This window comes from Paenibacillus sp. FSL W7-1088 (genome assembly GCF_037969855.1).
In the GTDB taxonomy this organism is placed as follows: domain Bacteria; phylum Bacillota; class Bacilli; order Paenibacillales; family Paenibacillaceae; genus Paenibacillus.
Map to the genome: position 1 here is coordinate 173015 of NZ_CP150216.1, position 57671 is coordinate 230685.

Genomic DNA, 57671 nt, shown 5'->3' on the forward strand with positions numbered 1-57671 from the left:
ATCTGTCGGGTCTTGAGGCTGTGAGACAGGGAGAGAAAGATCCGGAGAAACTAAGCTATCACTATCATCTGCCATTTGACGAGCAATTCAGACAATGGGAGAACTATGGCAACGGCATACCTGAGGAGATGAAAAATGATCCCTTGATCCGTTCCTCTTTCTTCTGGGCGTTGCGACATGGGGATCGGGCAACCAAGCTCCAGGTCATTCATGCTCTTGGTATGATCGGTGATTATGAGGTGCAGCAGGCACTGCAATCCTTCATCCAGGAACCTGGTGAAGATCAGGATCTGGTGGAAGCCGCTCGTTCCGTATTAAACGGTCTGGATGCAGAAGGAGCTGAGCAGGATGAATCTTCTGTTCTGCGGCCGCTAACTGCATTGAGCAATCGCACCATTCCGAAGATGGAGTCGATGACGGAACAAGCGGAGACGAAGCCTTCATCGCATTGGCAGGCGGTCGTGGACCGGGCGTTACAGATGTCTGAAGCCAAAGCCGAATTGCAGCAAGAAATGGAGCGGCTGTGGACCGACTATGTATCTCGCGTACACCCGGAGGTGCCTGGCGCGAAACAAATTGAAGGCTTGGCTGCAGGATTGGAATATCTGGCTGCCAAAATTCACAGTCGTCCAGTGACCTACCAAAGCATAGCCGAACGGTATGGCATATCAGCTGCCACAGTCAGCAAATATGCACGGCAAATTAATAAAGTGTGCAATTCCAACCCACCGATCCAGTAAATGTTCCTTGAAATTTCTCGCTTGGGGATAGACTTCATTGCGTGAAGGATACATAGGCCTGGAAAACGGGTAAACTTAACGATAGGTCTCGACATGCCTGTAGGATATCATCATAGCAAGTTAATCGCCACTCAACACACTCTCAACCTTATTAAGGAGGCTGTATCTATATGTCTAAATACAGAACGATTGTGATCGGTACCGGACCTGCGGGTCTGACAGCAGCGATATATCTGGCTCGTGCTAATCTAAACCCACTGGTAATCGAAGGTCTTCAGCCGGGTGGTCAATTGACGACAACAACGGAAGTTGAGAATTTCCCTGGTTTTCCGCAAGGTATTATGGGTCCGGAACTGATGGACAATATGCGCAAGCAAGCGGAGCGTTTTGGAGCTGAGTTCAAAAATGGCTGGGTGGAAGAAGTGGATTTCAGCAAACCGCCCTTCAAGGTTAAAGTTGGAGGCATCGGTGAACTGGAAGCCGAATCGATCATTATTTCTACCGGTGCTTCGGCCCGTTATCTCGGCATTCCGGGAGAGCAGGAAAATGTGGGACGTGGAGTAAGTACATGTGCCACCTGTGACGGATTCTTTTTCCGTGGTAAAAAGATCGTCGTTGTTGGCGGTGGAGACTCCGCGATGGAGGAAGCCAGCTTCCTGACCCGTTTTGCAACAGACGTTACCTTGGTTCACCGCCGGGACGAATTACGTGCATCGAAAATTATGCAGGATCGGGCTCGCAGCAACGAGAAGGTGAAATGGGCCTTGAACCGTACACCGCTCGAAGTTGTGCCTGAGGCTCTTGGCGTCAAAGGACTTAAGGTCCGCAATAACGAGACCGGACAGGAAGAGTTGCTTCAGGCGGATGGGGTATTCATTGCCATTGGACACACACCGAATACGGGGTTCCTGGGCAACCAGATTACTTTGGATGAGCACGGTTATGTTGTCGTTAAACCGGGTACAACCGAGACCAACATTCCAGGTGTATTCGCCTGTGGTGACGTTCAGGATACGAAGTATCGTCAAGCCATTACAGCAGCAGGTTCAGGATGTATGGCCGCAATGGACTGCGAGAAATTCCTTGAAGGCAGTATTGTGCATGACTGGAGCGAAACACTGGATAAGTAAGCATGAAAAGGGTATGTTTTGGCATAAATTAAGTATAAGAGACAACGGGAAGTCTCATGATGTGAGAAGCCGGAAGGCTTCTCTTTTTTTGAAACCAAAGTGGGCATGAGATCGTATACATAATGGGCATATTAGCTGTGAGGTGAAGACTTTGGGGGAAATGATAAAAGATTGGTTACAGAATGCAACAGTGCGGCGATTTTTGATCCTGCTGTTGTTTTGTTTGGTGCTTTTCAGCATGGGGAGTATGCTGCACATGATTTTGCTGTTATTCCTGGTGACGTATGTCATGAACAGGCTGCAGCATTTTATCACAGAGAAGTTGAATCGTTTATTTCCGATTAACTATAAAGTTGTAGTCATTCTGCTCTACCTTATCGTTATTGCAGCCATAGTACTGGGCATCTCCAGGTATTCACCACGAATTGTGGATCAGGTTGTTCAGTTAACGAATGAGATCATGAAATTTCTTGATACTGCTGACGGGGATAATTTTGCTTCCAAAATTGCAGGTTATCTTCAATCGTTCGATATTAAAAACTATACCAACGATGCATTGAAGTATATTTTTGCGTTAAGTAAATGGTTGGAGTTCATTCTACTGGTCATCATCCTGAGCCTGTTCTTCTTGTTGCAGAAGCGGGAGATTTCCAAGTTTACCTCCAAGTTCAAAACAAGCAAGATCGGCTGGTTCTATAATGAAGTGGCGTACCTTGGAGATAAATTTGTATCTTCCTTTGGCAAAGTAATCGAGGCACAGTTGTTGATTGCGGTGTTCAATACAGCTTTGACGATTTTGGGATTGTGGATACTCGGCTTCCCGTACTTGTTCGCCTTGACCATTCTGGTATTCATGCTGAGTCTGGTACCCGTTGCGGGGGTTATCATCTCACTGATTCCGCTGTGTCTAATCGGCTATCAACTGGGTGGGTTGCAGCTCAGCGTGATTGTGGTCATTATGATCATCATTATTCATGCGTTGGAGACGTACTTCCTGAATCCGAAGCTGATGGCGCACAAAACCAAATTGCCGATGTTCTACACGTTTATCGTATTGATTCTGTCTCAACATTTCCTGGGGATCTGGGGGCTTATCATCGGTATTCCGATCTTTGTCTTCCTGCTCGATATTCTGGACGTCAACAAGATGGAAAAAACGGAAGAACCCGTACGTGTAGAAACGAAACTGTGACCAGTAGCTGAATAACTGCTGAAGGCTAGGTTAGGTAATGTTCATAAAATTAGAGAAACGCCTCCTGTTATGGGAAGGCGTTTTTTTGCGTCGTTAGGGCTAAGGGTTGCAACAACTGTACTACGGGTGAGCTCATCTTGAATCACGTCCTTGTTCTGTTCTATAAGATATTTCCATCTTACCGATCTGCCCTAGACGTGATTAGTAAGGATTGTCATGAAAATCAGATGACAATTGTCATCTTTTACGCATGGAACGAGTGGATATGCAATATCATGAGTTGAGGCTTCCTCCTCTATGGAGGAAGGAATGAAGCTTGCGTTTTTGATAGAGACAAATGAGGTTGTATACGTATTCAAAAATAGCCTGTGATGTTGTTCACAATAGCGGGGAAGCTAATACCAGCAAAGGTCTTATCGTCTTGACCCAGGCGTATCCTTCAATTATAGTTGGTACGTAGGATTAAACTATTATAGATAGATAAAGGTGGCTTGTAGCATGTCTGAGAAAATCTACGTTGGGGTCGATCTCGGCGGAACAGCAATCAAGGTCGGTATATGTGATGAACACGGTCAGCTTATGCATACGTATGAAGGACCGACTGAAGTGGATAAGGGCGTTGACACGGTCATTGCCAACATCGAAAAGTATGTCCGTCATATCGTTGCCGAATCGCCTTACAGCTGGGAACAGCTTGAAGGTGTGGGAGCAGGAGTGGCTGGGTTCACCAATGTACGCGAGGGAATTATCGTTCTTGCCCCTAACATTGGATTTCGGAATGTAGCCATTCGTTCGATTTTGGAAGAACGTCTGGGCAAGCCAGTCAAAATAGATAACGATGCAAACGTGGCTGCACTGGGTGAAGCCTGGGCAGGTGCCGGCAAGGGAGTGGACAACTGTGTATGCTATACGCTTGGTACAGGCGTTGGTGGCGGACTGATCTTGAACGGCAAGATCTATCAAGGTTTCTCCGGTATGGCTGGTGAGCTTGGTCATGTCAGTGTTGTTCCTGATCTGGAAGCGATTCAGTGCGGATGTGGCAAAATGGGATGCGTGGAAACTGTATCTTCAGCAACCGGAATTATTCGTATGGCCAAAGACGCTGTAGAGCGTGGAGACCATACATCACTGGCACTCGTGGACAAGATTGCAGCCAAGGAAGTATTTGATGCAGCCAAGGCGGGCGATGAAGTTGCGCTTCGTATCGTCAATCGTGCAGCGTTCTATCTGGGTAAATCGATGGCGGCTGTAGCGGCTGTGATTAACCCTGAGATGTTCATTATCGGTGGCGGTGTATCCAAAGCGGGTAATATTTTGTTTGATGAAGTACGCACTGTATTTGCGAAACTGACACCTGAACCGCTGCAAGAAGGGGTTAAAATCCTTGAAGCAACGCTTGGCAACAATGCAGGTATTGTTGGCGCGGCTGGTCTTCTCCTGCGTTCCTAGTAACCTCGTAACAGTATAATCCGACAGCAATATGATAAGGAGGGGACATTTATGCTTGAAGGTGAAGTTTCACCGGGCACAGGCGCCACGCTCATTATCATTACGGGCATGTCCGGAGCAGGCAAGACGATTGCAGTACAAAGCCTGGAGGATCTTGGTTTCTTCTGTGTGGATAATCTTCCACCGGTATTGATTCCGAAATTCGCGGAGTTGATTGAGCAATCGAACGGCAAAATTGGCAAGGTCGCATTGGTTATCGACCTTCGCGGTCGTGAGTTCTTTACGGCTTTGTCCGAGTCACTGAACTATATTAAAGATCATTTTACCATTCATTGTGAAATATTATTCCTGGACGCGACAGACTCTGTATTAGTCCAGCGCTATAAGGAGAGCAGGCGCAGACATCCGCTGGCTCCTGAGGGTATGCCGCTTGATGGCATCCGGCTGGAACGTAAGATGCTGGAGGAGCTCAAAAACTCCGCCACTCAGGTACTGAATACCAGTACGATGAAGCCTGCTCAATTGAAAGAGCGTATCATATCCCGCTTTTCTCATCTGGAAAGCCATATGCTGTCGGTAAATATTACGTCGTTTGGGTTCAAATACGGTATTCCAATCGATGCGGATCTGGTGTTTGACGTTCGTTTCTTGCCAAATCCGCATTATATTGAGCATTTACGTCCGAATACGGGACAGAATAGTGATGTATACGAATATGTTATGAAATGGCCGGAGACGCAAGCGTTTCTGACCAAGCTGCTGGATATGCTGCATTTTCTGATTCCGCAATACCGGAAGGAAGGCAAAAGCCAGGTTATTATTGGAATCGGCTGTACCGGAGGCAAGCATCGTTCGGTAGCAATATCGGAATATTTGGGCAAAATGTTGGGAAGCAGCGAAACTGAGGCTGTCACCGTGAGCCATCGCGACGCCGACCGGGACCGTCATTGAAGAGGGTGAAGGGATGAAAGAAGCCGGACCACGAAGAGAACGTCCGAGAATTGTAGTCATGGGCGGCGGAACCGGATTATCCGTGATGCTGCGCGGTTTGAAGGAAAAGCCGCTGGACATCACGGCCATCGTGACGGTGGCGGATGACGGAGGAAGTTCGGGCATCCTGCGTAATGAGCTGCAAATGCCGCCTCCGGGCGACATTCGTAACGTACTCACGGCGCTAGCAGATGTAGAACCGTTGTTGTCGGATATGCTGAATTATCGCTTCAATACAGGCGCGGGGCTTGCAGGCCACAGCCTGGGTAACTTAATTTTGGCTGCAATGACGGATATATCGGGCGACTTTGTGACCGCTGTGCGGGAACTTAGCCGCGTGTTTGCCGTTCGGGGTGAGGTATTGCCCGCAGCCGGGCAGGCCGTTATACTGCATGCAGAGATGGAGGATGGCTCGATTGTTACGGGCGAGTCCAAGATCCCTGAAGCTGGCTTACGGATCAAACGTGTTTTCCTTGAACCGGATCACGTGGAGCCGTTGCCAGAGGCTGTTGAGGCTATTCGTCAGGCAGACGCCATCCTGATTGGGCCTGGTAGTCTCTACACGAGTATTTTGCCCAATCTGCTTGTACCTAAGCTGGCTGAAGCAGTCGTTGAGGCGGACGCAGTGAAAATGTTTATTTGTAATGTGATGACACAGCCAGGAGAGACGGATAATTACACGGTGAGTGACCACCTCAAGGCGGTACATGAACATGTAGGACATCAAATTTTCGACTATGTTATTGTAAATAATGGTGATATTCCGCTGCAGGTGCAGAATAAGTATGCGGAAAAAGGAGCTAAACCGGTTGTGCTGGATATGAATGTGCTGAAGAGTGCCGGCTATCAAGTCGTTGCGGATACATTGGTCCTATTCCGGACTTATCTGCGTCATGATGCCGACAAACTGAGCCATCACATCTACCAACTTGTACAAAATTGGATGTTACGGAAGAGGTGAAGTCCCATGTCGTTTGCAGCACAGACCAAAAAAGAACTAACGATGATTGAAAGCGAACCGTGCTGCGAAAAGGCGGAACTTTCAGCCCTCATCCGTATGCTTGGTGCGGTGCAGTTATCGAATAAAAAAGTCATCTTGGATATTTCGACGGAGAATGCCGCCATTGCAAGACGGGCATACTCTCTGCTTAAAAAGCATTTTCAAGTGCATACGGAATTGCTTGTCCGCAAAAAAATGCGGCTGAAAAAGAACAATGTATATATTGTTCGGATTCCAACTATGGTACAAGAGATTTTAAAAGATCTGTACATTGTATCCGAAGGATTTCTGTTTACTCCCGGGATTAGTGGAGAGCTGTTCAATAATAACTGCTGTAAACGTGCTTATCTTCGAGGCGCATTTATGGCAGGTGGCTCAGTCAACAATCCCGAAGGTTCATCCTACCACCTGGAGATTGCGTCCATGTATGAGGAGCACTGTCAGGCCCTGGTGGACCTGGCGAATGAATTTCATCTCAATGCCCGTTGTATAGAACGCAAAAAAGGATTCATCCTATACATTAAGGAAGGCGAGAAAATCATTGAGCTGCTCAGTATCATTGGTGCACATCAGGCCCTTTTCAAGTTCGAGGATGTGCGTATCATGCGAGATATGCGTAATTCCGTCAACCGAATCGTCAATTGTGAGACGGCGAATCTGAACAAAACGATTGGAGCGGCCGTCAGACAGATCGATAACATCAGACTGTTGCAAAAGGAAGTTGGTCTGGAGTCGTTGCCCGAAAAGCTTCGTGAAGTGGCTGAAGTGAGGCTCGCCCATCCGGATATCAACTTGAAGGAAGTAGGCGAACTGCTTAAGGGTACAGTAAGCAAGTCCGGGGTGAATCACCGGCTTCGCAAGATTGATGAGCTGGCAGAGAAGGTTCGTACCGAGCGTTACGGTTAAAATAAGGGTAGGGCAGCCTGGCAAAGCTGATTGCTTTCGTTTTCGCCAGAAGGTCAGCTTGAAGTCAGCCTTAAGGATCTTGGAGAGCTGCTCAGGTGAAATGAAGCGATGTAAAAAGGCTAAAATGGGTCATAATAATGACATCCAATCACCCTGAGTTTTTTCTTCTAGTGTCCTGCTCTGGTTATATGGTATAATGTTATAAATATAATTGTGTATTTAATGTCTAGATTTCATAATAGGGGGTAAGTTTCCATGACAAAGCACCCGGTAGTTGTCCGTTTGAAAACGGGTCTCCATGCCAGACCTGCGGCACTGTTCGTTCAAGAAGCGAATAAGTACTCATCTGAAGTGTTCGTCGAGAAGGACGACAAAAAAGTAAATGCAAAAAGTATCATGGGGATCATGAGCCTTGCAATCAGTACTGGTACGGAAATCCAGATTAGTGCAGAGGGCGCGGACGCCGAACAGGCTGTAAACGCTTTAGTTAGTCTGGTAAGCAAGGAAGAGCTTGAGAACCAATAAGATATGATTTGAACTCAATGAAGAAGTCCCGAAAGGGGCTTTTTTGCGTTTTAGGACTGTCAAGTGCAACATTATGGAATTAAGCCCGTCTGTTAGGTATCAAATCGATTTGAGTATGAGATGTTAAAACTTAAGGAGGCTAACATGATGGGTAAATTATGGATGAAACCGCTGGGCGCGGTGATGGTTGCTGGTACATTGCTTGTTGGAGGTACTGCGTGGGTGGCCCCTAGTAACTATGCCTATGCTGCTGAGGTACAGGGGGTACAGCAAAACGTGATTAATGTTGTGGGTACAGGTGAGATTCAGGTGAAGCCTGACATCGCTTATCTTTCCATCGGAGTGAACAGTACGGCAGACACAGCAGCCTCTGCTCAAAAAGCGAATGCAGCGAAAATTCAAAAAGTTAGCAATCTGCTGAAAAGTACGTGGAAAATCAGTGCGGATGATATTCAAACCAGCCAGTTCTACGTACAGCCTAACTATACGTATAGTGAAAAAGACGGACAGAAGATCAAAGGATACACAGCTCATCACACACTGACTGTAACTTACCGGGAGATGGACAAGATTGGTGAACTTCTGGATGCAGCATCCCAGGCTGGTGCCAACAACATTGAAAACGTTCGATTTACGGTAGAAAAACCGGAGAGCTTTGAAGCTCAAGTGATTGAAAAAGCTGTTGCCAATGCTGATGTAAAAGCTGGAGCTATTGCCAAAGCGGTTAAACGTCAACTGGGTGCTGTTCTGTCCGTGAGCCAAGGTGATGCCAATGTACCTGTGTTCTATGCAAGTGAGGCTCTGATGTCCAAAGCAGCTGATTCTAATGGAGGCACGGCCATTGAAACAGGACAGGTCAAAGTAAGCACAACGCTGAATATTACTTATGAAATGAAATAAGCGAAATAAATAAAGGCTGGAGTCCGTTAAAGATATGCTTGAGCGGGCGAAAGGCAATAATGACAAAGACGTTGTCCGATGGACAGCGTCTTTTCTGTTATAAAGGCGGACTTGATGAAGTTTGAAAAGAAGAGATGAAATATGACGAAATAAATTGCTGGTTATTGGTATCTTTTTTGTCTATTTGTTCGTAACAAAACATTCATTATAGGCATCTGGATCAAACAACATTGTAACTGGAGCTGTAAACCTTTCCGGAATCGGGTTAATTATAATAAAGAGGTGAGCGTATGAGGCATACGATCAAATCAGGATACATACGCAATGACACTCAAAATTTGAATTCGAGAGAGGAGTTTTATATATGACATCATGGAAAAAATGGACAAGTGCACTATTGGCGGCAGGAATTATTGTGGGGAGCGGGGCTGTATGGCAGGATAGTTCTGTACAGGCAGCTTCAGTATCCACGAAAGTGACAACACCTACTGAGGTAACTCTGAAATCGGGAGGCAAAACGCTTACTCAAAAAGGACTCCTTCAAGGCGGCTCCACTTGGGTATCGCTTACGGCTGTCAAAGATGTAGCGGGTGGAAGCTTGAAATATGATGCGAAAACCAAAGAGTATGCCCTGACAGCAGCCAATAACAAAATGACGATCAGTCTGTTGGATGGTGATCCAATGCTGAGAATAAATGGGTATTACCCAGGGGTAGAAGCGAAGCTGATTAATGGCCGATTGTACATTCCGTTCTCTGCAATGAGAGATTATTTGGGTGTACAGGGCAACTGGGATGGTAAAGCCAAGACACTGTCGCTGAGCAAAGTGAAGCAAAATAACGTGGCAGTCAAAGCGGCAACAGTGAAAGTCAGCATCAAGAATGCTGAAGTCGATATTCAATATCCTCAGGTGAGCGGACTGGCGAACGATAAAGCGGAAGCGGCTATCAACAAGGTGTTGAAAGATGAAGTCGATGCTTTTGTAGCAGATTTCAAAAAACAAACCAAGGAATTTGGTGATGCAGCAGCGAACCGTCCATATGCATTTGAGAGTTCTTATGTCGTGACATACAACGAAAATGGTGTACTTGGGCTCATTACGCAAAGTTATCAGGACTATGCAGGCGCACATGGCATGACGTTCCGTACAGGTCACACCTTTGCTCTGGATTCCGGTAAGGAATTGAGTCTGGATGATGTGATCCAAAATAACAAAACCGTACGTGAGACAGTAAGCAAAAAAGTGGGAGATCAGCTTAAAGCCCGTGGTGGTTACCTTGAAGGCTATAAAGGTCTAAATAAAGATCAGGATTTCTATGTAACCCCAACTGGTGTAGTTGTATTCTTCCAGTTGTATGAGTACACAGCTTATGCGGAGGGTTTCCCAGAATTCCCGTTCACATACAAAGAGTTGCTTCCTAAAGGCACAGAGCCGTTCAGTGGCTTAACGGCCAACAAGTAAGAGTATCGGAATTCCATTTCGTTGAAATGATGGTCAATAGCGTGTGCTCAGTTCGTCAGATGATCTTTAGTATTATGCACTCTTAAATTATCTTCAAAAAAAAGGACGCCCTCGTCATATTGACGAGAGCGCCCTTTTTTCATATAGGCAACTCAACTGGGCGTTACCCTTTGAGTTGCCTATATGGTATATCCGTTTAATTGGCGATTCGCCTCGGCTTAGATGCCTTGGGAACCTACGTTTTCGATAACTTTATCGATGATACCGTAATCAGCAGCTTCAGCAGCGCTCATAAAGTAGTCACGATCTGTATCTTTCTCGATACGCTCCAGCGGTTGGCCTGAGCGCTCAGCGATGATGCGGTTCAAGGTATCACGCATTTTCAGGATGCGGCGGGCACGAATTTCGATGTCCGAAGCTTGACCTTGCGCACCACCAAGCGGTTGGTGAATCATGATTTCGCTGTTAGGCAATGCAAAACGTTTACCTTTGGCACCTGCGTTCAACAGGAATGCACCCATCGAAGCCGCCATACCTACACAGATGGTAGATACATCCGGTTTGATGAATTGCATAGTATCGTAAATCGCCATACCGGCTGTAATGGATCCGCCTGGGCTATTGATGTATAAGTGAATGTCTTTCTCCGGATCTTCCGCAGTAAGGAACAACATCTGTGCCATGATGGAATTCGCTACAACGTCATTTACATCACTGCCAAGGAAGATGATACGATCCTTCAGCAATCTGGAATAGATGTCATAGGCGCGCTCACCGCGGTTGCTCTGTTCAACGACCATTGGAATATAACTCACGTGAAAAACCTCCTCGGAAATGTAAATGTTAAATTGGTGTTTATATATAAACTGTTACCGTATTACCCACATCATAAACAATTTCAAACAAAAAGTCAAAGAAAGTCAAACTAAGTTTGAAAAAAAAGAAACCTATTCGGTTTCATTGGTTAAAAGGGTTATGAGCTACTAATTAAGAGTGGCGCGCCCGCCAAGAATCGAACTTGGATCTCAGGCTTCGGAGGCCTACGTCATATCCATTGGACCACGGGCGCACATTGATTATTGCTGCAAGCATAGTTGCATAAAGCTGTTTTGAAATAGAAGTTTCAAAGATGTGACAGCAATAATGATTATAGCTCATGAATAATTGAATTGCAAGCAGATGTTCGCTGTTGTGGTTTGGATAAGCTTGAAAATGATCATGATGAAGATAAGTGGATAAAGAGCGCAAATAGGTAAATGCTAAAAGAGGTTTTGGATATGCCATATGAAAAACAACAGCAAGCAATATGTAGATGAGAAATTTACTTTGCTTCTATATATGGTATCGAACAGGTTGTTCTCGATCAGAGTAGGGTGACATTGTGAAAATAGGCGCGTACAAACGCCTGAAACGTGTCGAAATAAGGCTTTGAAACACTTGCATGTCGCGTCAGTTTTAGGTAGAATAGACGTGGGACTTAAAAAGTTAACCCGGGACGTTTTAGGGCCATGAAAGAAAGCTTGGAACGAGAAGCTTGCGGGAGTGGAAAGCATGCGAACGATTTTAGAAGTACAAAAGCAGCTTCTGCCTGATCTCATGGATGTCTTGAAGAAGAGATACACGATTCTGCGCCAGATCATGTTATCGGATGTGATCGGACGAAGAACGTTAGCTAATTCCATGCAGATGACCGAGCGGGTTCTGAGGGCTGAGACCGATTTGTTAAAGGCTCAGGGACTTATTGAAATTGACAGTGCAGGGATGAAGATCAGTGAGGCAGGGCATGAATTGCTGCAGCAGTTGGAACCCGTCGCCAAAGAACTGTTTGGATTATCCGAACTGGAAGAACGCATCAAGCAAGCCTACGGTCTGCAAAAGGTAGTTGTGGTTCCCGGCGATTCGGACATTTCTCCATTTGCCAAACGGGAGCTGGGCAGAGCCGGAGCGAAGGCTCTGGGTAATATCATGAGTGATAACGATGTTGTCGCCGTAACTGGCGGTTCAACAACGGCTGAAGTCGCAGAGCAACTGACTCCGCCAACATCGCTGAAAGGTGTCTGGTTCGTACCGGCACGCGGTGGGCTGGGAGAAAGCCTCGAAATTCAGGCCAATACGATAGCATCCACGATGGCAAAACGGGTAGGAGCCCAATACAAACTCCTGCATGTACCGGATTTGCTGAGTGATCATGCCTATGAATCACTAATCCAGGACCCGAGTGTTCAGGAGATTCTGCAGCTGATCCGAAAATCGCGGATCGTCATTCATGGAATTGGTGATGCCGTAGAGATGGCACGGCGCCGCAAACTTGCGACAGAGATCATAGATGAACTCCAGGAGCAAGGGGCCGTATCTGAATCATTCGGTTATTACTTTAATGATCAGGGTGAGGTGGTACATACCATGCTTACGCTGGGCATGCGACTCCAGGATATTGAACGAACCGATGTCGTAATTGGGATTGCAGGTGGCAAGAGCAAGGCTGCTGCCATACATTCTGTTCTGAGATTTGGTCAGGAAGATATTCTGATTATCGATGAGGCTGCTGCTGAAGTCATCGTCGCCGAAATGGAATAAGGTTTTATTTTGCACCACAACTATTGTTGTCTTGACGGACTTCACCGTCTGTCTTGAATATATAAGCTTCATAAAAAAATCAATCAAAACTTGGGAGGAACTTACTCATGATTAAAGTAGGTATTAACGGTTTTGGACGTATTGGTCGTTTGGCATTCCGCCGTATTCAAAATGTAGAGGGCATTGAAGTTGTAGCAATCAACGACTTGACTGATGCTAAAATGCTGGCTCATTTGCTTAAATATGATACAACTCAAGGTCGCTTCGATGGCGATGTTGAAGTACACGATGGCTTCTTCAAAGTGAACGGCAAAGAAGTTAAAGTATTGGCTAACCGTAACCCAGAAGAACTGCCATGGGGCGACCTCGGCGTAGATATCGTTCTGGAATGTACTGGTTTCTTCACAACTAAAGAAGCAGCTGAGAAACACTTGAAAGGTGGAGCTAAGAAAGTTGTTATCTCCGCACCAGCTACTGGCGACATGAAAACCATCGTTTACAACGTAAACCATGAAATCCTCGACGGTACTGAAACTGTAATCTCCGGCGCATCTTGCACAACAAACTGCCTGGCACCTATGGCAAAAACGCTGCAAGACAAATTCGGAATCGTTCAAGGTTTGATGACTACAATTCACGCTTACACTGGCGACCAAAACACATTGGATGCTCCACACCCTAAAGGTGACTTCCGTCGTGCTCGCGCAGCAGCTGAAAACATCATCCCTAACACAACTGGTGCTGCTAAAGCAATCGGTTTGGTTATTCCAGAACTGCAAGGCAAACTCGACGGTGCAGCTCAACGTGTACCAGTAGCTACTGGTTCCCTGACTGAGCTCGTAACTGTATTGGGCAAAAAAGTTACTGCTGAAGAAGTTAACGCAGTAATGAAAGAAGCTTCCGATCCACAAACTTTCGGATACACAGAAGATGAAATCGTATCTTCCGATATCCAAGGTATCACTTTCGGTTCCCTGTTTGATGCAACTCAAACTAAAGTTCTGACTGTTGGCGACCAACAATTGGTTAAAACTGTAGCTTGGTATGACAATGAAATGTCCTACACTGCTCAACTGGTTCGCACTTTGGAGCACTTTGCAAAAATGATCAAGTAATATCTGCAATAACATAGAGCGGAAACAGATGCTATTGTTTCCGCTCTTTATATATCAATATTTTGCAAATTTCTCAAAAACACCAGGATTGACAAGGGATTTGGGCCCTTGATTGGTCCACCAAATACATGGGTGCGGAGGAAATACAGATGAACAAAAAAAGTGTACGTGATATCGAATTGACAGGAAAACGGGCTTTTGTCCGTGTAGATTTTAATGTGCCGCTCGAAGATGGTAAAATTACAGATGACAAACGTATTCGTGCCACGCTTCCTACGATCAACTATTTGATCGAAAAAGGCGCTAAAGTTATTTTGGCAAGCCACATGGGTCGTCCAAATGGCGAAGTGGTTGAATCCTTGCGTTTGACTCCAGCGGCTGAGCGTTTGTCCGAGTTGCTTGGTAAAAAAGTCGTTAAAGCGGATGATTCCGTTGGCGAAACAGTAAAAGCTCAAATCGCTGAACTGAACAATGGCGACGTATTGTTGCTTGAGAACGTTCGTTTCCACGCAGGCGAAGAGAAAAACGATCCGGAACTCGCAAAACAATTTGCTGAACTGGCTGACGTATTCGTTAACGATGCATTCGGCGCAGCGCACAGAGCACATGCTTCGACAGAAGGTATCGCTCACCTGCTGCCAGCAGTATCCGGCCTGTTGATGGAGAAAGAACTGGAAGTGTTGGGTAAAGCCATCTCCAACCCTGAGCGTCCTTTCACAGCCATCATCGGTGGTTCCAAAGTTAAAGACAAAATCGATGTGATCGACAACCTGTTGAACATTGCAGACAACGTAATCATCGGTGGCGGTCTTTCCTACACATTCATGAAGGCTCAAGGTCATGAAGTAGGTCAATCCCTGCTGGATGAGTCCAAACTGGATGTTGCTCTGGGCTTTATCGAAAAAGCAAAGAAACTGGGTAAAAACTTCTATCTGCCAGTTGATATCGTTATCTCCGATGACTTCAGCGCTAACGCAAATACGAAGATTGTTGAAGTTGGCGACATTCCTGCAGATTGGGAAGGTATCGACATCGGTCCTAAAACACGTGAGATCTATGCTGACGTTGTTAAAAACTCCAAACTTGTTGTATGGAACGGACCAATGGGCGTATTCGAAATCGAGCCTTTCTCCCACGGTACTCGTGCAGTAGCAGAAGCTTGCGCTGAGACATCGGCATACACCATCATTGGTGGCGGTGACTCCGCAGCAGCAGCTGAGAAGTTCAAACTGGCTGACAAAATGGACCACATCTCTACAGGTGGCGGTGCATCGCTCGAGTTCATGGAAGGCAAAGTGCTTCCTGGCGTAGTTGCATTGAACGACAAGTAAGCTTTAAGCTATAGCATGAAGGAGTTGAAAACCATGAGAACACCGATTATCGCAGGTAACTGGAAAATGTTCAAAACGGTTTCCGAATCCAATGACTTCATTCAGGAAGTCAAAGGAAAAGCGGAAGTTGAAGGCGTAGAGACTGTTATTTGCGCACCGTTTACGAATCTGCCATCCCTGGTAGAAGCTGTTAAAGGCACAAACATCAAAATTGGTGCACAAAATCTTCATTTTGAAGACAACGGTGCATTCACAGGTGAAATCAGCGGCGTTATGCTGAAAGAACTGGGTGTGGATTATGTCATTATTGGTCACTCGGAGCGCCGTCAATATTTTGCGGAAACCGATGAGACTGTCAATAAAAAGTTGCATGCAGCATTCCGTCACGGATTGACTCCAATCTTTTGCCTTGGTGAAACGCTAGAAGAGCGCGAAGCGAACCAAACGAAAGACGTATGCAAAGTGCAAACAGAAGCTGCTTTGGCAGGTCTGTCTGCAGAGCAAGCGGCACAAGTCGTTATCGCTTATGAGCCAATCTGGGCGATTGGTACAGGCAAATCCTCCACTTCCCAAGATGCGAATGAAGTTATTGCTTACATCCGTACGCTGGTGAAGGATCTGTACGACCAAAAGGTAGCAGATGCAGTTCGTATTCAATACGGCGGCAGTGTTAAACCTGAGAACGTAACAGAATACCTCGGACAAAGCGACATCGACGGCGCACTTGTTGGCGGTGCCAGCTTGCAGCCGGCTTCGTTCATCGCGCTTGTTGAGGGGGCGAAGTAATGACAGCTCCAAAACCTGTAGCGCTGATCATTATGGACGGCTTTGGTCTTCGTAACACGGAGGAAGGCAACGCGGTTGCGCAAGCCAAGAAACCGAACTATGACCGTTTTATGAGCCAATTCCCACACACAACTCTCACTGCTTGCGGTGAAGCTGTAGGTTTGCCAGAAGGGCAAATGGGGAACTCCGAGGTAGGTCACCTGAACATTGGTGCCGGCCGGATCGTATACCAGGATTTGACTCGTATCTCCAAATCGATTCGTGACGGTGAGTTCTACGACAATGAAACACTTGTCAAAGCTGTTCGCGAAGCAAAACAAAACGGTAAAAAGCTTCACTTGTATGGTTTGTTGTCCGATGGCGGCGTACATAGTCACATCGACCACTTGTTCGCTATGCTGGATCTCGCCAAAAAAGAAGAAATGAATGACGTATACATTCACGCCTTCTTGGATGGCCGTGATGTTATGCCGGATAGCGGTAAAGAATTCATGCAGAAGCTGATTGCCAAAATTGAAGAAGTCGGTGTAGGACAAATCGCAACGGTTCAAGGTCGCTACTATGCGATGGACCGTGACAAACGTTGGGAACGTGTTGAGAAATCATATCGTGCCATCGTTTATGGTGATGGACCTAAATACACTGATCCACTCAAAGCAGTTGAAGAATCGTATGAAAAATCCGTCTTTGACGAATTCGTTGAACCAACGGTTATCGTTAAAGCGGATGGCCAGCCTGTAGGTCTGGTGGAGAGCGGCGATTCCGTCATTTTCCTCAACTTCCGTCCTGACCGTGCGATCCAATTGTCGCAAGTATTCACGAACCAGGATTTCCGTGGTTTCGACCGTGGTCCGAAGTTCCCTGTGGGCTTGCACTTCGTGTGCCTGACCTTGTTCAGCGAGACCGTTGAAGGTTATGTGGCTTACTCGCCTAAAAACCTCGACAACACGCTGGGTGAAGTTCTGGTACAGAATAACAAGAAACAATTGCGTATTGCAGAAACCGAAAAATACCCGCACGTAACCTTCTTCTTCAGCGGCGGCCGTGATGTTGAGCTTCCGGGCGAAACACGCGTGCTGATCAACTCACCAAAAGTTGCAACGTACGACTTGCAGCCGGAGATGAGCGCGTATGAAGTAGCTGACGCATGTGTTCGCGAGATTGAAGCAGACAAACATGACGCCATCATTCTGAACTTCGCTAACCCTGATATGGTTGGACACTCCGGCATGCTGGAGCCTACGATTAAGGCAGTAGAAGTAACGGATGAATGCATGGGCCGTGTTGTGGATGCAGTTCTCGCTAAAGGCGGCGTTGTGCTGATTACTGCGGATCATGGTAACGCGGATATGGTGTTTGATGAGCAAGGACGTCCGTTCACGGCTCACACAACGAACCCGGTTCCATTCATCGTTACAGATGCTAATGTTACCCTGCGTGAGGGCGGAATCCTCGCGGATATCGCTCCAACGATTCTTGACTTGATGCAATTGCCTAAACCGGAAGAAATGACAGGAACATCTGTCATCGCTACCCGTAAATAATTAGTTTTAATAGGTTGTTGAATAATACAAAGTGGAACCCGGAACGAAGCAAGCAGAACCGATCTGAAGAAGCGAAGCGTTCGCCTTTATCACATGATTCCAACTTATGAAAATAAGTTCAAAGGAATCAGGGGATAACAGCGATCGGAAGATGGTACTGCGTGCGGAGTGGACTGGTGAAACTCAGGCTATTCTGAACGTATTAAAAATAAATTTAAAATTAAAGGAGATTATCACTCATGACTATTATTTCTGACGTGTACGCTCGCGAAGTCCTCGACTCCCGCGGTAACCCTACAGTTGAAGTTGAAGTATACCTGGAGTCCGGCGCAATCGGACGCGCTATCGTTCCATCCGGTGCATCCACTGGTGCCCACGAAGCTGTTGAGCTTCGCGATGGCGACAAATCCCGTTACCTGGGTAAAGGCGTTCTGCAAGCTGTTAAAAACGTAAACGAAACAATCGCTCCAGAAGTAATCGGTATGGATGCATTGGATCAACTGGGTATCGACAAATTGATGATCACTTTGGATGGTACGCCAAACAAAGGTAAACTGGGTGCTAACGCAATCTTGGCTGTATCCATGGCAGTAGCTCGCGCAGCTGCTGACGCTCTGGACCTGCCATTGTACGTTTACCTGGGCGGATTCAACGCTAAAGCACTTCCAGTACCAATGATGAACATCATCAACGGTGGTGAGCATGCTGACAACAACATCGACGTTCAAGAGTTCATGGTTCTTCCTGTTGGAGCACCAACATTCAAAGAAGCTCTCCGCGTAGGCGCGGAAATCTTCCACAACCTGAAATCTGTACTGAGCTCCAAAGGCCTGAACACAGCTGTGGGTGACGAAGGTGGTTTCGCACCGAACCTTGGTTCGAACGAAGAAGCAATCACTACAATCATCGAAGCAATTGAAAAAGCAGGTTACAAACCAGGCGTTGACGTATTCCTGGGTATGGACGTTGCTTCCACTGAGTTCTACAAAGATGGTAAGTACACACTTGCTGGCGAAGGTAAATCTTACACTTCCGCTGAATATGTTGACCTTCTGGCTTCTTGGGTTGAGAAATACCCAATCATCACAATTGAAGACGGTATGTCCGAAGATGACTGGGATGGTTGGAAATTGCTCACAGAAAAATTGGGAGACAAAGTACAACTCGTTGGTGATGACCTGTTCGTAACGAACACAGAGCGCCTGGGTAGAGGTATCGAAGAAGGTATCGGTAACTCCATCCTGATCAAAGTAAACCAAATCGGTACATTGACTGAAACATTCGATGCAATCGAAATGGCTAAACGTGCAGGATACACTGCTGTAATCTCCCACCGTTCCGGTGAGTCCGAAGACAGCACAATCGCTGATATCGCTGTTGCAACAAACGCAGGTCAAATCAAAACGGGTGCTCCTTCCCGTACAGACCGTATCGCGAAGTACAACCAATTGCTCCGCATCGAGGATCAACTGGGTGAACTGGCTCAATACAATGGTCTCAAAGGATTCTACAACCTCAAAAAATAAGTTGTCTTACGACAACATTAGGCAAGCCGGGTAACCGGCTTGTCTTTTTTATTAAGTTCAATTTAATCTTAAGCATAGAAAGAATTGACGAAGGTGGCTGTATCTCAGTAATTGAGGAAATGCCACTACTTGTATCACGTTAATAGCTGTGTTACAATTAAAGTAACTGTTTTTATGGTGAGATGTTATGCCCACATGGGTAGGAGGTGGAAAGAATGGATATTGCTTTGAAATTGCTGCTCGTGGTGTTTTCGATCGGTCTAATCACTGTAGTATTGCTGCAGCACGGGAAAAGCGCTGGTTTGGCGGGTGCCATCTCCGGTGGTGCGGAACATCTTTTCGGTAAAACGAAAGCGCGCGGACTGGATCTTTTCCTGCAACGTGCAACAGTTGTACTGGGTGCAGGATTCTTCATTTTGTCTATCATCGTTACGGTTGTCTCCAAGTAAGCCGGAGTGCCTTATGTAACGAGATAGTTTCGAGCAGGAACGCTTGAATGATTAACCTTCGTTTCGAGAAGAAACGGAGGTTTTTTAATAAATTCATCCATGACCAGTCTTTTCCAATGAACCACATGATTCTGATCTTCGATTTCTTCTCACTTCTGTACGGTTACCTTCCTACATATTCGCCCTGTTCTGGGCCGATTCTTTTCTGTCTTTTCGAGAGCAAAACACATGTAGCATAAATGCAGTTATGATGCATGAAAGCGCGGTTATGCAAGGGGCCATGCATGCTTGGTTTATTTTGCAGGGTACGGATGCGCCGGATTGAATTCGTGTATACTAGGGTATGAGATAGTGTGGCCTGCGGTAAAGGGCTTTTACATCTGTAAGGTTACTGATACATAGAGAGATGAGACAAGATTACACTTTTATGTTTCCCGAGGTGAATATTAATGATAACAGAACAACAATTGCTCGACTTCATGCGGGAGACCGCTTATAAACCGATGACTTATCAGGAACTGGAACAGCACTTCGAGATCGAAGACGCAGCTGATTTCAAAGCCTTTTTAATTATGCTTAATACGTTGGAGGAATCCGGTAAAGTCCTGCTGACCCGCAATAACCGCTATGGTATGCCAGAACGTATGGATTTGGTGCGCGGACGTTTGCAGGCTCATGCGAAAGGGTTTGCTTTCCTCATCCCTGAGGATCGGGAGCACCCGGATGTGTACATCCATGCCAATGATATGAAAAGCGCGATGAATGGTGACACGGTATTGGTTAAAGTCACGTCCCAAGGCCCTTCTGGCGGTCGCTTGGAAGGTGAGATCGTCCGTATTGTTACCCGTGCGGTCACGCAAGTGGTTGGTGTATTCCAAAGCCACGAGGTTTATGGCTTCGTCATTCCGGACGACAAGCGGATTAACCGGGATATCTTCATCCCGCGTACGAACTTTAATGGAGCTGTAGATGGGCAAAAGGTGGTTGCCAAAATCGTCAGCTATCCAGAGGGCCGGGCAGCAGCAGAAGGTGAAGTGATCGAGATCCTCGGTCATAAGGATGAACCGGGTATTGATATTTTGTCCGTGATCCGTAAACATCAGCTGCCAGAAGCCTTCCCGGATGAAGTGGTGGAAGAAGCCGAAAAGGCGCCTGATGCCATTACGGAAGAAGAAATTATCCAGCAAGGTCGCCGCGATCTGCGTGGATTGAATATCGTTACGATTGATGGCGAAGACGCGAAGGATCTCGATGACGCTGTCAATGTAGAGAAACTGCCTAACGGTAACTATCGTCTGGGTGTTCATATTGCCGATGTAGGCTATTATGTGCAGGAGAACTCCAAGCTGGATCAGGAGGCTTACAACCGCGGATGCAGCGTGTATCTGGTGGACCGTGTTATTCCGATGCTTCCGCAACGGTTGTCCAACGGGATCTGTAGTTTGAACCCACAGGTAGACCGCTTGACCCTTTCTTGTGAGATGGAGTTCAACGACCAGATGAAGGTTGTGAAACACGACATTTTCACAAGTGTGATCAAGACCAAAGAGCGGATGACGTATTCCAACGTTCGCAAAATTCTTGAAGGTGAAGAGCCTGAATTGCTCGAGCGTTATAAGGATCTGGTGGATGATTTCCACTTGATGAAAGAGATTGCCTTGAAGCTTCGTGCGATGCGTATGCGCCGCGGTGCGGTTGACTTTGATTTTGAAGAATCCAAAATCATTGTGGATGAAGAATGCAAACCAGTCGATATCGTGAAACGGGAGCGTTCGATTGCGGAGCAAATCATTGAGGAATTCATGCTGGCAGCTAATGAAACGGTAGCAGAGCATTTCCACTGGTTGAAGGTTCCGTTCATCTATCGTGTGCATGAAGATCCAGATCAGGAAAAACTGCAAAATTTTCTCGCCTTTGCGGCGAATTTCGGACACCACGTCAAAGGACGTGGCAACACGATTCATCCACGGGCGCTTCAATCCCTGCTTGAGGATATTAACGGAACAAAGGAACAGACGGTTATCAGTACAATGATGTTGCGTTCCATGAAACAGGCGAAGTATGATTCTGAGATGTCCGGTCACTTTGGTCTGGCAGCAGAGTTCTACAGTCACTTCACGTCTCCAATACGTCGTTATCCCGATCTCGTCATTCACCGTGTTATTCGGGAAGTGATTGAGAACAACGGGGCTTTGCCCGAGAACCGTCAGGAGTATTTGGCAGCACGTATGGCCGATATTGCGCAGCAGTCTTCGGAACGTGAGCGTGTGGCGGTGGAAGCTGAGCGGGATACGGAGAAAATGAAAAAAGCCGAGTATATGCTTGATAAAGTCGGTGAAGAGTTCGAAGGCATGATCAGCAGTGTTACCAGCTTCGGTATGTTCATTGAACTGGAAAATACGGTAGAAGGTCTGATTCGCCTGAGTGCGCTCACAGACGACTATTACCATTTTGATGATCAACATATGGCTTTGATTGGCGAACGCACCTCCAAAGTCTTCCGCATCGGTGATGAAGTGAAGATTCGTGTAGCGCGTGTGAGCATGGAGGAGTACACAATTGACTTTGAAATGGTCGACATGAAACCTCGCGGCGAACGTCCAGGTGGCTTCAATGGTGGACGTGGCGGTAAAGGTGGACGTCCTGCTGGTGGCGGAGGACGCGGCGGTGCGAAGAGTGGTTCTGGTGGATTCAGTGGCTCGCGTGGTGGTAAAGGCACCCCTACTGGTGCTGGAGGCAACCGTGGTGGCAGATCTGCCGATGAGAGCAGCAAAGGCGGTCGAGGCGGTCGTAGCGGAGCTTCGAACTCAGCAGGAAACGCAGGTGGCAAAGGTGGCGGCAAACCAAGAGGGGAGCGTCGTGCTGGAGATACTGGCGGATCAGCTGGCCGGAGCAAGGGAGCTGTAAGCTTTGGTTTTGGCTCGGGCAAAGGTGGTTATAGCTCTACCGCGGGTGGCCAGGAAGGCACTTCAGCTAGTGGACAAGGGAATGCTCTGAACAGCGGCAGCAGTCGCGGTGAAGGTAGCTTCAAATCCGGTAAAGGCGGAGGTAAAGGTGGCAAAGGCGGTAGTGGACGCAAAAACACCTCACCTAGCGGTGTGTTTATCGGAGAAGGAGCTACACCAGGCGGTGTTCAGGAAGGTGGAGCACCACGCCGTAAGCGCAAAAAGAATAAAGGTGCACCTGCCAACGGAACGGCGGCTTTTGTACGGAAGAAGAAAAAGTAAACGCGTTTCGCTGAACATGAAATGAGTGTAATGAGAAGGGGCGGCGCAGACCGCCTCTTTCTTGATTTTAACAGCGGTCCTTGCTACAATTAAGGTCTGGCATGTGGTACCTGAGGAAATGTGTGGTGCGCTGCTGTAGAGCATAGGTACCGGCTTATTTTACGGAGAAGGAGTGAGGACATGGGCAAGAATGATGGACAGAGTAAAGTGCTTGCACAGAATAAAAAGGCTTCCCATGACTACTTCATTGAAGATACGTATGAAGCGGGCATGGTGCTTACCGGAACGGAGATCAAATCTCTTCGTAACGGCCGTGCGAATATTGGCGATGCATTTGCCACGATTCGGAACGGTGAGATTCATATTCACAATATGCATATTAGTCCTTTTGAACAAGGGAACCGTCATAATCCAATTGATCCAACACGTACGCGCAAGTTGTTGATGCATAAAGTGCAGATTCACAAGCTGCTTGGGCTGTCGAAGCAGGACGGATACAGCATTGTGCCGCTGAAGATCTATATTCGTAACGGGTATGCGAAGCTATTGCTCGGACTGGGTAAAGGTAAGAAGCAGTACGATAAACGGGAGTCTGCTGCAAAACGCGATGCACAACGTGATATTCAACGGGTACTGCGCGAGAAGCAGAAGGTAGCTCGTTGATTCGGTTGCTATGTGTTGATTTGCACATGGTATGTTAGTTAGTGATAAGCAGGTTATGTTAGAAATTAGGATCTCAGGTTTTACCCGTAGTTGGGTGGAGCTTGGGATTTTTTGTTTTGATTAGAGGTTCCTTGTTAAGGGGAAGCGGTATAATGAGTTTAACGGATCATACTAACCTGCCGTGCAGCCAAGTCTGTCAGATTATTGTGCCGGTTATGATATGAGATACACCAGTTGTTACTAGGTACCCTGTCTAATAAGATGGTTAGTGTGAGTACAGGTAAAGTTGTATGATTATTTGGAAAGGTTGATGGAGTTAGTTCGCAGATGGCTGCGTAGTTTATTGGGATCGTGGGTAAGATAGTTAAGAAAAGTTGTTCATGTTCATGAATTGTCTGCACTTCGGTACTCAACTTTACTTCCCTTGAGGGACGCGGTATAATATGTAGACGCTTGAGCCTCATATGTGTGTTGGTTAAACTTGCACAGTTGCTCAGCCTGCTGGAACGTCTTCCAGCAATCTGTACTATATCGGTGGTTGTTCCTGTGTTATGATGTTCTTGTATCAGACAGGAATGCCGAGTTTGAAAGAAGCATCTTTTTACCTTGGAGGAAAAAGATGTGCAGCACCTTTGCTCCGTATTCACGGATTAATCCTGGAGCCCTTCTTATATGAGGGGGCGTTTATGGATTCGACGGGGATAGTTCGAGCATGGGTAGCGGGTAGTGGGGACGCGTCCACTTCATCAACGCTAAAGCCTATTAAACGGCAAACAACAAACAAACTACGCTTTCGCAGCCTAAGAAACTGTGTGCGTGCTTCTAACCTGCATCGCCCATGTGACAGGATTAGGGGCTAACAAGTAGTGGGATACGCTGTCACATCTCCGCCTGGGGTGTGCTGAAGAAGACAATCAGGCTGACCCAACGTATAGCCGGTTACGGGGCGATACTCGGGTGACATCAAAACTGTGACTACACCCGTAGAAGCTTATGTGTCGTTATCTTCGGACAGGGGTTCGACTCCCCTCGCCTCCAAGATGGTACTTAATGAGTAAGTACTATGTTGAAGGCGTTTAGAGAAAATCTCCAAGGAAAAAAAGAATCAGACGGTGAGCATTTGAAGGATGCCCCACTTGTCTGATTCTTTTTTTATTACAATCTGACGGAACATGGATTGCACAAGCAGCTTTTGCGTCTCAGGCTCGATCAGTACCCAGTTATCTTTTAAGTTGGCCATCATGTCTTTAATCTCTTCTGTAGACAGCTCGTTGATGTAATAATCCTCTTTTTCTTCATATTGAGCAGTGATTGCCTTCATTCTTGCTTCTTCCTCATCGATCAGCCCAGCATAATCATCAGCAGAGAGTTTACCGTCTCCCAGGGCAAGCATCCAGTTCTTTCGCCGGCGATTCGACACTTCTATTTCTTTTTGCAGCATGCGTTGATCATTCTTAGCCTGAGCGCTCGTTTTTTTGTCCTGAAGTTTTTTATTGGTGATCTGCAGTCCCTCGAAGACGAGCTGCTGAAGGTGATGTTCTGAAATCCCTGGAGCATCACAAGTTTTGTTTGAATACTGATTTCGGCAGCGGTAACTCCTATATACTCGTACGGTTCCATCTACGAGTGTCTGTCTTGACGCATTACCAATGTATGTTGCCCCACATGCCCCCCATTTAACAATTCCTCCATACGGATAATCATAACTATGTTTGCTCATGTGATTCTCTCCACGTCGCTCCATCATCTACGTACATTCAGGAAATCCTCCATAGAAATAATTGCTTCATGTTCCCCAGGTTTGATGATTCTTTTGGATTCTTCCCACAGTACCGGCTTGAAGTGATTATGACCGGTGTAAGTATGGTTCTGCAGTAAGATCCTTACATACTTGCTGTCCCATACTCCACCTTCTTTTCCACGACTGTGCCCATTCATATGTTTCGCTATGGACACAACCCCTTTGCCAGCAAGGTACAGCCGGAATACTTCTTTAATCAGTCCTGCTTCGTATTCATTTACTATCAGCTTACGCTCTCCATCGATCAATTCGATATCATACCCGAGAGGAGCCTTGGACATATGCAGCCCACCGTTCTCCATTTTCTTTGTAAATCCCTTTAAGGTTTCCTCCCGAAGGTTATCCGAATAAATTTCAGCAAAAATTCCGTTAAAGTACAGGAAAGCTTTCCCCATTGGAGATTGTGTGTCTATTTCCTCGCTCCCCAAAGATGCCACAACGAAACGCTTATTAAGCTTGTTGATCATGGCAATAAAGTCATACAAGTCTCCCAGGTTGCGGCTGAGTCGATCCAACTTATGAATCAATACAGCATCGAACTTTCCAGCTTTCATATCTTCTATAAGCCTTTGAATACCAGGGCGCTTTTTAATCGTTCTACCACTGATTCCTGGATCGGAGTAAACGCGGTATAACTCCATTCCTTTCTTCTCCAGTAGTTCCATAAGAGATCATGTTGAGCCTCCATCGAGAATCCTTCCTCGTTTTGTCGGTCGGTACTGACGCGGATGTATAGGGCCGCCTTCATTTTACTCGCTCCTTTTAGGAATGTATGTTCGGTTATTTGTGCGAAAGAAAAGCCCCGTAGGGCTTATCTGCTGTTAGTTTATTATTGGACTTTTTGAACTGTAGAAACGGCCAACATAATAGCATTCGTAGTTCCACCACTTATATTGTCAAAAGAATAGACTGCTGTAGGAACTCCGCGCATTGTCACATCATCACCGTCGAGAATATCTCCTGTTGAATTATTATAATAACCGATTAAGGAGTTACCGGATTCGTCCATGATATGTATAGACGCTACAGTGCCGAAATCTGTTTCTTCTTCTTGTACTTGCACAACGGTACCAGTTACTTTTACCATCTTATCAAGGTAAGGGGTAATATTTTTAAAGAGGTGCTTCGAAGTGATTTTGCTATCTACTTCCTTGGTTGCAGCTTTTTTTGTTTCAGCAGTTACAGCTGGAAAGAGATCAGCATGTTTTACCAAATAATCGTAGGTTTTTTGGTCAACAGCGCCACCCTCTACAAGATTAGGAACAACTACACTCATCATTTCCGCGGTAACAGCACTTTTAGTTTCTGGTTCTTGCGTTTCTGTGTTCACCTCAGTAGCTGCAGTTTCAACTTCGGAAGCTTCTTTTTCAGCCAACTCTTTTTTCAAAGCTTCAGCTTCTTCTTTTAGTTTTTGGTTTTCTGCTTCAATTTCTTTTTGTTTGGTTTCTGTTTGGCTGGCTTGCGAAGAAGAATTCTCCTTTGTATCTCCGCATGCTGATAATACTGCTACAAGTGCAAAAACCATAGTAAATAAAGCTATTTTTTTCATCTTTCTATACCTTCTCTTTTCTCTGTCCCATCGGTTGGGGAATTTGCTCGTACATTAGGTGTTATATATGTAAACATCACTTCGTAAAGACGATTTACGAGATGATGGTAAGATGTTGTTTTGATGCAGCCGTTCTTCAGATGTAACTCTTTACTCCAGTGTGAGCGTTCCTGTGCTGATCCACATATATAATTATAAGAAATAACTGCTGAGGATTTACCAATCATAGGAGCACATGTTAGAATTAAATAGGAACAATTGTTCTATTTTTTATCAAGAAACAGGAACGGAAGTGGCAGCATGGACCAAGAGAAAACAGAAGAATACGAAGTTAAGGACATTTTTGAAGAACTCCGATTTGAACTACCAGACATTATTCTTGATTTGCTTTGTAACGAGCATAAGAAATAATTTCTCTTATAGCATCATCTGATAACTCATTACCTTCGTGGCGCAACATTCCTTTTAGCTTCAAAATTGCTTCATCGTCAGCTAATTCAATTGCACTAAGAAATTCTTTTACTCCTTTTGAAATAACCTTAGATGTACCTTGATTTGTATCACTAGTTCTTCCTAGTAAGTAATCTGTGGTTACCTCAAAACGGTCTGCAGCATCATTAATAAATTTGAATGACGGTTCCCGTTCGTCTCTTTCATACATACCAATCGCGCTTTCACTGACCTTGAATATTGTAGCAAGGTCTTTTTGCGTTAGATTATTTCCCGTGCGAATTGCACGTAACTTTTGCCCAAAAGTGGCCATCAATTATCACCCATTCATAATATTAACACAATACGTGTTAAAAAATATTCAGAAACACAAAACGTGTTGACACCACGAAATGTATTCAACATAATAAGGTCAACAACACGAAATGTGTTTTTGGAAGGTGGGGCCAACAACTATGAAACAATTGATTGCTAAGCGACTCATAGAGCTTCGAGGCGATACCAGCAGAGAAGAAATAAGATTATCAGCGCGAAGTTGTAAAGGTTGAAGTACTATAAATACTATTAATCAGTATTGATAAAAACTTGAAAAATCCTAAGAAATCTTTACAAACATAGTATTGATAATATAGAAAATAATAGTAATATAGTAAGGGTGATGAAAAAATAAGGGGAGGACAAAAGATGAAAAAAATTGTTTTGCTGCTACTTGTTTTTCTGTTCACCCTTCCACTTAATGCTTTTGCGCATGATGGTAAAGTTAATGAAGTAGTACCAGAGGTAGAGATCACACAAGATTTTGAATCACTTCCTAAAAGTATTACTGTCGAAGGCGATTATGTCTGTGTGGATGATGATTTAGCGCTCCAATCAGTTGACGGTGAGGTTGGACCACTGAGTACTTGTTCTGGAGACGGAGGATATGCTCGTATAGAGCCAGCATTTGGCCTTGGTGGTGCGGTCAGATGGGAGGTTAATCCTCGATTCTCTACAGTACACTTTTTTACAGGTACACTGGTAATATCAAGATATATAAATGGTCTCCCCACACCTTATGATACTGTAAGTTTAGGTTTACCAAAAGGTGAGTACAGTGTCTCCATAATTGGCTCAGCAAGAGATGCTTCTCAGCTCTTTAGTTGGTACGTACCGCCATGTGTTATAGGATTAAATGTCTGATATGGCACATTCACGTAATCATAAGAAGTTGAACATAAGTAACCTCTGCCCTATGGACTTAAATTTTCTTTTATATATAGAAAATATTTATGAATGCTACCATGGAGAAAAAGAAATCTTCCCGGGGAAGTACTTAATTTCAAACGAACAGGAATTACTGGAATATGAGAGTTTTAAAGAAAACTTGAGCACAAGTTGGGATGAAATTGTAAAGGAGTATGAGCAACAACAGTATATGGATAACCCGTTTAAAACGATCCATTTTAGAGATTGTTTTAAACGTTTGTTTCGAGAGGATTCAGTTTTTCATACATCTGAAAGAGTATGGAAGACTTTTTCCTTGTGGTGGTGGTCTGAGTACGGTGTTAAAACATACATGGAGAGATACTCTGATCTATTTATGCCAGAAATGGCTGAGCAGATATGGGAAGGACTTTTTGACAAGGACATTAAGGTTGGTGCCGATAATTCACTTTATGTCATGCTGTTATTTAAACAGCCTGTTATGGTAACTCCTATGAATTCAAACAAGTTATATTTCTCAAGTATCAATGACTTTGCATATAAAAAGGAGGAGATTATCCGCAACGTTGTTGACCTGTTTGTATAAGTGTTTAAAGCTGGTATATATGAGACATGCACACATATATAAGAAAAGAGACTGGATCAATTGACTGGTCTCTTTCTACTTCTTCTACCACTTATCAAAACGAACCTCTAATCGATTACCTTCTGAATTAAAAGAGATCTCGAACATGTTTCCTTCAGCATCTTCACGAATTCGTGTGTTGTCCTTTATATAGTAAATTGATGCACCTAATTCTCTCGCTTGTTTACGTGCATGTTGATTGGCACGCATCAGAATATCTTGGAGTTGTTCTCGATTTGGATGCATCAACATACCTCCGTTTGTCGATAATTTCCCACATCTTACATCAATTATTCCAGTCTTACAAGTATCGATAATATTAAGTACCAAATGGGGGGCGATGCCCCTCGCCTCTATTAGAGTAAGCAAAAGTCACCACCCAGTGATCTGGATGGTGGCTTTTCATTTTATGATATAATCACTTAAAACAGGAGTAAGGCGCTATACGGATTGCAGAACTGACAGCATCCATCATATGGGGCAAAGTGTTATCTAGTTCAAGGTGAAAGCCAACGGACTTCATATTTTGGAATAACTATCCCCTGCATCCTTGGCAATCTTCTGAAAGCATGATGACGAATTGACGCCGACTTTGGCAGAGTTGGAGGATGGTTTACCTTTGCTAGACAGCTTATGCAATGGAATCCTGATGCTCGAATCGTGGCACTGATCGCCATCCTATTCCAATTGCATATTGTGATCTCTGGACTAGACCGGAGCATATAGTCATGGAATAATAAGGGAGAACGTAGCAGTTGCAGAGAGGGGTCATTGCTTTATGGTTAATATCGCGTTGGTAGAGCAGGTATCTGTTAGGGAAAAGGTTGTGGCGTTCACGTTTGATGATGGGCCTCATCCAGTCTATACACGTCAAGTGCTTGAGATATTCCGCCGTGCGAGTGGGCAGGCGACGTTTTTCATGATCGGCAAAGAGATGGAGGCTCACCCGGAGATTGCGGCGGAGGTGCACCGTGAAGGGCATGAGATTGGAAACCATACGTACACGCATCCGGACCTGACAAAGCTGACGCTGAAGGCAGCTGGAGAGGAACTGCAACGTGCAGAAAGTCTGGTTCAAGAAATTACGGGGCAAACTACCCGCTGCTTCCGCCCGCCGTATTTTGGCGTAAACGATGACATTCTGTCTCTGGCGGCGGAGCGCGGATATCAAACGATTGGTGCGGTAAACGGTGATGCGAAGGATTGGGACAATCCCGGCGTTGAGCACATTCTGGAGCATACCCGGTCTGCGGTGAAACCCGGGAGCGTGTTAATTTTCCATGACGGGTACGGGGATCGTTCCGAGACAGTGGAGGCGGTTCGAGTATTGGTGGATGAACTTGTCGCGGAAGGGTACCGATTGGTCACGGTAAGTGAATTGTTGAGATTTTCTTACTAATCGTTAAACAGAGTATTGTAGATTGGGCCCATCATTCATTGGAATGATAGGGTCCTCTTTCTTGTCCAGTATCCATCAGCCCAGAAGTTTAATTATTGAACAATGGCTCCGTGCGAAGCAAATAGTTACCCCTTACCTCTGCAGCCCAATAAGCAAAGACTTCTCTCCATTGAACACTGTTAAAGAAATCGTCTACGGATTGGTTGTCGGAATCCCAGTCAACAAATATGTTGAGAGGTGTGATTCCTCCGGCCCAAATTCCATTACTGACGTCCGTTCCCTTCTCCCTCACTAATAAGATTGGAATGCCGAATTGAAAGGCCATGGCAGGCTCGATTTGAGAAAAGGTCGATCCTTCCCAGAACGGAGTGGTCGTTGGTGGCTCTCCTACATTGGAATCAAGAATTTGAACATAAAATCTGCGGAAGTTGATTGCGAGTAATCCATAGCTTGAAAAAACCAGGCGTCGTATATTCGTTAGAATGTTTTCCGGGTATTGTTCACTAACGGGCAATGTGCGGGGAAAGAGCAATGCATCTTCAATTTCCCTAATCAGACGGGTCAGAAATTGCTCTTGCAGGTCATTTACCGTGTTGGTTGTACTCAAAAATATAGGAATACGAAAAGCGCGGTCTACACATGCATCGATAGCGGATGTTGTATCCTTTTCATTATGAATGGCCTTAGTTGGACTTGAGGAAGAGGTTCTTAAATTACCGCGGACGGGTGGAAGCTCCGTTACCATGCTTACGGGGGAAAGCTTTTTCATGGCAATAGGCTGAGTCTTAACTTTATTTTTGGGATTACTCAATGTTCACATCTCCAATGCAAGGATCTGGTTTATATTTAGCCCAGTCTATGCACATTAGCCCATTTGTGTGACGTGATACTCGTGAGGGTGCATATGCCCTTTACCCCATCAACTGATTACTGTATTTTTTTGAAATTTTACTTCGTACTAGAATGTAATTTATAATAATAAGTTAATATAAACCGCGTCAGGAGGATACAATGGACTTTATCAAAAATCAACTAGACGGAACGGGCATGAGTGAACAAACCATTGGATATCTTTCGAATTTGATCATGGTGGTATTTATAGCTGTGGTCTCCATACTGGCCAATTTTATAGCCAAAAAAATCGTGCTGAAGATTATTATCCAAATCATCAACAACAATCGGTACACGTGGGATAAAATCATTGTGGAGAAAAAAGTGTTCCACAAGCTCTCGCATCTCGTACCGGCCATTATCATCTATTATTCAGCGTATATCTTCCCGTCCTATCAGGCTTTGATTGAAAAGGCAGCTCTAACTTATATGATCGTCATAACCATCACGGTATTAAATGCGTTACTTAATGCCTTTGATACCATATATCGTTCCTATGAAGTCTCCAAGATCAGACCCATTAAGGGATACATTCAGGTGGCCAAGATTATTCTTTTCATCATTGGGGGCATTATCGTCATCTCGAGCCTTATTGGTCAGAATCCGTTGATTATTCTCAGTGGACTTGGTGCGTTATCAGCCGTTCTGATGCTTGTCTTCAAGGATTCCATATTGGGACTGGTGGCAGGCGTGCAATTATCATCGAATGACATGGTGCGTGTTGGTGACTGGATTGAAATGCCCAAATATAATGCCGACGGCGACGTCATCGATATTACATTAAACACGGTAAAGGTTATGAATTTCGATAAAACGATCACGATGATTCCGAGCTACGCACTTATTTCGGATTCATTCAAAAATTGGAGAGGCATGCAGGTATCCGGTGGCAGAAGGATTAAAAGAAGCGTCTATATTGATACAAGCAGCATAAGCTTCTGCACCAAGGAAATGATTGGGGAATTTCAGAAGATCCACTATCTTACGGACTATCTCGAGACAAAATTAAATGAAATTAACGAATACAATATAGAACATCATATTAATACGGAAAGCATTGTGAATGGTAGACAGCTTACGAATGTGGGTGTATTCAGGGAATATATCCATCAATATTTGAGGAATCATCCGAAAATCCATAAGGATATGACGTTGATCGTGAGACAGTTGGCACCTGGAGATAACGGACTACCACTTGAAATCTATGCATTCAGCAATGATATCACCTGGGGTGTGTATGAATCGGTTCAAGCCGATATCTTTGACCACATCTTCGCCGTTGCGCCGACATTTGGCCTTCGTGCCTTCCAGAATCCAACAGGTCATGATATCGTGCAACTAAAAGAAATCCCCCAGTATTCAAGAGGATATTGAGATAGGTTATTTACCTAATCCAAAATGAGTATGAACAGAGGAAGCACCGTAAAGGTGCTTTTTTTGTTCAAAAAGTGACATATACACTATTTACAAAAATGGAAATAATTAATAGTATAATCATATGGGTATGATTTCCAGATTCTACTTTTCACGCATCATCTAGAGGTTAGAAATAAAATGTCCGCTTTGAAGATTTAAAAATTAATGGAGGTGAATTTCGTGGCACGTGTATTAGTTGTAATGATGCCTGCAGAAGGACATATCAATCCGACACTCGGAATAATCAAGGAACTGATAGAGAACGGCGATGAGGTCGTCTACTGTTGTACGGAAAAATATCGGACGAAGATTGAAGCGTTAGGTGCACAATTTAAAGCCTACTCCTTCAACGAGGCTACCCTGCTCAACAACCCAGATATGAAGCCATTTGAAATCAAACATCCTTACCAATTTTTATATATGGTTATGAAAAAAATTATTCAACGCTTTATTCCGGATGTCCTGAATCTGATCGAAAATGAAACCTATGATTATTTAATTTTTGACTCTTTAATAGGCTGGGGAGGACAAATTTTAGGCGAAAAGCTGGGTATTCCAGCAGTATGCTCCACCACCACTTTTGTTTTTGTGGAGCCTCTCGGATTAGGTAATCAAAATCAACTGAAGGATGACGATGAGGAGGTCAAGGAGCTATATAACGACATCATCGAGATGTCCCAGCAATTAGCGTCCCAGTTCAATGTGGCTGTTCCTTCTTTGGCGGAGCTTTCAGGGCATCCAGGACAACTGAAGATTGTTTATACAAGCCGCTATTTTCAACCCATGGGGGACAAGCTGGATGAGAGCTTTGTGTTCACTGGCCCGTCGATTACCCCCCGTAAGGATGCACCATCCTTTGCCAAGGAATCTCTTCATGCCGTATATAAACAGGCGGTTTATATTTCGATGGGAACCATTTTAAATAAGGATCTTGATTTTTATAAGCTGTGCTTTACAGCTTTCGGTGATTTGCCTGTGCAGTTTATATTGTCTTCAGGGAAGGACACTGATTTGGAGCCGATTGCTGATCTCATTCCTGACAATTTCATCATCAGACCTTATCTCCCACAATTGGAAGTGCTGCAGGGTGTGGATGCTTTTCTGACACATGCGGGCATGAACAGTACAAGTGAAGCTTTATATTATAATGTACCGTTGGTGATGCTCCCGTTAACCTCGGATCAGCCGCGTGTAGCAGGCCGGGTGCAGGAGCTCGGAGCAGGGGTCATCGTGGATAAAAATAACCTTACACCCGACGTACTGAGAAACGCGGTATTAGAAGTGCTCGGCAATGCCTCCTACAAGGAACATGCTGAGGTTATTGGGAAAACGTTACGCGACGCTGGCGGGTACAAGCAGGCTGCTATCGCCATTCAGAACTTTATGGGCGATCGGTCGTTATCGGCCACGCCGATCTCTTCGCATGAATAAAGAGGCAACTTGCCTTTATTAAAATTAGACAAGAAAGCCACCACCCGGCATAACGGGTTGGTGGCTTATATTTGATTCATCTGCGTATGGAGGGGTAGAATAAACGAGAGGGCATATCACCTTTTCCATATCGTTTTAGTATATCTTTCGCAAAGGAGAGTTTACCAGATGAATCATACCATTCCGGAATATACGTTGAATGATGGCTTAAAAGTACCTGCCATTGGCTTTGGTACCTATAGCTTAAAAGGCGAAAAAGGGGTCAATTCCATAGCATCCGCGATGGATGCAGGTTACCGACTGATTGACACAGCGTATAACTATGAGAACGAGGCGACTGTCGGGAAGGCCATTAAGCAGAGCTCCGTTTCCAGAGAAGACCTGCTCATTTCATCTAAACTGCCAGGGCGTTACCATGCCTTCGAAAAGGCGATCGTAGCCATCCAGGAATCTCTATACAGAGCAGATCTGGATTATTATGATCTATATCTGATTCACTGGCCGAATCCCAAGCAGGATATGTATGTGGAAGCGTGGCAGGCACTCATTGAGGCGAAAAAACGCGGATATATCCGTTCCATCGGAGTTAGCAACTTCCTTCCGGAACATAATGATCGCCTGATTAAGGAAACGGGAGTAGCGCCAAGTCTGAATCAGATTGAGCTGCATCCATTCTTTGATCAAGCAGATCAGCGAGAGAAGGATTCGCAGCATGGCATTATTAACGAATCGTGGAGTCCGATTGGTCGTGGTAATGATGCTGTACAAGATATCGTAAAAGATGAGCAGATCCTTCGTATTGCCGAAGCTCATGGCAAAACGGGTACGCAGGTTATTTTACGCTGGCATACCCAGCTTGGGTCAATTCCTATTCCTAAAGCAGGCTCGCTTCAACACCAGCAAGAAAATATCGACATTTTCGATTTCGAGCTGAGCGAGAAAGAAATGGAAGTCATTTCTTCTTATAATCGTAAAGATGGACGACTTTGGAATCAGGACCCGAGTGAATACGAAGAATTTTAAAAGGCTGAATTTAAAAACGTGCGATTCACCGTATGGTGGGGAAAACGAGTATAAAGGAAACATAGCCTCCTATTCTACAGAGATGTAGATAGGAGGCTTTTTTGTTGTATTAAAAAAGTGGATGCAATTCGAGCAGGAGTAATATGGGCGAAGTTAGTGATACAGCTAACTACTCAACCAATTCCTTAGATCTCTGCGCCATATCCTGTAAAACGCGAGCCACCCGACTTTTTCTGCCTTTTGCTTTTCTCTGTATTCTTGCGAGCGATCTTTTATACGCTTCCACATCTGTTTGAAGAGTGAAGTGTTTGGCAGCAATCCGTAATGTTTTCTTTAACAATCGTGCGGAAGAGCGTGTTGTTCTGGACCGGAAGCCTTTGCGCAAGATTCGCAGCGTTTTTTTGTAGGTTTGGAGGTCAGCTGATGGTGGTACAACGCAGAATAAATTGAGAGCGGAATCATTGAACCCATAGGTTTCGAGCATGATTTTCAGATTTTCTGTATTGAGCACTTCCCCTCGGAAATGGGTAGGATGTTCTTGATGATAACCTACGACCTCCTTAATACAGTAGAAGGGCACTTTCAAACGATGCAGTCTGTAGCCCAGATCCCAGTCTTCAAGCCCATACAGTACAAACCTTTCATTGAAACCTCCAACTCGATTTAGAAGGCTTCGGCGGATGGATACACACCGCGTGACGAGCAGCATCCATGGAGCCACATCGGTGCTGGCAAATTGCTTGATGACACCAGGCGGTATTTTGGTTGGGAAAATCACTTTGGACAATGTATCTGTCTGATGAATGATATCTTCCGGTGTGACCAGTGGGACGATTTCATTCGCTGCATCAAATTCAGGACGCCATAAGTTTGAAGGGGTAAGGATTGAACGGCAATGATCTTTTTCCGAGGGCGAGAAGTCCGGATAGTAGTGGGTATAAGCATCGGCAAAGGAATGTGGAAAACCCGAAACGACGGCTCTGGGATTTTTACGATGATATTGACGCACGGTTCGAATAAATTCGGGTAATGCCAGAAAGTCAGCATCACAGAAGATAACATATAGCCCTTTGGCATGCTGAAGTCCCAAATTCCGGATCGCTGATCTGCCACGTTGCTCCGTCTGCGATACGTAGGTCAAAGGATATGAAGACTGGAATGCCTGGATCTGTTCTTTCGTTCCATCAGTGGAACCGTCATCAGCTACGATGACTTCGAAAAGGTGCTTCGGATAGGTTTGTGTCTCTAAGGCTGCCAGAGTAAGCAATAACTGATGGGCCCGATTATAGGTTGGGATAATGACGCTGTAGCGGATCGCCATTCCTGTTTCCTCCTTCACGTTGTTGGACGCTCCTTATGAAAAAATCGAACACGCTCAATTAAGAAGTGATATTAGTTTATTCCATATATGTGGCAGCGATTGGTCAAACACCTTATGATTTTTGAAACGGGCTTGATCGATCTCTTTCTTGTGCTCACGCTCATCGTTCAATCTGGAATTATGATCTTGATCTCTTGCATTCATGTGCAAATCCTGCGCTGCACAAGGAAATATCAAATTTTGGATATGCCGGCAAGAATGGAGGATAGCCAATATATCGGGCAAGCGGTAACTTTATGGAGAGCGATGACAGGGCTGCTTATCCACGATACACATTCAATGGGGGGACGTGAAGCGATGAAAAGGTCATGGAGAAAACGACTGGCAATTGGAATCTGCCTAATGATGAGTATTGCTATTCTTGGGGGCTGTTCAGGGGGAAATGGAAGTGCAGGTGAAGCAGGAGGAGATGGACCCACCCCCATTTCAATCTGGATGTCGATGAATACCAATGCTTCCATCACACTCAAGAGCATGAATGAAATTACGGCGATTAAGGAATGGGAGAAGAAAACCAATACCAAAATCGAATTCCAGCATCCCGCTGTGGGTGCCGAGACCGAACAGTTCAATGTCATGATTGCCTCGAATCAGCTGCCTGATGCCATGTTTGTCAATGGAGATTACGCCAAGCTATTCAATGATGGTATCATCATTCGATTGAACGAACTCATTGATGAATACGCTCCCAATTTGAAAAAGATCCTGGAAGAGAATCCTGAGGTTGCCAAACAGTTAAAAGCCGACAACGGAGACATCTATGCAATACCGCATCTGCGTCTGGGGGAATACAAAACCTTCGGCGGCACATTCATCCGTCAGGATTGGTTGGATGAGCTAAAGCTGGAGAAACCGGAAACGCTGGAGGAGTGGGAGACGGTACTCAAGGCCTTCAAAGAGAAAAAAGGCGTAGCAGCGCCGCTATTGTTTGGTGCACCACCCAAAATGACCACGATGGGACCAGCGGCACCGACATATCTGGAGGCTTATGGCATCACTAATAATACGTTTATGAAAGATGGCAAGGTAGTCTATGGACCAATTGAGCCTGAATATAAGGAATTTCTAACCATGTTCCATCGCTGGTATCAGGAGGGATTGATTGATCCCGATTTTGCTACCAATGACCAGAAAACATATGACGCCAAAATTTTGAGCAGTCAAGCGGGTGCATTTTTCACCTTCATCGGTGGAGGTGTAGGCCGCTACCTGCCCGCTCTGCAGGAAACGGATCCGAACGCCAACCTGACAGCCACACAATATCCGGTGCTGAATAAGGGCGATGAACCGATGTTTACCGGACGTTCCTGGGAGTGGAGCAGTAGCGGCGTTGTGCTCACCAATAGCAACAAACATCCGGAGGAAACGGTCAAAGCACTCGATTATTTCTTCAGTGAAGAAGGACATATGCTGAAAAATTTCGGTGTAGAGGGCCTCACCTACACGATGAAGGACGGTTACCCGACCTATACTGATGAGATTTTGAAAAATCCGGACGGCCTGTCGGTTGCTCAAGCCATGGCCAAACATTTTATTGCGAACTATCCCTTCGTTGGGGAGGATGACGACCGGTACAACGAGCAATATTATCAGCTCCAACAGCAGAAGGATGCAGCGGTTCTGTTCTCCAAATATAGCGAGAATACGCTGAAGGTAGGCCTTCCTCCGACCAGTCTGACAACAGAAGAATCTACAGAGTACAGCAAAATCATGAGTGATATTGGAACTTACCGGGACGAGATGTTCGTCAAGTTTGTCATTGGGGTTGAACCGATAGAGAACTTTGACAAGTTTGTGGATCAGATCAACAAGTTTAACGTGAAACGAGCTATTGAAATTCAGCAAGCTGCTCTGGATCGGTATAACGCCAGATAAGGAAGAGATGTCCAAGGGTAATGAAGCCTTTTTACGGCTTTGCTGCCCTGGACGCCCTCTTTGGAATGAAAAAGGAAGGGGATGAAGGAGTTGTCGCACAAGTTTTCCTTGTTATGGCTCAATTACAAAAAGAATAAAGCCATCTATTGGATGGCTCTCCCCGTCGTTTTATATTTTCTCGTCTTCAAATACCTGCCGATGTACGGAGCCATCATTGCGTTCAAAGACTACTCGGTGGGCAAAGGCATATGGGGCAGTGATTGGGTCGGATTGCAGCATTTTCGTGATTTCTTTCAGAGCTATTATTTCTGGAGAATTCTGAAGAATACTCTTTTGCTAAGCTTTTATCAGCTGTTGTTCGGTTTTCCGGCACCCATTCTTCTTGCTCTTCTGCTTAATGAGCTCAGACATGAAATATTCAAACGTACGGTGCAGACAATCTCGTACATTCCTCACTTTATTTCCATTGTTGTCATCTGCGGTATGATTGTTGATTTCTCGTCCCGGGATGGACTGTTTAACACCATCATTGGTTATTTTGGCGGTCAGAGCAGTGCGCTTCTCAGTGATCCGGCCAATTTTCGTACCATATATACCGCCTCATCGATCTGGCAGGAGCTTGGCTTCTCCAGCATCATTTATTTGGCTGCGCTTAGCGGCATTAACCCCGAGCTCTACGATGCTGCCAACGTGGACGGAGCGAGTCGGCTTCGCCAGGTGTGGCATATCACGCTTCCCGGCATCATTCCGATGATTATGATTCTCCTTATACTCCGCATTGGAGGATTGATGGAGATTGGGTTCGAGAAAATTATTCTGCTCTATAATCCGAATGTGTATGATACAGCAGATGTAATCTCGACGTTTGTCTACCGCAAAGGGATTAGTGAAAGTGCTGAATTCAGCTATACAACCGCGGTGGGTCTCTTCCAGTCGGTCATTAACTTTGCGCTGCTAATCGGTGCCAACCGTCTGTCCAAGGTGATATCCAATACGAAACTGTTCTAACCAAGAACGAGGTGAAGGGAGGGATTTCTTTTGCGAATGAAAAGGTCCATTGGAGAGCGGTTGTTTGGCGGTGCGAACGCGATTCTGATGACAGGGCTGATTATCGTAACTTTGTATCCGCTGCTGCATGTGCTGAATGCATCGCTTAGCGACTCAGGTCAACTCATGGCCCATAGAGGCCTGCTGCTTTTCCCCAAAGGAATTACAATGGAGAGCTACAAGCTGGTGCTAAGCAACCCCAATATTCTGTCCGGATACCGGAATACGATATTCATTGTGGTGGTGGGCACGGCGCTTAATCTGCTGTTCACCATTCTGGGGGCGTACACGTTATCCCGCAAAAGCTTTATGCTCCGTAATCCGATTATGCTGGCGATTGTGTTTACGATGTTTTTTAACGGCGGAATCATACCCTCTTATCTGTTGATCAATAACACGCTCCATATGGGGAACAGCCTCTGGGCTCTGATTGTACCCGGTCTGATCAGCAGCTATAATCTGATTATTATGCGAACTTCCTTTGCGGAAATCTCGGAAAGTCTACTAGAGTCGGCCCGTATAGACGGGGCAGGAGAGATGCTCATTCTGTGGCGGATCGTCGTACCATTGTCTATGCCCGTTATTGCGGTGATGATTCTCTTTTATGGCGTCGGTCACTGGAATTCATGGTTCAGTGCGATCCTGTATATTCGGGACCGGAACCTGTTTCCACTTCAACTGGTGCTGCGAGAGATTCTGATTCAGAACAGTACAGACTCGATGACCACAGGAGCGACCGCTATGGACAAAGAGGCCATCGGGGAAAGTGTAAAATACGCAACCGTCATGGTAGCCACCCTGCCTATATTGTTCATCTATCCGTTTCTGCAGAAATACTTTGTTAAAGGTGTTATGATCGGAGCAATCAAAGAATAGAGTTGCCTTATCAAGCCATACCAAATAACAAACGGTGAGGAGGAGACGCATGAAGAGAAAAAGCATCCTGTTATCCTGGGGCATTTCTTACATGGTCATTCTGCTCATACCTATTGTGATCGGTGCTGCTGTTTTTGCCGAGTCTCGCATGTTGCTCGAGGAAGAAGTTAACCGTTCCAACATGGTGCTGTTATCTCAGGTACAGGAAACCATTGATAACCAAATTGGTGATATTGGCAGCATTAGCAATCAATTAATGGCTGACTCTCAACTCATGAGCTTCATTAATCATGCATCTGAACAGGATGCACGCTGGAGAATCATGGGGATTGATCTGATCAAAAACCTGAAATCTACACGCGTCGGAAATGGCCTGATTAGTGAGCTGTATATTTATATCAAACAACCAGATATTGCGTTGTCCTCGTCTTCACTTATTCAAAAAAATTATCTATATGACATGTTCTATCAGGGCACCAATGTAACCGAGGAAGCATGGACCCGGCTTATGCACAATTCCGGTAAGAGCATGTACCGAAAGATGGAGGTTCGGAGTGAAGATCGACGGATTGAAGACACGCTGGTCTATATTCAGCCGTTTCCTATTCAGAATGGCGCTGACAGCCCTGCGACCTTCGTTGTTAACCTGGACCCCAACCGATTCCAGCAAGCCATTGATAACGTACGTTTGGAAAAAGAGAGCACCGTGTTCATTCTGGATCACGACGGTCAAACGTTATTTTCTACCGGATCACTTGAAACCCCTTACATGAATGGGGAGGACCTTAACCTTTTTGATGATGCTGGGAAAAGAACGGAAACGATCGATTGGAACGGAGAATCCGTGACCATATCGCAGATTTCTTCCAAGATCCAGGACTGGAAGTATGTATCCATCATACCTACCCGAATCTATGCCAAAAAGCTGACGGTTATCCGCGATATTACGCTTGGAGGCATTGCCGCAGGGCTTATTCTTGGCGGGGTGGCAGCCTGGTGGTTCACCAGACGGAATTACCGTCCGCTGGGACGGATCATGAACATTATCTCGGATAAGGTCAAATGGAAACTGGAGCAGCCGGACGATGAATATGGCATTTTGCAATCTGTTCTGATCCAAGCCTGGGAAGAGCAGGATCAATTTGCGAACAGGCTTAAGGATCAGCAAAGCGTAATACGGAGCAGTTTGCTCTCCAAGTTGATGAAGGGAAGGGTACAGGTGGGTGAGGAGTTCGCATCGACCCTGGAACGTTCGGGTATTTGGTTCGAGACGGAGTCGTTTGCCGTATTGCTCCTGCACATTGAGGATGTTGAAGGGCTGTTCCGTTCCAGAGTACGTGAGCAGGACCAGGAGGAGAAGCATCAATTTGTGCACCTGATTCTGACCAATGTACTGGAGGAGATGATCGGCTCAATCGGTCATGTATATTCTGCGGACATTGATGGAAGAATCGCATTCCTGATCAATATTCGGGAGTGTGAGGAGCATACCAGTCATCGGTTAATTCGTGCAGTCGAAGAAGCTCAGCGTTTCATCGGCTCCCGATTCTGCGTGTATTTCTCTGTTGGCGTTAGCCATGTTCATCAACGTATCACGGAGATATCAGATTGTTTCCGGGAATCGGAAGAAGCGCTGGAATACAGGCTGATTCTGGGGATCGGTCAAATTATTGACCCGAACCGAATTCGTCGGCCCAAGGAGGAGCTGTATTACCCTCTTGATCTGGAGAGACAGCTCATCAATTATATCGCTACAGGCAATTATGCTCGTTCCACGGAAGTGATGAATGAAATTCTCATGACTAATTTTGCCGGAGAGCCCTTGTCTGTTGAACTGGCTCGCTGTCTGATGTTTGAGTTGATTGGTACCTTTCTGAAAGCTACCGAACAAATCAAGACGGATGACCAGAACGAGATGACGCAGCGCAACGATCTGATTCGGCAATTGTTTGCATGTGAGACCTTTGAGGAGATCGAGTCCGAATTGCTGCGAATACTGGAGACGGTATGCCAGACGGTGCATGAGCGCAAGCGTTCCCGCAGTGAGGAATTGAGGGATCAACTGGTGGAATTCATTCATGAGAGTTATGGGGATGTCAATCTGGGCTTAACCCATTTATCCGAGCGCTTTCGGTTTCATCCAACCTATGTCTCCAAGTACTTCAAAGAACAGACCGGGGTCAACGTGATCGATTACATCAACCAATATCGAATTGAGCAATCCAAGAAAATTCTACAGGCAGAGGAATTGACGATCCAGGACGTATCCGAGCGGGTGGGTTTCCTGAACAGCAATTCGTTCATTCGTGTCTTCAAGAAATATGAGGGAATTACACCCGGCCAATATAAGCAAAATAGCAGACTTGTCCAGCAAGAGGGTTGAAGAATATGACTTGCCTAGAGGAGGAACTGTTCCATGTGGAAAAAAGCTATTGAAGATGCACTCCCTGTCATCCGGCGTAATATAGATCGATTTGAAGGGCGCTTTCCCCATGTTAGTAATGGGGATGAGCATTATGTGCTTAACGATAATACGGAGTGGACGGCAGGGTTCTGGTCAGGCATCCTGTGGTTATGCACGGAGTATACTCAGGACCCGAGGTTTCGTGAGGCTGCAGTGAATAGCGTCGATAACTTCCGTCGGCGAATGGAACAGAAAATCATTTTCGATCATCATGATATTGGTTTCCTCTATTCCTTGTCTTCTAAGGCACAATGGATTGTGGAGCATGACGCGCCCGCAAGGAAACTCACGCTGGAAGCCGCCGATATGCTGATGAAACGTTGGCGGGAGGATGCAGGACTGATTCAGGCCTGGGGACGGAAAGGTGATGTGAATAACGGAGGGCGAATTATTATCGATTGCCTGCTCAATCTTCCACTGCTGTTCTGGGCGTATGAGCAGACCAATAACGAGGAGTATCGCCGCGTCGCCGAGCTGCATGCGCTGAAAAGCCGCCGTTTCCTCGTTCGTGGAGACGACTCCAGTTATCATACCTTTTATTTTGACCAGGCTACCGGAGAAGCCATTCGAGGGGGTACGCATCAAGGCTACAATGATGGTTCTACCTGGACTCGCGGACAGGCATGGGGGATATATGGTTTTGCACTGTGCAGCCGCTATCTGCAAAGTGCAGAGCTGCTGGAGACAGCCAAACGTCTTGCCCGTTATTTCCTTGCTCATCTTCCGGAGGATGAAGTAGCGTACTGGGATTTTGATGCCCCGCAGATGCCTGACACGAAACGGGACAGTTCTGCATCGGCCATTGTTTGCTGTGGTCTGCTAGAAATTGCCGGACGGCTTGATGAGGCAGATCCTGAGCAGGAGGTTTTTCGGAAAGCAGCGGAATCGTCCATGAGATCCTTAATTCATCATTATTCCACGCAGGGCTCGGACACAGCCGAGGGTCTGCTAAAGCATGGTTCTTACTCCGTAAGAGGTGGAGATTCACCTGACGATTACACGATCTGGGGCGATTATTTTTATCTTGAAGCGTTGATGCGTCTTGAACGAGGTATTCCTGGCTATTGGTACGATCGTCAATAAAGTGACTATGAACAAGTTCCTTGCCGATGAATCAAAATATTTTGACTCCAAAAGAAAAAGCAGCGATTCTTCCGTGATGACAGAATCGCTGCTTTTAATCTTTATATGTGAATACGTGCTGTTAAATTTGCGCTTTGGGCGCAAGTTCAATGGCGGAACGAATGGCGGCCAGCATACTTTTATCATCGGCGATGTTTTTGCCTGCGATGTCAAAGGCTGTTCCATGGTCTACCGAAGTACGGATAATGCCGCCTTTGAGACCTACCGTAATGTTCACGCCTTCTTCAATACCCATAACTTTGATAGGGGCATGTCCCTGATCGTGATAACAAGCCACAACGATATCAAAATCGCCACGGCCAGCGCGGAAGAATAACGTGTCCGCCGGAAGTGGACCAACCACGTTAATGCCTTCCTTTTGCGCACGTTCGATGCCGGGCTGCAGTTTTTCTTCCTCTTCACCATTACCGAACAATCCGTTCTCACCTGCATGTGGGTTAATACCGCAAACAGCTACACGTGGATTTTCGAAGCCGGCTTTTTGCAACGTATCATGAGCCAGCTTAACCACAGTGTATGTTCTTTCCGGGTTGATGCTCGCAATGGCATCAATCAAGCCCATATGTGTCGTAAGGTGAATTACTCGCAGATTGGGTGTAGTCAGCATCATGGAGAAATCCTCTGTATCGGTCAAATCGGCCAAAATCTCGGTGTGACCTGGATACAAGTGCCCGCCCAGGTGCAGGGCTTCCTTGTTCAGAGGCGCCGTGCAGATGGAGTGGATTTGCTGTTTTTTGGCTTGATCAATGGCTTTCGCCAGAAACTGAAATGCTGCATCTCCCGCAACGGCAGATACTTTCCCATACTCCAGATTGGCAGGAATGAGATCCAGGTCAATAACGTCTACAGTGCCGAATTCATACTTGGCTTCGGATGGCTCATGAATAGCATTTACCTTCAGGCTCGATCCGATGACAGGCAGGACACGCTCCAATATTTTGGCATCGCCAATGACGAGTGGATTGCAATTGTTGTAGACCTCCTGATGGCCCAATGCTTTCATAATGATCTCGGGTCCAATACCTGCTGCATCGCCCATGGTAATTCCTACGGTTGGTTTCATACGGTAACTCCTCCTTTTAATTTCTCAATCGCATGGATGAAGACGTCGGGCTTGCCGAATCCGCCCGCTTTGGTAATCACGTGCAGATCCTCAATTCCAATAAATTTCGATATCGGTACACCAATTTCAAGCTCATCGAGCAGCTCGAAACCGCTGATATTCCACTTCATACAGATTTGTTTAGCTGTATCTCCGCCCGTCATGGATACACCTTTGAAGTACCCACTCTCCAGCAGCTTGGCACAGATTTCACCTATGGCTCGTACAATTTCATTGCTGACCTCGGTGTGATTAAGTCCTCGGACTTCACCCGTAGCACGTGCTAGTTCAATATCTACCTGTTCGGCGGTTGAATAGAGAACAACGTCATTACCTTCCACGGCTTTGGCCATCACTTCCTCATACACCCGATCGATTTCTTGCTCACGATCTGCCGATCCCGATACGGCTTTGAACGAGTGGAACGGGATGGAGGATACGTTGGTTTTCTGCAGCAACAGCTTGAGCTGTTCACGAGAGTTTTTGTTCACACTCCCTACAACAGTGAGGATTGGACCTGGATTTGCCGGAATGTTTAATTCCGCAGACTTGGCTCCCAAGCCGTAATGAGTGGGAAGGTAGTTCGCGATCCCTGCAGAGCCTGCCCAGGCAAATGAATAATCCAGCTCACTGGTGATACTCAGAACCTGCTCCAAATGCTGCTCATCTGTCGAGTCGACGAGGATATAGGGAATGCCGTTTGCCTTCAAGGTTTCCAGTTGCGTCTTCATATGATCTGTACCCGATTCAAGATCACTCACCGTAATCTCGCCCACTTCATACTTGGTCTGGAGCTTGAGCAAATCCGGAAGATACGAAAGGGTCACAGGTGTCTTAGGATCATTCGCAATCTCGGTATCGGCCAGTGGAACCCCGTTCAGATAATGCGTGCCATTAAGAATGGTGCGGTTGTTCTTGGGATAGCCCGGGGCAATCATCATGAAATCGGGTTTGACCACATCGTACAAAGCGTCGATCTCAATCCCGATGTTTCCGCGCATGGTCGAATCCATTTTTTTGAAAATGGTACCAAATCCGTTCCTTAACAGCAATTCCGCTGCGCGGCTAACCCGCTGATACGCATCCTCCGGTGTGATGGAACGGCTATCCGTATCAAACACGACCGCATCGTAATGACGAATGTTATCTTCGTCCATGTTGAATAGTACGCTTGTCTTTAATCCATGACGGGCAAGCTGCACCCCGCTGTCATTGGCGCCGGTCAAATCATCTGCAATAATGGCTAATTTCATGCAGTCATCCCTCCTTGGAAAGCAAAATTTAATATAGGTCCGGTCAGCTAAATTCAATCCATTTATGTGGACGGTCTTTGATTGTATTTCTCGACACCGCCTGATTTCTCCAGCCTTTTGGAGAGGAATCCGATGAAGATCGGCAGCAGAATGGCAGTTGTCACAACACTTGCAGCAATCTGTACTGTAGCAATCTCGGCAATCGGGGCAAAAGAAGCGTTTGCAGCTACGATGGCAGCAGGCGTACCTACAGCATTACCGGCAGTAGAACCCTCAGAAGCACCAACGATCGGGTTCCAGCCAATAGCTCTGAACAGCAGGAATCCAACGCCGCCAGTGATCAGTACAGTCAGTACACCCAACAAGATACCGCTTAATCCACCTTGAATGATCGACGAGAAGTTGATGCCCATACCGAGTGAAAAGGCGAAGAATGGAACGAGCTTGTCGCTGCCTTTGTGCAGCCATTCAGCAAGGTTGCGATCCAGGTTACCGATAACAACACCGACGATCAGTGGAAGCAGTACGGCTACAAAAGCCATCGGGGAGAACATGCCGTTGGCGAAGCCCATCGCACCGAAAATGGAAAGAGCAACCATGGTGAGGAACGGTCCGTCGCTGAGCGCGAGGAACGGATAAGCAGCCTTGTCATCTTCTTTGCCGTATTGTCCGGCCAATGCGATGTACAGTCCGCCGTTGGAATTCGTCATCGCGGCAATGATAGCAAGCGGTGCCAAACCAAGGAATAAACCATTGGAATCCGCAAAATAGATGGCGATCAAACCTAATATTGCACCAACTGCCCACTTGAACACAAGCAATGTAACGCCTTTGCCAACCGAAGAACCGGCTGTCTTAAACGTAATTTGCGTACCAGCAATCAACAGGAACAGGGCGATCAATGTGCTTGAGCTATTGACGAACAGGGCTTCCGTGAAACCTCCGATCCGCAAAGCATTCGGAAAGAATGTGTTAATGGTTGCACCGAGCAGCAGGGGAACAACCATCATACCGCCAGGAATACGATCTAATGTTGCTTTAATGTTCATAGTAGTGGCTCCTTATGAAGTAATCGTTTTTATAAAGCGTTTGCAGGGATTATGTTATCCCAAATTGTTTATTTTAGCAACACTTATTTATTGTAAATTTTAAGTAATAGTTATGAGTGTTTAATTATGCAACACATAGAAGCGTAAAAAAAGCGTAAACCTAAAGTTACTCTTTAAGTTTACGCCATAACGTGGCACGGTTAATCCCTAAGCGTTCGGCCGCCTTGGATTGATTATTGTTTTCCTCATGTAGAACGAGTTGAATAATCTCTTTTTCGATTTCCTTCAGCGTACCATTGAGCTTCATCGTATTGGATGAGGGCTGTTCACCAAGAAGATGTGATAAGGTCTCGGCTGAGATGACGTAGTCCTGCTCATTCAGTGCAGCCTGTTTGATGAGATGCCTCAGCTGGTTCGCTGTCAAATGCGGAACTTGATCTCTAATGAGCTGCAGCGCGTCCTCTTTCATCTTCACCGCAACTGTCCCATACTTCTGGTAGTAATCGCTGAGGAAATGCTGGATCAGTGGAGCAAGATCCTCCTGCCTGTCCACAAGGCTCGGCATAATGATTGTATTCAGCTCGACATCCAGCGTTCTGTTTGGATTCAATCCCTGTTCCCCCAGGATGAATACCCCGATCTGCCTCTGAAGACAGGTCTGAATGAAGGAGATCAATTCCTCATCTTTCGAGCCATTTTCCAAATGGTTAATCTCCACGTTGCGTACTTTGGAGAGTGGAATTTTGTGCAAATGGCCTGGAGGAACCTGAGCAAGATCGATTTGGAGCATCAGCCCACCGCTGGAGTACATTTGATGAATATGTTTTACCAGAAAAGACTTGCCCGAATCGGCTTCACCTAGCAGATAAATGGGTTCGTGATTCTCGTAAAGCGCCCGGATATTCTTCAATACGCCCTGCATGGCAGGGGATTCGGCAACGATCGGCTCCATGGATATATCGGTATACGCCGTTATGCCGAATTGTGCAAAAGCATAGGGCTGTCCTTTTTCAAGGGAATACACTTTATAGCTTTTGTTACTTAACGTCGTTTCATAGGCCGTTACCGTAAGCTGGTAATCATCCACGATGAACACATTTTGAACTTGGGATTGATGGAAATCCAGATTGGTATTGGTGAGGTAAATGTGATTATCGGTCAGCGGATTCTGTTCAAAATCAGTCAAATTCTCGAATACAACCTCGTTCTGGTCGTCCAAGATCATGAGATTTGGATGCTCCTTGGTAACCAGGTTATTCAGTATGATGGATATCGCATGATTTTTGCTCAAGTACCGATATACCAACTGGGCATCTTCAAGCGCTCTGAGGATGGATTCCTTGCCAGACTGGATCAGCAATCCTTCCATTCCATAGGTTTTGGCTGTATTAACGGTGATGACATCGCCAACAATCTGACGGTACCCTGACGCTTTCAGCTCCAGCAGCAGCCTGGCCACATCCTCGGAGCTGCGTATGGTATATACCTTTAATGGCAGTTCCATTAGATCGATAATTGACTGCGCCCCTGACGTAATGTTGGCAAAACCAACGATCGCCGTTTGGCCGTTGAACTGGCTTGCCAGCGTTAGCGAACGAATCATGTCATATCCGGACAACTGCACATCAATGACGGGAATGGTTACGGCTTCCTTAATTAGTTGGGCGGTACCGCCGCGGCTAATCACAATCTCCGCCCCGTTTCGTTCCGCCTGGGCCGCCAATTCGGCGCCTTTCATCAGGTCGCCCACTTCATATTGAATAGCTAACTGGGGAAATAGCGGAATACATTCTTCTATAATCGTAGTCATGGATTCGTAAGGAGCAATAATATGAACTCGTGTACGCATAATTTTCCTGCCTTTTATAAAAATCATTCATGGTTCCTGCTGGTACATCAGACCAGAGGGCTTTCCTTATTATAGCCAACTTGCAGAGGAATGGCATCCCTGGCTCCTGCCGGATTCACTAAACAAGGAGGATAGAGGTGTTTCAGAAGGGCTTGCCAGCAAAGCTGCGCTTGAGTAAGTGGTGATACGTTCATTGAGATAAAAACAAAGCTGAGGCTATAATGCATATGTGAGAACAGATCAAGGTCATATTGAACGGGGGACGACAGTGGTGATTATGAAGTGGATTGATGAATTTCAAGCTTTCATTCGCAGCAAACCTAAGAAACTGGCCTTTAAAATACCATTTGCTTATTTTCTAATCATTTTGCTCACGGTTGTATTCAGTTACTGGGTACTAACCCAAATCTCTGCGAACTCGGCCCAGAAGAAAATCAATGAGACGTCCTTGCAAACGATTACCTCCATCCAGACCAATGTGGAGCTGATTATTGACAATGTAAATAACTATTCCAAAATGATTTTCTCAGATCACAATCTGCAAAACTTGTTAAGACAAGGCGATGTCTATGCCAATTTGCAAACTCAGGCCAAGGTCAGTACATACTTGTACAATTTGATGCAAGCGGTTCCAATGATTGATTCGGTATATATTTATGACAATTCGGGACATCGCTTTTCCGTCGGGACAGAGGAACTGCCTGCATTTCTGGAAGCGAATGTTGAAGAAACGTCATGGTATGAACAGGCTGTGCGCAACAAAGGAAAGTATGTGCTGATACGTAATGGAAGCGAGTCTGAATCCACCGATGCGGAAGATAAACCGTTTGTCTCCTTCATTCGGATGATTCGGGATATCGATAATACCTCCCCGCTTGGGATGCTGGTTATGAATATCAAAGGAGAATCCTTTGCGCAAGCGTACGCGAGCCTCATTAATCAGGATTCGTTTCAGATTGCCATCCTGGATGAGCACAATCAGATCATTGTCGATAACTCCACCGTCGATCCCGATAATACCTCTTTTCAGGACATCCTGGCTGCGCACCAAGAGGAGCTGGAGCAGCATTTTGAGCAGAGCGGCTCAGGGTCGCTTACGCTGGATAACGGATCACAGAAATATGCGGTCTCGTATCGATCGGATGGCAATGAGCATTGGAAGTTCATCAGTATGAATTCGTACGACACGGTCGATACCCGCAACAAATCCATTGTGTTACTGGCCCTGGTCATGCTAATCATGAACGGAACGGTGTTTTTTGTCAGCTCATTCATCATTTCGAACAGTATTATCAAGCCCATTCATAAACTTCTGCGATCCATGAACAAAGCACCGAGCGGCAACTTCAGAAAAGTGAATATGGAACTGAACAGTTATGAATTTAAACAGCTATTCAGAGGTTACAACCAAATGATTGAACAAATGGACCAGATGCTCAAACGCAAGTTGGAAGAACAGAAGACGATTCGAAGAGCTGAACTGAATACACTCCAGGCCCAGATCAAGCCGCATTTTTTGTATAACACACTGGATTCCATTACTTCGTTGGCACTGTCCGGGCGCAATCATCAGGTATGCGAGCTGCTGGAGGCGCTGGGCACGTATTATCGCATGAGTGTCAGCAAAGGCCGGGACGTGATCACCCTTGGGGAGGAAATCGAGATTGTAAGAAACTATATGACAATTCAGAAAACACGTTATCAGGATACGTTCGAGATGGAATTCCACGTGGATGAGGACTGCTTGCAGACGCCTATTCCCAAGCTTGTGCTGCAACCGTTGGCTGAAAATTCACTCTATCATGGTATTCGCCCCAAAGGATCAAAGGGCACCATCCGAATTCATGCGAGCAAAACAAAAGGCGGAGTCGAACTATCCATCTCCGATGATGGGATAGGCATGTCCGAGCATAAGATCGATCAGATTCTTCAAACGGAGCAGAACGGTGAAATCAGAAGCTTTGGCTTATGGGGGACGCTGGAACGCTTGCGAATGTTCTATGGAATAGAAGACGGCATCACGATCCACAGTGGAGCAGGACAAGGAACGACTATCTTGATCAAAATACCGAATGGAGCAGATGCGTCATGGAACAATTGAACGTGCTGATTGTAGACGATGAATATTTGATACGGAACTTGCTTCGTATGCGCATTAACTGGGAGGAGCAAGGCATGAGCATCATGGGCGAAGCCTCGAACGCGCAGGAAGCTCTGGATCTGGTGGACAAACAGCAGCCGGATATTATGTTTACGGATATTTATATGCCTAACATGGATGGGATTGAATTAAGCCGATTAATTCTGAAGAAGTACCCGGATATTAAAATCGTGGTCGTCACAGGGCATGACGAATTTGAATATGCACGCCAGAGCATCCAGATAGGCATCGTGGATTTTATATTAAAGCCTATTCGTGCTGCCGAGCTGCTTACAGTGACGGACAAGCTGAGGGCCATGATTGATGAGGAGCGAAAACGTGAACAGGAAATTCAGAGGCTCAGGGCAGATCTGGAACGTAATTTCCCTTACCTACGTGAAAAATTTATGCTGCAATGGTTGAATGGCGTACTCACCACGCAGGCAGAAATTCGAGAGAAGGCGGCCTATTTTAACATTCCGATGCTTCTGACGATCCGTGAAATCCAGATCGCCGTCATCGAAGTTTCAACTGCATCCGCCAAGGAGACGGAGGAGCAGTTGATTTTGCTCAGCATGGAGTGCAGCAACGAAATAGACTCATTTTATGAAAAAGAACCGGGTGTGGTGCATTTGATGGATACTCGAAACCGGATTGTGATCATCAGCTTCAATTCCGGTGTGGATTTTATTGAAGATGGCGAAGCGCTTATTCCCCTTCTTACCAATTCCTATCCCTGTGCCTTAAGCATAGGCATCGGACGCAAGCATGGCCATGTAGAGGAGGGCCCAGCAGCCTATCAGGAAGCCTGCCGCGCTCTGGAATACCAAGCCTTTGTCGGAAAAAATCAAGTGGTCTGTTTCGAGGATATCGTGGATAACCGGGAGCAGTCATATCGGTCGAACGCCGATCTTCTTCAGCGATTGCAATTTTATATTAGCGTTGGTTCTGCTGCGCGTGCGATTGAAGTGCTGCATCATATCTTTGATGTGTCCTTTTCGAGTGTGTCACAGTTTCGCCTTGCAGCTATGGACGTGATCACAGAATGCCAGCGAGCGGCAATGGAGCAGCAGATCGAGAGTGATCAGGTGTTGAATACCGAAGCACTGGTGTCCATTCTTACAGCCGACCATCTGCCGGAACTGATAACCCGATTGGAAGACTACGTTCAATATGTTTCCGAAACGGTATATTCCAAAAACCAGACCAAGGAAGACAACCTGATCGGTCAGGTCAAGATGTACCTGGAAGATCATATGAGCGATCCGAATATCGGCCTGGCGAATACCGCTGCGGCTTTCTTTGTCAGTCCAGGTCATTTGGGAAGGTTGATGAAGAAGGAAACGGGGAAAACCTTTGTCGAGTATCTTACGAATTTGCGTATGAAAAGGGCAGAGACCTTACTGAAACAGACCCAGTTGAAGGGGTATGAGATTGGCGAGCAGGTCGGCATCACGGACCCGCATTATTTTAGTGTTTTATTCAAAAAAAGCACAGGCAGGTCCATGAATGAGTACAGACAACGTAAATCGTGACCTGGAACATGTTTGAATTTTAAAAGCGAATGTGCGTTTTCTAAATGGAGATATTGGAAAGGACTCCCTAAAATAGTACGAGTAGAACAAAACCTGATTAGGGGAGGTCACAAGATGAAAGCGCTATTAAAAAGATCGCTGGGTATGGTGTTGGCGTTGGGTATTGCAGGCAGCCTGGTCGCCTGTTCTTCCGAGTCATCAGAGGGCAAAGGTTCAGGCGGTGATGGAAGCGTTACCTTGAAGCTGTGGGATCAGTCCGTAGGTAATACAGACCCCTCGGCGAAATTATTGCCGCAAATCATCGAGAAATGGAACAATGAACATCCTGACATCCAGATTGTACGGACAGGCACGACGGGCGAGCAGTACAAAACCAAAATCAAAACATCCATTGCAGCAGGCGAGGCGCCTGATTTGTTTTACGGTATGGGTGGGGGAAGTTTTATGGAGCCTTATATCCAGTCAGGAAACGTGCTGGAAATCACCAAGTATATTACGGATGACCTGAAAAAACGTATGGCTCCAGGCATGGCAGAGGCGATTGAAAAGGATGGGAAAATCTACACCCTTCCGGTCTACACCCATATCGCAAACCTGTATGTGAATACTGAGCTGTTCGAGCAGGCTGGAGCCAAGCTGCCGACCACCTATACGGATTTGCTTGATGCGGTAGAGAAGTTGAAGGCCGCTGGAATTACCCCGGCGCTGATGGGGGAAAAGGATCGCTGGCCGGGCATGTACTGGTATGACATCATTGCGATGCGTCAGGCAGGGAATGAAGCGGTCATTGAAGCATTTAAAGATCCGGCAAAATGGAATTCGCCCGACTTTGTCGCAGCGGCAACCAAAATGCAGGAGCTGGCCAAAGCAGGGGCATTTAACAGCAGCATGTTCAGCATGGGTTATGATGAAATGCTGGGTGCATTCAACGCAGGTAATGGAGCCATGATGTTCCAGGCCAACTGGGTGAATGCAGGAATCGAAGATCCGTCCTCGGCCACCAAGGGCAAGGTGAAGGTCATTCCCTTCCCAGTATTTGAAGACGGCAAAGGGAATAATACGGAAATATTCGGCGGAGCCGTGGATGGCTTCTATATTAGCAATAACACTCAGCATCCCGATGAAGCGGTTGAATTCCTCAAGTATCTGAGTGAGCAGCTCGGCACACAAGGTTATCTGGCAGGCGCAGGACTTCCGAGCTGGAACACGGACGATCTGGACACATCCGGATTATCCACGCTTGACCAATCCAGTGCGGAAATTATGAAAACAGCGACTTCATTTATTGCATGGTGGGACAACATTCTGCCCGCTGAATCCGCTGAAGCACACAAAAACCTGATTGCACAGCTTCTGGCAGGCGACGTTACTCCAGAGGAGTTCTGCGAACAGATGGCTCAGCTTAAACCAACGGAACTGAGTCTCTGATTCATGCACATACCCAAACAAGCTGTAGTCAGGGGTGATCCTTGGCTGCAGCTTGGAGAGGAGAACGAGAATGAACGCTGTATTTTCCAATAAAACCACGATTGCGATCTTTGTTTTACCTACAGTTGTGCTGTTCTGCGCCATTGTGCTCATCCCGATTTTTGTCTCCAGTTATTATAGTCTGCTGGATTGGAATGGCATAGGCAAAGGGGTATTTATCGGACTGGATAATTATGTTGAGATGTTTAAAGACCCGCGCGTATTGAATTCGATCAAAAATTCCCTGCTGTTCGCTGGTGCATCGGTGTTCATTCAATTGCCGATCTCACTGCTGCTGGCACTTGTGCTGGCGTCAAGTGTGAAGGGAGAAGGGTTTTATCGCACAGTCTACTTCATACCGGTTCTGATCTCAACCGTTGTGATTGCACAGTTATGGTCCAAAATCTATAACGCAGACTACGGCCTTCTGAACGCTTTGCTGGAGAGTGTAGGGCTGTCCCACCTGGCTCAGGATTGGCTTGGACAGAAGAATACGGCCCTCGCCGCCTCGTTTGTACCTACGCTGTGGCAGTATGTCGGGTATCACATGCTGCTGATGTATGCAGGGGCCAAGTCGATCTCGCAGGATATTGTGGAGGCGGCCAAGATGGACGGGGCTTCCCGTCTACGGACAGCCTTTTCCATTACGATTCCACTGATGAGGCCTATTCTCAAAGTTTGTCTTATTTTTTCGGTTATCGGAGCGTTTAAGGTGTTCGATCTGATCTATGTCCTGACGGGCGGCGGCCCGCTGTTTACGACGGAAGTGCCAAGCACGTTAATGTATTCAACGATTTTTAGTACGTACAGGTATGGCTACGGTAGTGCGATGTCCGTCTTTATCATTCTGGAATGTCTGATCTGTACAGTCTTGATTAATAAATGGTTCAAAACCGACTAGGGGGTGAGGAAACTGAGTACAGTTGAAGTGGTGTTGTCGTCCCCAAAACCCAAACCGGTGGGTAAACTATTGTTGCATCTGTTTTTGATTATCGTAGCTGTCATACAGATGTATCCGCTCGTCTGGCTTGCTTTTTTCTCCCTCAAAGATAATAGCGAGATATTTAGCGGCGATGTTGCAGCCTTTCCGAAATCCTTTCTCTGGAGCAATTATACCAAGGCGTTGTCAGATGGCCATGTGTTGAGTTATTTTTTCAACAGTGTGCTGGTAACGGTCATCTCCATTATTCTTGTATTAATTCTCGCCTCTATGACGGGATACGCCATTACGAGGATGAACTGGAAATGGAGCGGCTTCACGATGAATCTGATCCTTCTGGGCATGATGGTTCCCATTCACGCCGCACTCCTTCCCTTGTTCATCATATTGAAGAATTTAGGATTGCTGAACACCTATTGGTCGTTGATCATTCCTTACGTTGCTTTTGGCATCCCGATGGCCGTGTTTATTTTGGGCAGCTTTTTCAAAGGGGTTCCACGCGAGCTGGAGGAAGCAGCGGTCATCGATGGCTGCGGCATATACAGAACCTTTTTCTCCATCATCATGCCGCTTGTTCGTCCTGCGGTGTCCACGGTAGCGATCTTTACCTTTCTCGCCTGCTGGAACGAGCTGATGTTTGCGGTCACGTTTATTAATAACGAGGCGTATCAGACGCTGACGGTGGGCATGATGTCTATGGTGGGCACGTACATTACACAATGGGGCATTATTGGTGCGGGGCTGATGATTACGACTTTGCCAACCATTATTATTTATTTGCTGCTGAACAAACAGGTACAGAAAAGCATGATCGCCGGCGCAATCAAGGGCTAATCACGAGATAAAACGCAAAGGACGGCATAAGGAATGTTGACTTGGCGTTATTGAAAAGGGCTGTCCTCTGTCAGTAACGACGAGGGGCGGCCTTTTTTGTACGAATGAACGCTGTCTGATTTGACTAGCTTACATGCTATAATCATTGGAAATGGGATAGAATGTTGGGGGGATGTAATGAGAATTGTATTTAAACGAATGGGTTATGGTGCCTTGGCTTTATTGGGTATCTTGCTTTTGTTCATAACGATTAGTTTCACGAATCATACAATTAAATTAAAGAAAGAAGCGGCTATACTGTCACCCCCAGGTGTAATGGTTGATGTTAATAATCACCCAATGCATGTCTATACAGAAGGTTCCGGAGAACATACCCTGGTCTTTATGTCAGGTGGGGGCACATCTTCTCCTGTATTGGATTTCAAGGCGCTCTATTCCAGATTGTCGGATCAATACAAGATTGCTGTTGTTGAGAAGGCAGGCTACGGTTTCAGTGCAACGGCAAAGGTCCCCCGTGATATCGATACGATGTTGGAAGAAACCAGAGCAGCTCTGACGTTAGCGGGAGAATCACCGCCCTATGTGTTGTTTCCGCATTCCATGTCGGGTATAGAAGCACTATATTGGGCACAAATGTATCCAAACGAAGTTGAGGCTATTATTGGTCTTGATCCTGCTATTCCAGAAGTTTATGAAGAGTATCCTCTACCTTCAGTTGGTATGATGAGCCTTACAGGCTTAGGAGCTCGTGTCGGAATTACTCGTTTTTTCCCTGCCATCGTTAACTCGTCCGCCGCGATTGAAGAGAAGCGGTTGTCCTCCCAAGAGGAGGAAATCTATAGGGCATTATTTTATAAAAAAACGCAGACACTGAACATGAATGAAGAAGTTAAAATGATTAGGAATAATGCAGCACAAGTTTTAGAACGAGGTATTCCAGATGTGCCCATGTATTTTTTTATATCGAGTGGAGAAGAATTACCTTTCGAGAACTGGAGTGATTACTTAGTAAACTACGTTGAGTTTGTGAAGAATGGGCGCTATCTTTTATTACATAACGGTCATTACGTTCATGATGCTGATCCCGATCTAATTGCAGAGGAAAGTATCAAATTTATAGAAGAACTGTGAATAATGAAAAGTAAATCACTGATCTCGGAAGAGGTTTTAGTTAATGAGGCGACGCCATAGGCGATCGTCTTTTCTTTTATAATGTAAGGAGATTGTGTCACGCTTGGATTACTTCAGATTTATGGTTGCAGTGGCAGTAAATGAAACCTTCATCCCCATATTCATGTATTATAGTACATATGAACTGATCGAAGGAGGAACGAATGATGGGAATCTTATCGAGGTTTAGGGACGTGATGAAAGCGAATATGAACCATGTGCTGGCTCGGGCGCAAGATCCGGAGA

General features: G+C 45.9%; 49 protein-coding genes, 1 tRNA gene and 1 other RNA gene (2 of these 51 running past the window's edge). 38 read left to right on the forward strand and 13 right to left on the reverse strand.

The window, feature by feature from the left end:
• The 10 genes from MKY42_RS00845 to MKY42_RS00890 all read left to right on the forward strand — a co-directional run.
• A protein-coding gene (locus MKY42_RS00845) for a tetratricopeptide repeat protein (protein WP_339848039.1) crosses the window boundary here: on the forward strand, positions 1 to 740 show its end. It extends 994 nt beyond the left edge of the window; only the last 740 of its 1734 coding nucleotides appear in the window; its start codon lies beyond the left edge, outside the window; the stop codon is at positions 738 to 740.
• 170 nt (positions 741 to 910) lie between these two features.
• A complete protein-coding gene (gene trxB / locus MKY42_RS00850; RefSeq protein ID WP_090904977.1) occupies positions 911 to 1870 on the forward strand; it encodes a thioredoxin-disulfide reductase in 960 nt (319 codons plus the stop codon).
• A 160-nt stretch (positions 1871 to 2030) separates the two neighbouring features.
• Positions 2031 to 3062: an AI-2E family transporter gene (locus MKY42_RS00855; protein ID WP_090905143.1), complete on the forward strand. Its 1032-nt coding sequence runs from the start codon at positions 2031 to 2033 to the stop codon at positions 3060 to 3062.
• Positions 3063 to 3560: 498 nt separating this feature from the next.
• Positions 3561 to 4511: an ROK family glucokinase gene (locus MKY42_RS00860; RefSeq protein ID WP_063566497.1), complete on the forward strand. Its 951-nt coding sequence runs from the start codon at positions 3561 to 3563 to the stop codon at positions 4509 to 4511.
• A 51-nt stretch (positions 4512 to 4562) separates the two neighbouring features.
• Positions 4563 to 5462, forward strand: coding sequence for an RNase adapter RapZ (rapZ, locus tag MKY42_RS00865; RefSeq protein WP_053782949.1), 900 nt, complete (start codon positions 4563 to 4565; stop codon positions 5460 to 5462).
• Between the two features lie 13 nt (positions 5463 to 5475).
• Entirely contained in the window at positions 5476 to 6462 is a 987-nt protein-coding gene (locus MKY42_RS00870; protein ID WP_053782950.1) for a YvcK family protein, read from the forward strand.
• Between the two features lie 6 nt (positions 6463 to 6468).
• A complete protein-coding gene (gene whiA / locus MKY42_RS00875) occupies positions 6469 to 7407 on the forward strand; it encodes a DNA-binding protein WhiA (protein WP_076291990.1) in 939 nt (312 codons plus the stop codon).
• 255 nt (positions 7408 to 7662) lie between these two features.
• Positions 7663 to 7932, forward strand: coding sequence for an HPr family phosphocarrier protein (locus MKY42_RS00880; protein ID WP_017691248.1), 270 nt, complete (start codon positions 7663 to 7665; stop codon positions 7930 to 7932).
• Between the two features lie 147 nt (positions 7933 to 8079).
• Positions 8080 to 8832 (forward strand): SIMPL domain-containing protein, encoded by a 753-nt coding sequence (locus tag MKY42_RS00885; protein ID WP_339852650.1) that lies wholly within the window; start codon positions 8080 to 8082, stop codon positions 8830 to 8832.
• A 364-nt stretch (positions 8833 to 9196) separates the two neighbouring features.
• Positions 9197 to 10294, forward strand: a complete 1098-nt coding sequence (locus MKY42_RS00890; RefSeq protein ID WP_179262192.1) for a DUF4163 domain-containing protein — start codon at positions 9197 to 9199, stop codon at positions 10292 to 10294.
• 218 nt (positions 10295 to 10512) lie between these two features.
• Here the strand turns inward: MKY42_RS00890 and clpP are convergent, their stop codons facing one another.
• Together clpP and MKY42_RS00900 are read right to left on the reverse strand one after the other, a co-directional pair.
• Positions 10513 to 11109 carry an ATP-dependent Clp endopeptidase proteolytic subunit ClpP gene (gene clpP / locus MKY42_RS00895; RefSeq protein ID WP_063566492.1) on the reverse strand — a complete coding sequence of 199 codons (597 nt, stop codon included), beginning with the start codon at positions 11107 to 11109 and terminating at the stop codon, positions 10513 to 10515.
• Between the two features lie 179 nt (positions 11110 to 11288).
• Positions 11289 to 11363 (reverse strand) — tRNA-Arg (locus MKY42_RS00900).
• A gap of 482 nt (positions 11364 to 11845) precedes the next feature.
• On the opposite strand from MKY42_RS00900, the gene MKY42_RS00905 reads away from it, so the two are divergent.
• From MKY42_RS00905 to ssrA, 10 genes are all read left to right on the forward strand, one after another.
• The gene (locus tag MKY42_RS00905) at positions 11846 to 12871 is read left to right on the forward strand and encodes a sugar-binding domain-containing protein (protein ID WP_076291987.1); all 1026 of its coding nucleotides are present in this window, start codon (positions 11846 to 11848) and stop codon (positions 12869 to 12871) included.
• A 107-nt stretch (positions 12872 to 12978) separates the two neighbouring features.
• On the forward strand, positions 12979 to 13986 hold the full coding sequence (gene gap, locus MKY42_RS00910; protein WP_056695277.1) for a type I glyceraldehyde-3-phosphate dehydrogenase: 1008 nt from the start codon (positions 12979 to 12981) through the stop codon (positions 13984 to 13986).
• Positions 13987 to 14135: 149 nt separating this feature from the next.
• Positions 14136 to 15317: a phosphoglycerate kinase gene (locus MKY42_RS00915; RefSeq protein WP_339848056.1), complete on the forward strand. Its 1182-nt coding sequence runs from the start codon at positions 14136 to 14138 to the stop codon at positions 15315 to 15317.
• A gap of 33 nt (positions 15318 to 15350) precedes the next feature.
• Complete coding sequence (gene tpiA, locus MKY42_RS00920; RefSeq protein ID WP_090904985.1) at positions 15351 to 16103, forward strand: triose-phosphate isomerase; 753 nt, start codon at positions 15351 to 15353, stop codon at positions 16101 to 16103.
• Positions 16103 to 17647, forward strand: coding sequence for a 2,3-bisphosphoglycerate-independent phosphoglycerate mutase (gene gpmI, locus MKY42_RS00925; RefSeq protein WP_090904987.1), 1545 nt, complete (start codon positions 16103 to 16105; stop codon positions 17645 to 17647). Before tpiA ends, gpmI begins: the two co-directional genes overlap by 1 nt.
• Before the next feature lie 239 nt (positions 17648 to 17886).
• On the forward strand, positions 17887 to 19173 hold the full coding sequence (gene eno / locus MKY42_RS00930) for a phosphopyruvate hydratase (RefSeq protein ID WP_090904989.1): 1287 nt from the start codon (positions 17887 to 17889) through the stop codon (positions 19171 to 19173).
• Between the two features lie 215 nt (positions 19174 to 19388).
• Entirely contained in the window at positions 19389 to 19622 is a 234-nt protein-coding gene (gene secG / locus MKY42_RS00935; protein ID WP_024629498.1) for a preprotein translocase subunit SecG, read from the forward strand.
• A gap of 449 nt (positions 19623 to 20071) precedes the next feature.
• Positions 20072 to 22849, forward strand: coding sequence for a ribonuclease R (gene rnr / locus MKY42_RS00940; RefSeq protein WP_339848061.1), 2778 nt, complete (start codon positions 20072 to 20074; stop codon positions 22847 to 22849).
• Between the two features lie 180 nt (positions 22850 to 23029).
• Positions 23030 to 23512 (forward strand): SsrA-binding protein SmpB, encoded by a 483-nt coding sequence (smpB, locus tag MKY42_RS00945; RefSeq protein WP_024629496.1) that lies wholly within the window; start codon positions 23030 to 23032, stop codon positions 23510 to 23512.
• A 676-nt stretch (positions 23513 to 24188) separates the two neighbouring features.
• Positions 24189 to 24551, forward strand: a transfer-messenger RNA (tmRNA) gene (gene ssrA, locus MKY42_RS00950).
• A gap of 66 nt (positions 24552 to 24617) precedes the next feature.
• On the opposite strand, the gene MKY42_RS00955 is transcribed toward ssrA, so the two are convergent.
• From MKY42_RS00955 to MKY42_RS00970, 4 genes are all read right to left on the reverse strand, one after another.
• Positions 24618 to 25232, reverse strand: a complete 615-nt coding sequence (locus MKY42_RS00955; RefSeq protein ID WP_339848065.1) for a zinc ribbon domain-containing protein — start codon at positions 25230 to 25232, stop codon at positions 24618 to 24620.
• Positions 25233 to 25255: 23 nt separating this feature from the next.
• Positions 25256 to 25978, reverse strand: coding sequence for a recombinase family protein (locus MKY42_RS00960; protein WP_090904995.1), 723 nt, complete (start codon positions 25976 to 25978; stop codon positions 25256 to 25258).
• Positions 25979 to 26142: 164 nt separating this feature from the next.
• The gene (locus MKY42_RS00965) at positions 26143 to 26862 is read right to left on the reverse strand and encodes a hypothetical protein (protein ID WP_090904997.1); all 720 of its coding nucleotides are present in this window, start codon (positions 26860 to 26862) and stop codon (positions 26143 to 26145) included.
• A 373-nt stretch (positions 26863 to 27235) separates the two neighbouring features.
• Complete coding sequence (locus MKY42_RS00970) at positions 27236 to 27625, reverse strand: helix-turn-helix transcriptional regulator (RefSeq protein WP_090904999.1); 390 nt, start codon at positions 27623 to 27625, stop codon at positions 27236 to 27238.
• Between the two features lie 371 nt (positions 27626 to 27996).
• Here MKY42_RS00970 and MKY42_RS00975 point away from each other — a divergent pair, with 371 nt between their 5' ends.
• Positions 27997 to 28491: a hypothetical protein gene (locus tag MKY42_RS00975; RefSeq protein WP_090905001.1), complete on the forward strand. Its 495-nt coding sequence runs from the start codon at positions 27997 to 27999 to the stop codon at positions 28489 to 28491.
• A gap of 1 nt (position 28492) precedes the next feature.
• Positions 28493 to 29101, forward strand: coding sequence for a hypothetical protein (locus MKY42_RS00980; RefSeq protein WP_090905003.1), 609 nt, complete (start codon positions 28493 to 28495; stop codon positions 29099 to 29101).
• Between the two features lie 84 nt (positions 29102 to 29185).
• Here the strand turns inward: MKY42_RS00980 and MKY42_RS00985 are convergent, their stop codons facing one another.
• A complete protein-coding gene (locus tag MKY42_RS00985; RefSeq protein ID WP_090905006.1) occupies positions 29186 to 29386 on the reverse strand; it encodes a hypothetical protein in 201 nt (66 codons plus the stop codon).
• 532 nt (positions 29387 to 29918) lie between these two features.
• Between MKY42_RS00985 and MKY42_RS00990 the strand changes: the two genes are divergently transcribed.
• Positions 29919 to 30539 carry a polysaccharide deacetylase family protein gene (locus tag MKY42_RS00990; RefSeq protein WP_179262186.1) on the forward strand — a complete coding sequence of 207 codons (621 nt, stop codon included), beginning with the start codon at positions 29919 to 29921 and terminating at the stop codon, positions 30537 to 30539.
• An 88-nt stretch (positions 30540 to 30627) separates the two neighbouring features.
• Here the strand turns inward: MKY42_RS00990 and MKY42_RS00995 are convergent, their stop codons facing one another.
• Complete coding sequence (locus MKY42_RS00995; protein WP_179262184.1) at positions 30628 to 31350, reverse strand: hypothetical protein; 723 nt, start codon at positions 31348 to 31350, stop codon at positions 30628 to 30630.
• A 200-nt stretch (positions 31351 to 31550) separates the two neighbouring features.
• Here MKY42_RS00995 and MKY42_RS01000 point away from each other — a divergent pair, with 200 nt between their 5' ends.
• From MKY42_RS01000 to MKY42_RS01010, 3 genes are all read left to right on the forward strand, one after another.
• Entirely contained in the window at positions 31551 to 32804 is a 1254-nt protein-coding gene (locus tag MKY42_RS01000) for a mechanosensitive ion channel domain-containing protein (RefSeq protein ID WP_339848073.1), read from the forward strand.
• 222 nt (positions 32805 to 33026) lie between these two features.
• Positions 33027 to 34277 carry a macrolide family glycosyltransferase gene (locus MKY42_RS01005; RefSeq protein ID WP_339848076.1) on the forward strand — a complete coding sequence of 417 codons (1251 nt, stop codon included), beginning with the start codon at positions 33027 to 33029 and terminating at the stop codon, positions 34275 to 34277.
• 168 nt (positions 34278 to 34445) lie between these two features.
• Positions 34446 to 35300 (forward strand): aldo/keto reductase, encoded by an 855-nt coding sequence (locus MKY42_RS01010; RefSeq protein WP_339848079.1) that lies wholly within the window; start codon positions 34446 to 34448, stop codon positions 35298 to 35300.
• 169 nt (positions 35301 to 35469) lie between these two features.
• On the opposite strand, the gene MKY42_RS01015 is transcribed toward MKY42_RS01010, so the two are convergent.
• The gene (locus tag MKY42_RS01015; protein WP_339852652.1) at positions 35470 to 36621 is read right to left on the reverse strand and encodes a glycosyltransferase; all 1152 of its coding nucleotides are present in this window, start codon (positions 36619 to 36621) and stop codon (positions 35470 to 35472) included.
• A gap of 114 nt (positions 36622 to 36735) precedes the next feature.
• Here MKY42_RS01015 and MKY42_RS01020 point away from each other — a divergent pair, with 114 nt between their 5' ends.
• From MKY42_RS01020 to MKY42_RS01040, 5 genes are all read left to right on the forward strand, one after another.
• Positions 36736 to 38556 carry an extracellular solute-binding protein gene (locus tag MKY42_RS01020; protein WP_339848082.1) on the forward strand — a complete coding sequence of 607 codons (1821 nt, stop codon included), beginning with the start codon at positions 36736 to 36738 and terminating at the stop codon, positions 38554 to 38556.
• A gap of 81 nt (positions 38557 to 38637) precedes the next feature.
• The gene (locus MKY42_RS01025; RefSeq protein ID WP_076291973.1) at positions 38638 to 39564 is read left to right on the forward strand and encodes an ABC transporter permease subunit; all 927 of its coding nucleotides are present in this window, start codon (positions 38638 to 38640) and stop codon (positions 39562 to 39564) included.
• A gap of 30 nt (positions 39565 to 39594) precedes the next feature.
• Complete coding sequence (locus MKY42_RS01030; protein WP_072735774.1) at positions 39595 to 40479, forward strand: carbohydrate ABC transporter permease; 885 nt, start codon at positions 39595 to 39597, stop codon at positions 40477 to 40479.
• 49 nt (positions 40480 to 40528) lie between these two features.
• The gene (locus MKY42_RS01035) at positions 40529 to 42862 is read left to right on the forward strand and encodes a helix-turn-helix domain-containing protein (RefSeq protein ID WP_339848086.1); all 2334 of its coding nucleotides are present in this window, start codon (positions 40529 to 40531) and stop codon (positions 42860 to 42862) included.
• 33 nt (positions 42863 to 42895) lie between these two features.
• On the forward strand, positions 42896 to 44026 hold the full coding sequence (locus tag MKY42_RS01040) for a glycoside hydrolase family 88 protein (protein ID WP_339848089.1): 1131 nt from the start codon (positions 42896 to 42898) through the stop codon (positions 44024 to 44026).
• 121 nt (positions 44027 to 44147) lie between these two features.
• Here the strand turns inward: MKY42_RS01040 and pdxA are convergent, their stop codons facing one another.
• The 4 genes from pdxA to MKY42_RS01060 all read right to left on the reverse strand — a co-directional run bounded on the left by pdxA (position 44148) and on the right by MKY42_RS01060 (position 49339).
• Positions 44148 to 45149 (reverse strand): 4-hydroxythreonine-4-phosphate dehydrogenase PdxA, encoded by a 1002-nt coding sequence (pdxA, locus tag MKY42_RS01045; RefSeq protein ID WP_339848092.1) that lies wholly within the window; start codon positions 45147 to 45149, stop codon positions 44148 to 44150.
• Positions 45146 to 46441 carry a four-carbon acid sugar kinase family protein gene (locus tag MKY42_RS01050; RefSeq protein WP_339848095.1) on the reverse strand — a complete coding sequence of 432 codons (1296 nt, stop codon included), beginning with the start codon at positions 46439 to 46441 and terminating at the stop codon, positions 45146 to 45148. Before MKY42_RS01050 ends, pdxA begins: the two co-directional genes overlap by 4 nt.
• A 62-nt stretch (positions 46442 to 46503) precedes the next feature.
• Entirely contained in the window at positions 46504 to 47490 is a 987-nt protein-coding gene (locus tag MKY42_RS01055; protein ID WP_090905033.1) for a 2-keto-3-deoxygluconate permease, read from the reverse strand.
• A 166-nt stretch (positions 47491 to 47656) separates the two neighbouring features.
• The gene (locus tag MKY42_RS01060; protein ID WP_090905145.1) at positions 47657 to 49339 is read right to left on the reverse strand and encodes a sigma-54-dependent transcriptional regulator; all 1683 of its coding nucleotides are present in this window, start codon (positions 49337 to 49339) and stop codon (positions 47657 to 47659) included.
• Between the two features lie 277 nt (positions 49340 to 49616).
• Between MKY42_RS01060 and MKY42_RS01065 the strand changes: the two genes are divergently transcribed.
• From MKY42_RS01065 to MKY42_RS01095, 7 genes are all read left to right on the forward strand, one after another.
• Positions 49617 to 51440: a sensor histidine kinase gene (locus MKY42_RS01065; RefSeq protein ID WP_090905147.1), complete on the forward strand. Its 1824-nt coding sequence runs from the start codon at positions 49617 to 49619 to the stop codon at positions 51438 to 51440.
• Positions 51428 to 53014, forward strand: a complete 1587-nt coding sequence (locus MKY42_RS01070) for a response regulator (RefSeq protein ID WP_339848100.1) — start codon at positions 51428 to 51430, stop codon at positions 53012 to 53014. Before MKY42_RS01065 ends, MKY42_RS01070 begins: the two co-directional genes overlap by 13 nt.
• Positions 53015 to 53128: 114 nt before the next feature.
• Positions 53129 to 54442, forward strand: a complete 1314-nt coding sequence (locus MKY42_RS01075; RefSeq protein WP_339848103.1) for an extracellular solute-binding protein — start codon at positions 53129 to 53131, stop codon at positions 54440 to 54442.
• Positions 54443 to 54512: 70 nt separating this feature from the next.
• Positions 54513 to 55382, forward strand: coding sequence for a sugar ABC transporter permease (locus MKY42_RS01080; protein WP_339848106.1), 870 nt, complete (start codon positions 54513 to 54515; stop codon positions 55380 to 55382).
• 57 nt (positions 55383 to 55439) lie between these two features.
• Positions 55440 to 56255, forward strand: a complete 816-nt coding sequence (locus MKY42_RS01085; RefSeq protein ID WP_111621294.1) for a carbohydrate ABC transporter permease — start codon at positions 55440 to 55442, stop codon at positions 56253 to 56255.
• 177 nt (positions 56256 to 56432) lie between these two features.
• On the forward strand, positions 56433 to 57386 hold the full coding sequence (locus MKY42_RS01090; protein WP_090905041.1) for an alpha/beta hydrolase: 954 nt from the start codon (positions 56433 to 56435) through the stop codon (positions 57384 to 57386).
• A 206-nt stretch (positions 57387 to 57592) separates the two neighbouring features.
• Positions 57593 to 57671, forward strand: the 5' end (the start) of a protein-coding gene (locus MKY42_RS01095; RefSeq protein ID WP_339852655.1) for a PspA/IM30 family protein. 626 nt of this gene lie beyond the right edge of the window; 79 of the gene's 705 nt are visible here — the first part of the coding sequence; its start codon is at positions 57593 to 57595; its stop codon lies beyond the right edge, outside the window.

Coding starts and splice junctions, on each gene's coding strand:
- trxB (WP_090904977.1), top strand. CDS start 911: ATGTCTAAATACAGAACGATTGTGATCGGTACCGGACCTGCGGGTCTG.
- MKY42_RS00855 (WP_090905143.1), top strand. CDS start 2,031: ATGATAAAAGATTGGTTACAGAATGCAACAGTGCGGCGATTTTTGATC.
- MKY42_RS00860 (WP_063566497.1), top strand. CDS start 3,561: ATGTCTGAGAAAATCTACGTTGGGGTCGATCTCGGCGGAACAGCAATC.
- rapZ (WP_053782949.1), top strand. CDS start 4,563: ATGCTTGAAGGTGAAGTTTCACCGGGCACAGGCGCCACGCTCATTATC.
- MKY42_RS00870 (WP_053782950.1), top strand. CDS start 5,476: ATGAAAGAAGCCGGACCACGAAGAGAACGTCCGAGAATTGTAGTCATG.
- whiA (WP_076291990.1), top strand. CDS start 6,469: ATGTCGTTTGCAGCACAGACCAAAAAAGAACTAACGATGATTGAAAGC.
- MKY42_RS00880 (WP_017691248.1), top strand. CDS start 7,663: ATGACAAAGCACCCGGTAGTTGTCCGTTTGAAAACGGGTCTCCATGCC.
- MKY42_RS00885 (WP_339852650.1), top strand. CDS start 8,080: ATGGGTAAATTATGGATGAAACCGCTGGGCGCGGTGATGGTTGCTGGT.
- MKY42_RS00890 (WP_179262192.1), top strand. CDS start 9,197: ATGACATCATGGAAAAAATGGACAAGTGCACTATTGGCGGCAGGAATT.
- MKY42_RS00905 (WP_076291987.1), top strand. CDS start 11,846: ATGCGAACGATTTTAGAAGTACAAAAGCAGCTTCTGCCTGATCTCATG.
- gap (WP_056695277.1), top strand. CDS start 12,979: ATGATTAAAGTAGGTATTAACGGTTTTGGACGTATTGGTCGTTTGGCA.
- MKY42_RS00915 (WP_339848056.1), top strand. CDS start 14,136: ATGAACAAAAAAAGTGTACGTGATATCGAATTGACAGGAAAACGGGCT.
- tpiA (WP_090904985.1), top strand. CDS start 15,351: ATGAGAACACCGATTATCGCAGGTAACTGGAAAATGTTCAAAACGGTT.
- gpmI (WP_090904987.1), top strand. CDS start 16,103: ATGACAGCTCCAAAACCTGTAGCGCTGATCATTATGGACGGCTTTGGT.
- eno (WP_090904989.1), top strand. CDS start 17,887: ATGACTATTATTTCTGACGTGTACGCTCGCGAAGTCCTCGACTCCCGC.
- secG (WP_024629498.1), top strand. CDS start 19,389: ATGGATATTGCTTTGAAATTGCTGCTCGTGGTGTTTTCGATCGGTCTA.
- rnr (WP_339848061.1), top strand. CDS start 20,072: ATGATAACAGAACAACAATTGCTCGACTTCATGCGGGAGACCGCTTAT.
- smpB (WP_024629496.1), top strand. CDS start 23,030: ATGGGCAAGAATGATGGACAGAGTAAAGTGCTTGCACAGAATAAAAAG.
- MKY42_RS00955 (WP_339848065.1), bottom strand. CDS start 25,232: ATGAGCAAACATAGTTATGATTATCCGTATGGAGGAATTGTTAAATGG.
- MKY42_RS00960 (WP_090904995.1), bottom strand. CDS start 25,978: ATGGAACTACTGGAGAAGAAAGGAATGGAGTTATACCGCGTTTACTCC.
- MKY42_RS00965 (WP_090904997.1), bottom strand. CDS start 26,862: ATGAAAAAAATAGCTTTATTTACTATGGTTTTTGCACTTGTAGCAGTA.
- MKY42_RS00970 (WP_090904999.1), bottom strand. CDS start 27,625: ATGGCCACTTTTGGGCAAAAGTTACGTGCAATTCGCACGGGAAATAAT.
- MKY42_RS00975 (WP_090905001.1), top strand. CDS start 27,997: ATGAAAAAAATTGTTTTGCTGCTACTTGTTTTTCTGTTCACCCTTCCA.
- MKY42_RS00980 (WP_090905003.1), top strand. CDS start 28,493: ATGGCACATTCACGTAATCATAAGAAGTTGAACATAAGTAACCTCTGC.
- MKY42_RS00985 (WP_090905006.1), bottom strand. CDS start 29,386: ATGCATCCAAATCGAGAACAACTCCAAGATATTCTGATGCGTGCCAAT.
- MKY42_RS00990 (WP_179262186.1), top strand. CDS start 29,919: ATGGTTAATATCGCGTTGGTAGAGCAGGTATCTGTTAGGGAAAAGGTT.
- MKY42_RS01000 (WP_339848073.1), top strand. CDS start 31,551: ATGGACTTTATCAAAAATCAACTAGACGGAACGGGCATGAGTGAACAA.
- MKY42_RS01010 (WP_339848079.1), top strand. CDS start 34,446: ATGAATCATACCATTCCGGAATATACGTTGAATGATGGCTTAAAAGTA.
- MKY42_RS01015 (WP_339852652.1), bottom strand. CDS start 36,621: ATGGCGATCCGCTACAGCGTCATTATCCCAACCTATAATCGGGCCCAT.
- MKY42_RS01020 (WP_339848082.1), top strand. CDS start 36,736: ATGATTTTTGAAACGGGCTTGATCGATCTCTTTCTTGTGCTCACGCTC.
- MKY42_RS01025 (WP_076291973.1), top strand. CDS start 38,638: ATGAAGGAGTTGTCGCACAAGTTTTCCTTGTTATGGCTCAATTACAAA.
- MKY42_RS01035 (WP_339848086.1), top strand. CDS start 40,529: ATGAAGAGAAAAAGCATCCTGTTATCCTGGGGCATTTCTTACATGGTC.
- MKY42_RS01040 (WP_339848089.1), top strand. CDS start 42,896: ATGTGGAAAAAAGCTATTGAAGATGCACTCCCTGTCATCCGGCGTAAT.
- pdxA (WP_339848092.1), bottom strand. CDS start 45,149: ATGAAACCAACCGTAGGAATTACCATGGGCGATGCAGCAGGTATTGGA.
- MKY42_RS01050 (WP_339848095.1), bottom strand. CDS start 46,441: ATGAAATTAGCCATTATTGCAGATGATTTGACCGGCGCCAATGACAGC.
- MKY42_RS01055 (WP_090905033.1), bottom strand. CDS start 47,490: ATGAACATTAAAGCAACATTAGATCGTATTCCTGGCGGTATGATGGTT.
- MKY42_RS01060 (WP_090905145.1), bottom strand. CDS start 49,339: ATGCGTACACGAGTTCATATTATTGCTCCTTACGAATCCATGACTACG.
- MKY42_RS01065 (WP_090905147.1), top strand. CDS start 49,617: ATGAAGTGGATTGATGAATTTCAAGCTTTCATTCGCAGCAAACCTAAG.
- MKY42_RS01070 (WP_339848100.1), top strand. CDS start 51,428: ATGGAACAATTGAACGTGCTGATTGTAGACGATGAATATTTGATACGG.
- MKY42_RS01075 (WP_339848103.1), top strand. CDS start 53,129: ATGAAAGCGCTATTAAAAAGATCGCTGGGTATGGTGTTGGCGTTGGGT.
- MKY42_RS01080 (WP_339848106.1), top strand. CDS start 54,513: ATGAACGCTGTATTTTCCAATAAAACCACGATTGCGATCTTTGTTTTA.
- MKY42_RS01090 (WP_090905041.1), top strand. CDS start 56,433: ATGAGAATTGTATTTAAACGAATGGGTTATGGTGCCTTGGCTTTATTG.